This window comes from Mesorhizobium sp. M1423, from assembly GCF_040317575.1.
In the GTDB taxonomy this organism is placed as follows: Bacteria; Pseudomonadota; Alphaproteobacteria; order Rhizobiales; family Rhizobiaceae; genus Mesorhizobium.
In genome coordinates, this window is sequence record NZ_JAMYKU010000016.1 from 111,955 (window position 1) to 163,054 (window position 51,100).

The 51,100-nt window shown below is 62.6% G+C and carries 47 protein-coding genes (1 of these 47 cut by a window edge); 28 read left to right on the top strand and 19 right to left on the bottom strand.

All coding sequences use genetic code 11. The features are described from left to right. Together NKG95_RS20500 and NKG95_RS20505 are read right to left on the bottom strand one after the other, a co-directional pair. On the bottom strand, positions 1-503 hold the 5' portion of the coding sequence (locus tag NKG95_RS20500; RefSeq protein WP_353042197.1) for a phosphate/phosphite/phosphonate ABC transporter substrate-binding protein. The gene continues 298 nt to the left of window position 1, outside the view; 503 of the gene's 801 nt are visible here — the first part of the coding sequence; the start codon lies at positions 501-503; the stop codon falls past the left edge of the window. Between the two features lie 83 nt (positions 504-586). Further along, complete coding sequence (locus NKG95_RS20505; RefSeq protein WP_352861072.1) at positions 587-1,597, bottom strand: fatty acid desaturase; 1,011 nt, start codon at positions 1,595-1,597, stop codon at positions 587-589. Between the two features lie 228 nt (positions 1,598-1,825). On the opposite strand from NKG95_RS20505, the gene NKG95_RS20510 reads away from it, so the two are divergent. Together NKG95_RS20510 and bmt are read left to right on the top strand one after the other, a co-directional pair. Further along, a complete protein-coding gene (locus NKG95_RS20510) occupies positions 1,826-2,668 on the top strand; it encodes a helix-turn-helix domain-containing protein (RefSeq protein WP_023719945.1) in 843 nt (280 codons plus the stop codon). Positions 2,669-2,756: 88 nt separating this feature from the next. Beyond that, entirely contained in the window at positions 2,757-3,773 is a 1,017-nt protein-coding gene (gene bmt, locus NKG95_RS20515) for a betaine--homocysteine S-methyltransferase (protein ID WP_023719944.1), read from the top strand. Between the two features lie 147 nt (positions 3,774-3,920). On the opposite strand, the gene NKG95_RS20520 is transcribed toward bmt, so the two are convergent. Together NKG95_RS20520 and NKG95_RS20525 are read right to left on the bottom strand one after the other, a co-directional pair. Further along, on the bottom strand, positions 3,921-6,041 hold the full coding sequence (locus NKG95_RS20520) for a vWA domain-containing protein (RefSeq protein WP_352495950.1): 2,121 nt from the start codon (positions 6,039-6,041) through the stop codon (positions 3,921-3,923). A 2-nt stretch (positions 6,042-6,043) separates the two neighbouring features. Continuing rightward, the gene (locus tag NKG95_RS20525) at positions 6,044-6,604 is read right to left on the bottom strand and encodes an RNA polymerase sigma factor (protein ID WP_352913245.1); all 561 of its coding nucleotides are present in this window, start codon (positions 6,602-6,604) and stop codon (positions 6,044-6,046) included. 304 nt (positions 6,605-6,908) lie between these two features. Between NKG95_RS20525 and NKG95_RS20530 the strand changes: the two genes are divergently transcribed. Continuing rightward, complete coding sequence (locus NKG95_RS20530; RefSeq protein WP_352590158.1) at positions 6,909-7,193, top strand: hypothetical protein; 285 nt, start codon at positions 6,909-6,911, stop codon at positions 7,191-7,193. A gap of 45 nt (positions 7,194-7,238) precedes the next feature. Here NKG95_RS20530 and NKG95_RS20535 read toward each other — a convergent pair whose 3' ends face one another. Continuing rightward, positions 7,239-7,907, bottom strand: a complete 669-nt coding sequence (locus tag NKG95_RS20535; RefSeq protein WP_353042199.1) for a hypothetical protein — start codon at positions 7,905-7,907, stop codon at positions 7,239-7,241. A gap of 107 nt (positions 7,908-8,014) precedes the next feature. After that, entirely contained in the window at positions 8,015-9,589 is a 1,575-nt protein-coding gene (locus NKG95_RS20540) for a trimethylamine methyltransferase family protein (protein WP_353042201.1), read from the bottom strand. 308 nt (positions 9,590-9,897) lie between these two features. On the opposite strand from NKG95_RS20540, the gene NKG95_RS20545 reads away from it, so the two are divergent. After that, the gene (locus NKG95_RS20545) at positions 9,898-10,596 is read left to right on the top strand and encodes a cobalamin B12-binding domain-containing protein (RefSeq protein WP_023676506.1); all 699 of its coding nucleotides are present in this window, start codon (positions 9,898-9,900) and stop codon (positions 10,594-10,596) included. Between the two features lie 81 nt (positions 10,597-10,677). Here NKG95_RS20545 and NKG95_RS20550 read toward each other — a convergent pair whose 3' ends face one another. After that, a complete protein-coding gene (locus NKG95_RS20550; RefSeq protein ID WP_023676507.1) occupies positions 10,678-10,818 on the bottom strand; it encodes an entericidin A/B family lipoprotein in 141 nt (46 codons plus the stop codon). A 64-nt stretch (positions 10,819-10,882) separates the two neighbouring features. Here NKG95_RS20550 and NKG95_RS20555 point away from each other — a divergent pair, with 64 nt between their 5' ends. Then, positions 10,883-11,512: a DUF1638 domain-containing protein gene (locus NKG95_RS20555; protein ID WP_353042203.1), complete on the top strand. Its 630-nt coding sequence runs from the start codon at positions 10,883-10,885 to the stop codon at positions 11,510-11,512. 4 nt (positions 11,513-11,516) lie between these two features. Here NKG95_RS20555 and NKG95_RS20560 read toward each other — a convergent pair whose 3' ends face one another. Next, a complete protein-coding gene (locus tag NKG95_RS20560; RefSeq protein ID WP_353042205.1) occupies positions 11,517-12,491 on the bottom strand; it encodes an NAD-dependent epimerase/dehydratase family protein in 975 nt (324 codons plus the stop codon). Positions 12,492-12,552: 61 nt separating this feature from the next. Between NKG95_RS20560 and NKG95_RS20565 the strand changes: the two genes are divergently transcribed. From NKG95_RS20565 to NKG95_RS20575, 3 genes are all read left to right on the top strand, one after another. Then, on the top strand, positions 12,553-13,128 hold the full coding sequence (locus tag NKG95_RS20565; RefSeq protein ID WP_023719935.1) for a DUF4893 domain-containing protein: 576 nt from the start codon (positions 12,553-12,555) through the stop codon (positions 13,126-13,128). Between the two features lie 82 nt (positions 13,129-13,210). Then, on the top strand, positions 13,211-14,005 hold the full coding sequence (locus NKG95_RS20570) for a formyl transferase (RefSeq protein WP_353042207.1): 795 nt from the start codon (positions 13,211-13,213) through the stop codon (positions 14,003-14,005). Between the two features lie 147 nt (positions 14,006-14,152). Continuing rightward, positions 14,153-15,187 carry a PIN domain-containing protein gene (locus NKG95_RS20575; protein ID WP_353042209.1) on the top strand — a complete coding sequence of 345 codons (1,035 nt, stop codon included), beginning with the start codon at positions 14,153-14,155 and terminating at the stop codon, positions 15,185-15,187. 254 nt (positions 15,188-15,441) lie between these two features. Here NKG95_RS20575 and NKG95_RS20580 read toward each other — a convergent pair whose 3' ends face one another. Together NKG95_RS20580 and NKG95_RS20585 are read right to left on the bottom strand one after the other, a co-directional pair. Beyond that, positions 15,442-15,699 carry a hypothetical protein gene (locus NKG95_RS20580; protein WP_353042211.1) on the bottom strand — a complete coding sequence of 86 codons (258 nt, stop codon included), beginning with the start codon at positions 15,697-15,699 and terminating at the stop codon, positions 15,442-15,444. Positions 15,700-15,757: 58 nt separating this feature from the next. Next, positions 15,758-16,021, bottom strand: a complete 264-nt coding sequence (locus tag NKG95_RS20585) for a hypothetical protein (RefSeq protein WP_353042213.1) — start codon at positions 16,019-16,021, stop codon at positions 15,758-15,760. 267 nt (positions 16,022-16,288) lie between these two features. Between NKG95_RS20585 and NKG95_RS20590 the strand changes: the two genes are divergently transcribed. From NKG95_RS20590 to NKG95_RS20625, 8 genes are all read left to right on the top strand, one after another. Continuing rightward, the gene (locus NKG95_RS20590; RefSeq protein ID WP_353042215.1) at positions 16,289-17,200 is read left to right on the top strand and encodes a fatty acid desaturase family protein; all 912 of its coding nucleotides are present in this window, start codon (positions 16,289-16,291) and stop codon (positions 17,198-17,200) included. Positions 17,201-17,436: 236 nt separating this feature from the next. Beyond that, on the top strand, positions 17,437-17,739 hold the full coding sequence (locus tag NKG95_RS20595; protein WP_353042216.1) for a virulence factor: 303 nt from the start codon (positions 17,437-17,439) through the stop codon (positions 17,737-17,739). Continuing rightward, the gene (locus NKG95_RS20600) at positions 17,732-18,355 is read left to right on the top strand and encodes a methylenetetrahydrofolate reductase C-terminal domain-containing protein (RefSeq protein ID WP_353042218.1); all 624 of its coding nucleotides are present in this window, start codon (positions 17,732-17,734) and stop codon (positions 18,353-18,355) included. Before NKG95_RS20595 ends, NKG95_RS20600 begins: the two co-directional genes overlap by 8 nt. Continuing rightward, the gene (locus tag NKG95_RS20605; RefSeq protein ID WP_023719930.1) at positions 18,352-19,443 is read left to right on the top strand and encodes a methylenetetrahydrofolate reductase; all 1,092 of its coding nucleotides are present in this window, start codon (positions 18,352-18,354) and stop codon (positions 19,441-19,443) included. Before NKG95_RS20600 ends, NKG95_RS20605 begins: the two co-directional genes overlap by 4 nt. Before the next feature lie 80 nt (positions 19,444-19,523). Then, entirely contained in the window at positions 19,524-20,498 is a 975-nt protein-coding gene (locus NKG95_RS20610; protein ID WP_023719929.1) for a methyltetrahydrofolate cobalamin methyltransferase, read from the top strand. A gap of 113 nt (positions 20,499-20,611) precedes the next feature. Beyond that, positions 20,612-22,681, top strand: coding sequence for an ASKHA domain-containing protein (locus NKG95_RS20615; protein ID WP_352640483.1), 2,070 nt, complete (start codon positions 20,612-20,614; stop codon positions 22,679-22,681). A gap of 188 nt (positions 22,682-22,869) precedes the next feature. Then, positions 22,870-23,052: a hypothetical protein gene (locus tag NKG95_RS20620; protein WP_023719927.1), complete on the top strand. Its 183-nt coding sequence runs from the start codon at positions 22,870-22,872 to the stop codon at positions 23,050-23,052. 269 nt (positions 23,053-23,321) lie between these two features. Continuing rightward, complete coding sequence (locus NKG95_RS20625; RefSeq protein WP_353042220.1) at positions 23,322-24,305, top strand: alpha/beta hydrolase; 984 nt, start codon at positions 23,322-23,324, stop codon at positions 24,303-24,305. Positions 24,306-24,311: 6 nt separating this feature from the next. On the opposite strand, the gene NKG95_RS20630 is transcribed toward NKG95_RS20625, so the two are convergent. Next, the gene (locus NKG95_RS20630) at positions 24,312-25,211 is read right to left on the bottom strand and encodes a LysR substrate-binding domain-containing protein (RefSeq protein ID WP_023676521.1); all 900 of its coding nucleotides are present in this window, start codon (positions 25,209-25,211) and stop codon (positions 24,312-24,314) included. 229 nt (positions 25,212-25,440) lie between these two features. Here NKG95_RS20630 and NKG95_RS20635 point away from each other — a divergent pair, with 229 nt between their 5' ends. From NKG95_RS20635 to NKG95_RS20645, 3 genes are all read left to right on the top strand, one after another. After that, positions 25,441-25,626 carry a hypothetical protein gene (locus NKG95_RS20635; RefSeq protein ID WP_353005452.1) on the top strand — a complete coding sequence of 62 codons (186 nt, stop codon included), beginning with the start codon at positions 25,441-25,443 and terminating at the stop codon, positions 25,624-25,626. 334 nt (positions 25,627-25,960) lie between these two features. Continuing rightward, positions 25,961-26,095, top strand: a complete 135-nt coding sequence (locus NKG95_RS20640; RefSeq protein ID WP_013894968.1) for a hypothetical protein — start codon at positions 25,961-25,963, stop codon at positions 26,093-26,095. A 349-nt stretch (positions 26,096-26,444) separates the two neighbouring features. After that, positions 26,445-27,383, top strand: a complete 939-nt coding sequence (locus NKG95_RS20645; RefSeq protein WP_302895626.1) for a GlxA family transcriptional regulator — start codon at positions 26,445-26,447, stop codon at positions 27,381-27,383. 32 nt (positions 27,384-27,415) lie between these two features. Here NKG95_RS20645 and NKG95_RS20650 read toward each other — a convergent pair whose 3' ends face one another. From NKG95_RS20650 to NKG95_RS20680, 7 genes are all read right to left on the bottom strand, one after another. Further along, on the bottom strand, positions 27,416-28,201 hold the full coding sequence (locus tag NKG95_RS20650; protein WP_353042221.1) for an ABC transporter ATP-binding protein: 786 nt from the start codon (positions 28,199-28,201) through the stop codon (positions 27,416-27,418). Further along, a complete protein-coding gene (locus NKG95_RS20655; RefSeq protein WP_352484520.1) occupies positions 28,198-28,974 on the bottom strand; it encodes an ABC transporter permease in 777 nt (258 codons plus the stop codon). The genes NKG95_RS20650 and NKG95_RS20655 overlap by 4 nt, the downstream gene beginning before the upstream one ends. A 72-nt stretch (positions 28,975-29,046) precedes the next feature. Continuing rightward, complete coding sequence (locus tag NKG95_RS20660; protein ID WP_353042223.1) at positions 29,047-29,997, bottom strand: ABC transporter substrate-binding protein; 951 nt, start codon at positions 29,995-29,997, stop codon at positions 29,047-29,049. A 111-nt stretch (positions 29,998-30,108) separates the two neighbouring features. Next, entirely contained in the window at positions 30,109-30,960 is an 852-nt protein-coding gene (locus NKG95_RS20665; protein WP_353042225.1) for a DUF1194 domain-containing protein, read from the bottom strand. 96 nt (positions 30,961-31,056) lie between these two features. Beyond that, a complete protein-coding gene (locus tag NKG95_RS20670; RefSeq protein WP_353042226.1) occupies positions 31,057-33,618 on the bottom strand; it encodes a GcvT family protein in 2,562 nt (853 codons plus the stop codon). Positions 33,619-33,886: 268 nt separating this feature from the next. Continuing rightward, a complete protein-coding gene (locus NKG95_RS20675; RefSeq protein ID WP_023676533.1) occupies positions 33,887-34,150 on the bottom strand; it encodes a hypothetical protein in 264 nt (87 codons plus the stop codon). Positions 34,151-34,306: 156 nt separating this feature from the next. Then, positions 34,307-36,796, bottom strand: coding sequence for a mechanosensitive ion channel family protein (locus NKG95_RS20680; RefSeq protein WP_352484517.1), 2,490 nt, complete (start codon positions 36,794-36,796; stop codon positions 34,307-34,309). Positions 36,797-37,011: 215 nt separating this feature from the next. Here NKG95_RS20680 and NKG95_RS20685 point away from each other — a divergent pair, with 215 nt between their 5' ends. From NKG95_RS20685 to NKG95_RS20700, 4 genes are all read left to right on the top strand, one after another. Continuing rightward, entirely contained in the window at positions 37,012-38,271 is a 1,260-nt protein-coding gene (locus tag NKG95_RS20685) for a sarcosine oxidase subunit beta (protein ID WP_352861090.1), read from the top strand. A 91-nt stretch (positions 38,272-38,362) separates the two neighbouring features. Then, positions 38,363-38,659, top strand: coding sequence for a sarcosine oxidase subunit delta (locus NKG95_RS20690; RefSeq protein ID WP_023719917.1), 297 nt, complete (start codon positions 38,363-38,365; stop codon positions 38,657-38,659). Next, positions 38,656-41,652 (top strand): sarcosine oxidase subunit alpha, encoded by a 2,997-nt coding sequence (locus tag NKG95_RS20695; protein ID WP_353042228.1) that lies wholly within the window; start codon positions 38,656-38,658, stop codon positions 41,650-41,652. The genes NKG95_RS20690 and NKG95_RS20695 overlap by 4 nt, the downstream gene beginning before the upstream one ends. Further along, positions 41,645-42,232, top strand: coding sequence for a sarcosine oxidase subunit gamma (locus NKG95_RS20700; protein ID WP_353042230.1), 588 nt, complete (start codon positions 41,645-41,647; stop codon positions 42,230-42,232). Before NKG95_RS20695 ends, NKG95_RS20700 begins: the two co-directional genes overlap by 8 nt. Before the next feature lie 20 nt (positions 42,233-42,252). Here NKG95_RS20700 and NKG95_RS20705 read toward each other — a convergent pair whose 3' ends face one another. Then, the gene (locus NKG95_RS20705) at positions 42,253-42,951 is read right to left on the bottom strand and encodes a nitroreductase (protein WP_352484513.1); all 699 of its coding nucleotides are present in this window, start codon (positions 42,949-42,951) and stop codon (positions 42,253-42,255) included. A 273-nt stretch (positions 42,952-43,224) separates the two neighbouring features. On the opposite strand from NKG95_RS20705, the gene NKG95_RS20710 reads away from it, so the two are divergent. From NKG95_RS20710 to NKG95_RS20730, 5 genes are read left to right on the top strand one after another with little or no spacing between them, the layout of a single operon-like run. Beyond that, positions 43,225-43,818 (top strand): helix-turn-helix domain-containing protein, encoded by a 594-nt coding sequence (locus NKG95_RS20710; protein WP_352484512.1) that lies wholly within the window; start codon positions 43,225-43,227, stop codon positions 43,816-43,818. Positions 43,819-43,831: 13 nt separating this feature from the next. Then, positions 43,832-46,285: a GcvT family protein gene (locus tag NKG95_RS20715; protein WP_353042232.1), complete on the top strand. Its 2,454-nt coding sequence runs from the start codon at positions 43,832-43,834 to the stop codon at positions 46,283-46,285. After that, positions 46,282-47,181 (top strand): homocysteine S-methyltransferase family protein, encoded by a 900-nt coding sequence (locus NKG95_RS20720; protein ID WP_353042234.1) that lies wholly within the window; start codon positions 46,282-46,284, stop codon positions 47,179-47,181. Before NKG95_RS20715 ends, NKG95_RS20720 begins: the two co-directional genes overlap by 4 nt. Next, entirely contained in the window at positions 47,181-48,362 is a 1,182-nt protein-coding gene (locus NKG95_RS20725; protein ID WP_353042236.1) for a pyridoxal phosphate-dependent aminotransferase, read from the top strand. Before NKG95_RS20720 ends, NKG95_RS20725 begins: the two co-directional genes overlap by 1 nt. Continuing rightward, positions 48,359-50,833, top strand: coding sequence for a GcvT family protein (locus NKG95_RS20730; RefSeq protein ID WP_353042238.1), 2,475 nt, complete (start codon positions 48,359-48,361; stop codon positions 50,831-50,833). Before NKG95_RS20725 ends, NKG95_RS20730 begins: the two co-directional genes overlap by 4 nt. The last annotated feature ends 267 nt before the right edge of the window (positions 50,834-51,100 follow it).

The following is a 51,100-nucleotide window of genomic DNA, read 5'->3' on the forward strand; positions in this document are numbered from 1 at the left end:
CCCGACATGGAATCGAGGCTGTTGAAGGTGAAACGTTTGCCGCGAAGCTGATCGAGCGGAATGACGGCGCCGCCGTCGGCCGGCGACCTTGCCGGCGGTGCCTCGCCCGCCCTCATGACGATGGCGCTCGAATAGAGTTCGCCCTGTCCGCCCTCAAAGGCGTCGTAGCGCGGCTGGCCGACGAGGTGGACACGCTGCGACAGGCCGAGTTCCATCGGTCCCCAGCAGGTTTGCGCAAAGAGCAGCGCCGGGTGCAGCCAGAGCCGGTGAAAATCCAACTCGTCCGGCGGCAATGTCGCCGGATCGGGCGCGATGAGTTTTCCCTGATCGTCGCGAATACCGCCAGGCACCGGGGGCAAATCGCCATTGCGGCGGATAATCGTCTCCGGCGCATCGATGCCTTTTTGTCTGAAAGCGTCGCGCAGCCGCGCCCATTCTGCGTCGACCTCGTCCCGCGCTTCCGGCCAGTCGTACATCGGCAAAGCCGCAATGAATTCGCTCATGCCGGGATTTGACCGTTATGCAGGGAAATTGACAAGGTCAGGAAAGCGTTGCCCGCGCGGCAGCGCCTGCAATGCCGCAAGAATCATTCCTTCGGCGGCTCGGCGGGTACCGGTGCGCTGCCAAGCCCATTGAGGCTGCGTGCCCTGACGCGCGGCTTGAACGCGCGTCCTGGTTCCGGCATGCGCCGCAGCACGGGATGGACGATCGGTTCCTTCGCCTTGAAGGCATAGGCCTTGAGCAGCGCGAAATAGTTCGGATAGGCGTAGCCATTGTTCATCCGCAGCCACTCGTCGCGGCGGTCGCGAAACAGCTTCGGCAGCCTGTACCAGGCCACCGTCGGGCTCTTGTGATGGACGAAATGCAGATTGTTGTTGAGGAACAGGAAGGACAGCGGCGAGCGCTCGACGATGATCGTGCGGCCTTCCGGATGTTCAGACCATTGATGCTCGGCGTAGGTGCGGATCGAAATCAGCGACTGCCCAAGCCACACCGGCACCAGTATGTAGAGCCACAACGGCATGCCGAAGCCGAACTGCACGACAGGCAACACTACGGCGAGGCCGATCGCGTGCAGCAGCCATGCCTTGCGGATGGAATTGTCGCCCGCGGCAACCTGCCTGGCGTCGTCGATGAAAAAGCCGATGCAGGAAAGCCACGGACCGAGCACCAAACGCCCGAGCATCGTGTTGTTGACCTTCAGCAGGAACTTCATAGCCGACGGCAGCTCCTCGTGCTGCCAGAGCGCCTTGTAATAGCTTTCGGGATCGTCGAGCGGATCGGTCAGGCGCTCGTCTGCATGGTGGCGCAGATGAATGGTCTTGAACCTGCGAAACGGCCAGACAAGGCCAATCGGCAGGAACACAACGGCTTCGTTCAGCCGCGCGTTCCGGGTTGGGTGGCCGTGCAGGGCCTCGTGCATCAGCGAGGATTGCAGCGCCGCAACCAGGGCCAGAAGGGCGAGCGCCAACAGCGGGTAGGATGGCCAGAGCAGAAAGCCGGTAGCGAGCCAGCCGCCGTAGCAGAAAAGTGCGAGAAACACCGTCGGCCATTCGATGGTCGCCGCGCCATGTCGCCTGTTGCCCATGCTCGTCATGCTATCGACCACTGCCTTCCAGTCGCCGGAACCCGTTTGATTCCTGACAGCATTGTGTCAGGAGCGTTGCATTGCTGCAACGCGATAAAGCGCACAAACTGTTGCGATTGCGCATTTTCGGCTGCAGATGTTATCTATTGTAAACAAGCTCGTAGATTCATTTGCGCTCGAAACGCCATGTAGACCGCTTCGGCGCAAAATTTTGCTCACGTCAGGGAGAGTAGAGATTTGGACAAGCGCGACCTGTCGACGATCTTTCGCGAGCGCCTGAAAATGCTCTTGACAAGGTCCGATTTGAACCAGTCGGCCTTCGCCGCCGCGGTTGGCATCGACCGTTCGGCGCTGTCGCAGCTGCTCTCCGGCGCCTCGACCCGCCTTCCCCGCGCCGAAACGCTGCTCAACATCGCCGCCGAATTCAAAGTCTCGCTCGACTGGCTGCTCGGCCTCAGCCAGGACGAGGGCGTCACCGGTGAAATCCGCGAGAGCCTTGAGATCGAGGAGGCGCCGGACGGCTTCGACCGCACGCTGCTGGCTCGCTGGCATGCCGAGGCGGCGGGAACGAAAATCCGCTACGTGCCGGCCGGCATTCCCGATCTTCTGCGCACTGAGGCCCTTGTCGACTACGAAGCCGTCATCGCCAACAAGAGCCGCGAGGCACAGGCCGGCGAAACGCAGTACCGCATCGACTACAACCGACGGCCCGAAACCGACATGGAAGTCTGTATGCCGCGCCACACGCTGGAGATCTTCGCGCGCGGGCTGGGCGTGTGGGACCGCTTTCCGGAGGCCGACCGCCACCAGCAGCTCCTGCACATGGCGACGCTACTCGACGACCTCTATCCCACCTTCCGCCTGTTTCTCTATGACGGGCGGATGCGCTATTCGATCCCGTACACCATCTTCGGGCCCTATCGCGCAGCCATTTACGTCGGCGACATGTATCTGGTGCTGAACGCCACGCAGCCGATCCGCATCCTGACCAGCCATTTCGACAATCTGATCCGTGCCGCGGACGTCAACGCGCATGAAGCGGCCAGCTTCACACGAAAGCTGGCGGAGATGCGATTTTGACCGGTTGCTCTCCGTGTCGACATTGACGGCACATAAAGAATTCTTTATATCCTTATCTCAGTTATTCTTCCGGGAAGGCGTATTTCACATGACCAATCCGATCGACGCTCTGCTTGCCGAAAAGGGCGTCCTGCTCGCCGATGGCGCCACCGGCACCAATCTGTTCGCGATGGGCCTTGAGGCCGGAGAGGCTCCTGAGCTCTTGAACGAGACCGCGCCCGACACCATCACCAGCCTGCACCAGAACTTTGTCGATGCCGGCGCCGACATCATCCTGACCAACTCTTTTGGCGGGACCCGCCATCGGCTCAAGCTGCACCATGCGCAGGACCGCGTCCACGCACTGAACAAGCGCGCCGCCGAGATCGCAAGCGCCGTCGCCGGCAAGGCCGGCCGCAAGGTGATCGTGGCCGGCTCAGTCGGCCCGACCGGCGAATTGCTGGTGCCGCTCGGCGCCATGACCTATGACGAGGCGGTCGAGGCCTTTGCCGAGCAGATCGAGGGCCTGAAGGCCGGCGGCGCCGAAGTCGCCTGGATCGAAACCATGTCGGCGCCGGACGAGATCCGTGCCGCCGCCGAAGCCGCCATCCGCGTCGGCTTGCCCTATACCTATACCGGCTCCTTCGACACCGCCGGCCGCACCATGATGGGGCTGCTGCCGAAGGACATCCACGGTGTCGTCGACGGCCTGTCGCAGACGCCGCTCGGTGTCGGCGCAAATTGCGGTGTCGGCGCCTCCGATATTCTCGCTTCGCTGCTCGACATGACCGAGGCGAAGCCCGAGGCAACGGTGATCGTCAAGGGCAATTGCGGCATCCCCGAATTTCGCGGTGCCGAGATCTACTATTCGGGCACGCCCGAGCTGATGGCCGATTATGTGCGCCTGGCCGTCGATGCCGGCGCCAAGATCGTCGGCGGCTGCTGCGGTACCTCGTTCCAGCACCTTGCCGCCATGCGCAAGGCGCTCGATGCGCACACCAGGTCGGATCGCCCGACCGTCGAGCAGATCGTCGAACGCATCGGCCCGATGCGCAACAAGCAGGCGACGGTCAACGTCGCCGAGACCAGCGAAGCCCGCCGCGAACGGCGCCGCGGACGCGCCTGACGCTTTCGGCTGCGACGCGGTCCGCGAAGCGGTGCAGCCACGAAAAAAGGCCGGCAAGGTTTCCCTCGCCGGCCTGCCTCACCCGCCCGTAGGCCGGTTCCCCCTGTCAGAACGATCCCATCTGAAAGAAACCGGCCATCATTGCCACTACCGGTTACCGCCGAGCGCCGAGGCAAGGCGCACAAGCGAGAGGAACTCGGACCGGTACCCAAACGGGTCGGCTCCTCTGGCGGCGGTGGCAATCTCCATGATCTTGTCGTAGCCGAACTTCGCGGTCGCATCCTCGTCGCGCAGCTTCTGGCCGAAGGCAGCGACGGCAACGGAGAAACGCTGGTCGGTGCTGGCCTGGTCGAACGACGCCACCTCGTTGGCTGACGTCACCGGCGTGGTGATCAGCTTCGAAGTGTCCTCGTTCGGCAGCTTGTAGCGGATTTTGACGAAGGCATATTCGTCGGCATTGGCGACACCGCCATTGTTCACTGAGGCCTGGCCATAGCGCAGCTGATCGATCTGTTCGCCGCCGCTGCCCTTAGGCGTGATCTCGTAGATCGCGGTGACCGAATGGCCTGAGCCGATCTCGCCGGCGTCGACGCGGTCGTTGTTGAAATCCTCGCGGTTCAAGGCGCGGGTCTCGTAGCCGATCAGCCGGTATTCCGAGACCTTGTTCGGGTTGAACTCGACCTGGATCTTCACGTCCTTGGCAATGGTGAACAGTGTCGAGGAGGCATCCTCGACCAGCACCTTCTCGGCCTCCGCCAAAGTGTCGATATAGGCGGCGGTGCCGTTGCCGTTCTGGGCGATGGTCTGCATCATCTGGTCGTTCAGGTTGCCGCGGCCGAAGCCGAACACCGACAGGAACACGCCTGTCTTGCGCTCCTTTTCGATCAGCCGCTTCAGGTCGTCGTCGTCGGTCTGGCCGACATTGAAATCACCATCGGTGGCGAGCATCACCCGGTTGATGCCGTCCTTGACGAAGGATTTCTGCGCCAGCCTGTAGGCTTCCTTGATGCCCGCCTCGCCTGCCGTCGAGCCGCCGGATGTCAGGTTGTCGATGGCAGCGAGGATCTTGTCCTTTTCCGAAGCCTTGGTGGGCTCCAGCACGGTACCGGCATCGCCCGCATAGGTGACGATCGAGACGGTATCGTCGGGTCTCAGCTTGTTGACCAGCAGCCGAAAGGCCGACTGCAGGAGCGGCAGCTTGTCCTGCTCGTTCATCGAGCCCGACACATCGATCAGAAAGACCAGATTGGCCTTGGGCTGCTCGGCCGGCTTCACGTCGAAACCCTTGATGGCGACATGCATCAGCCTGGTGTGCTCGTTCCACGGAGTCGGCATGACGCTGACGGTCGAGTTGAACGGCGTCGAGGCGGAGTCCGGGCCTTTCCAGTCATAGGGGAAGTAGTTGACCATCTCCTCGACGCGCACCGTATCGGCCTGCGGGATAAAACCTTCCTTCAGCGAGCGCCGGACGAAGGAATAGGAAGCGGTGTCGACATCGATAGAGAACGTCGAGACCGGGTCTTCGAGTGCGGCATGCACCGGATTGGTCTTGAAATCCTCGACCCGGTCACGGTTTTCCTCTCGCGGCAGCATCTGGTCGGCCGGCGCAGCGGCAGGCTGCTGTGCCATCAGCTTGGACTCGGCAACCGTGCCAGGCATGCGTCCGACCCGCGCGCCACCATCGACTGCCGGAGCCACGGAGTTTGCACCGCCATCCAGCGCAAACTCGCCGCTCTGCGCCGGTTCGGGTGCATTGCGGGTGAGCACATCCTGCTGCGTCAACCCGCCGACCGCGGTCGATTCCGCTTTCGGCGGCGATGTCGGCGCCACAAGCGCCTCGCCGGCGTCGCGGCTTTCGCTGTCGGCGTCCGCCTTCTTCTGCTTATCTGCTTCGGCAACAACCGGCGGTTTGACGGTCGCCGGCTTGTCAGCCAGCGTTTCGGTGATCTTATCGTCGCCGCCGAATTCGGGCCCGCCGAATTTGGATTCCCCAAGCATATAGATGGTGGCGTATCCGGCGATCGGCAGGGCAACGAGCCCGGCAATGGCCGGCGTGGCGAAGAGTTTCTTTTGCATGATTTCGCTCCAGAGCCTTTGTGCTCGCTCTGTGAGACGAAGCCCGCCTGCCGATCCTTGGGCGGCCGGTAAAGTTTTTTCTTCCATGTCATAGGCGCGCAGCGCGGCCTGGAGGGCACGCGCCTTTGCATCCGCGTCAGGCGCCGGTGCTGCGATATCGCGCAGCCTGTTCAGTTGCTTGTCGTCGACCATGGTCACACTTCCCCGGCTGAACGCATCAGCGTCTTCAACCGTTTCTTCGCCTCATGGATGTGCCAGGAAACCGTCGTCTCCGAGATCGCCATCGCCTCGGCGGCGGCTGCGTGGCTCAGCCCTTCGCCATAGACCAGCAGCACCGCGTCGCGCTGCTTGTCCGGCAGCTTGCGCACCGCTGCCCACAGCGCCTCGGCCGGGTCTTCCGCCTCGGACGACGCCTCTCCTGAAATCAGTGCATAAGCGCCATAGGCATCGGTCTTGACCGTCTCGCGGGCGGTCTTGCGCATCATGTCGCGCGCGGCATTCAACGTCATGGTGTAGAGCCATGTCGTGAAGGCGCCGCTGCCGTGATAGTCGCGGATCGCCCGGCCGAGCCGAACGCACACTTCCTGGGCGATATCCTCGGCGTCGGCCTTTTTCCCGCACCAGCGATAGGCGGCGCGATAGACGAAACCGTAGTGCCTTTCGAGCAACTTGCCGAAAGCACCCCTGTCTCCGCCCTTCGCCCGCCCGATCAGTTCGGCGTCGGAGGCTTCGCTTTCGTCCAGCATCATCGCCATCATTTGCCTGTTGGACGAAGGCTAATGGCGATTCCTTGGGTGATGGGAAGAATTTTTTGGCGGGCAGTCACGTCGTAATGGTTGGCGCGCCTTGGCCGAGCGTCTCCGCAAACAGCATCGTCAGCCGCTTCCAGTGGCGTTCGGCGCCGGCTGCATCGAAGGCACTATGTGGAGCCGCCACGTTCACAAATGCGTATCGGGGTTGCTTTACGCTGGCTTTGTGCACAATTTCGCCGACTGCCTGCCATGCTATGGCGGCCTGAAGTGAACGGCGCGCTTCAATTTGCCAAGGGACGGAGCTCATATGTGGCTGACGGCATTCCTTGCTTTTTTCGCGGGTGTTTTTGGCGCCAATGGCGTCCCACATTTCGTGAGTGGGATAACCAAGGGTTCCTACCCGTGCGTCTTCGGTAACTCCGCCGTGCCCAATCTGATAGCCGGCTGGGCGAGCTTCGTGGTGGCAACCCTCTTCGCGTACGGGGCCAACTTCGCACAGTATCCCATCGTCTCGTTGGTCTCTGGTGCCATCGGGGTGCTGCTGATGGGTCTCTTTCACGCGGCGGGGCTGGCTTTCGGCCAAAAATCCTGAGATCGGAACGGTCGACGTCTTTGCGTGCAGCGGGGTCTTGTCTGGCTAGCGCGCGAATGCTGCCATGTGAAAGGCCTGAACCTCGGCCGGATAGCGATAATCGATGCCGTAAGGACAGGCGTTGCGATCAAGGCAGCCGCCGGTCCGGCAAGGTCCGCCGTTTTGCCCACGCACATGCGCCAGACAGGTTTCATGCACAAAACCATCCGCAGAATAAGCCGCGACCGGACAGGATTTCAGGCAAGGTTTTTCCAAACATGTGTCGCAAAGGTGAATCACGTCGCGACGTTCGTGGAGCGCAATCTCGTTCTCGAACAACAGCGCGCCGCGATAGGCATGCCAGAGCCCGTATTGCGGATGCATGAGGATGCCGAGCGGCGACGGCTTCAGCCCCTCCGCCTGCATCGCCCATTGCTGGAACGGCAGATAAGGCCTGTCGGACGGTGACACCGCGCGTGCCCCGAATTTTTCGGCCACAGCGCCGATCACTCCGCGCGACCATCTGTCGAGCGGATCGTCGATCGGCTGTGACTGTTTCTCCAACCAGCGCAGGAAGTGCGGCCAAGGTGCGGCGCCTGCCTGCCCCACCAGCAGGACGGATCTGGCGGCGGCGCCGGAGAGACCGGAAGGTGTCCCCTCACCGCCCGCAAAATTGAAGCCGCCGCGCAGGATGAGGCCGTGGGCGGAAAGCGCGGCCGCGATGGTTTCGACCATGCCGCGCTCGAGAATCATCCCTTCTTGTCGGGGTCGGAGAAGGCGCTCCGCCAGACTTCCTTGTGGATGATGTTGGCGACTTTAGCCCCGCCTGATTCGGGCTCCTTTCAGGTGAAGGCGTCGGCCATCGACGCCTTCTTCCTGGCGATGAAGTCCTTCAGCCCGTCGTCGATGCCCTGGTCGAGATAAGGCGCCTCGTAGCTCTCCAGCCAGCGGCGGGCGAGCTCGTTGGCGCGCTGCGGCGCGGTTTTTTCGCCTTCGGCCAGCCACTGCTCGTAGGAATTGTTATCGGCGATGTTGGAGCGGTAGAACGCGGTCTGGAAATTGGCCTGGGTGTGATCGCAGCCGAGGTAATGGCTGCCCGGACCCACCTGGCGGATGGCATCCATCGCCTGACCGTTTTCCGACAGGTCGACACCCTCGGAGAACTTCTGCGTCATGCCGAGTTGGTCGATATCCATCATGAACTTTTCGTAGCAGGAGGCGAGCCCGCCCTCGAGCCAGCCGGCCGAATGCAGCACGAAATTGGTGCCGGCGAGGATCGTCGAATTCAGCGTGTTGGCGCTCTCATAGGCCGCCTGCGCATCGGGGATTTTCGAAGCACAAAGCGAGCCGCCGGTGCGGAACGGCAGCCCGAGCCTGCGAGCAAGCTGGGCGGCGCCATAGGAGACCAGCGACGGCTCCGGCGTGCCGAAGGTCGGCGCGCCCGACTGCATCGAGATCGACGAGGCGAAGGTGCCGAACAGTACCGGCGCACCCGGCCGGATCAGCTGTGTGAACGACGCCCCGGCCAGAACCTCGGCCAAAACCTGGGTCAGTGTGCCGGCGACCGTCACCGGGCTCATCGCGCCGGCAAGGATGAACGGCGTGACGATGCACGCCTGGTTATGGCGCGAATAAACTTTCAGCGCTCCCAGCATGGTCTCGTCGAAGACCATCGGCGAGTTGGCGTTGATCAGGCTGGTCAGCACCGTGTTGTTCTCGACGAAATCGTCACCAAACACGATCTTGGCCATCGCCACCGTATCTTCGGCGCGCTCGGGCGCGGTCACCGAGCCCATGAACGCCTTGTCCGAATATTTGATATGGCTGTAGACCATGTCGAGATGGCGCTTGTTGACCGGCACGTCGACCGGCTCGCAAACCGTGCCGCCCGAATGGTGGATCGATGGCGCCATATAGGCAAGTTTTACGAAATTCCGGAAATCCTCGATCGTCGCGTAGCGCCTGACGCCGTCGAGATCGCGCACGAAGGGCGGTCCATAGACCGGCGCGAACACGGTCGCGTTGCCGCCGATCTGCACCGAGCGCTCGCCGTTGCGGGCGTGCTGGGTATAGACGGACGGAGCGGTCTTCAACAGCGAGCGGCAGAGGCCCTTGGGGAAATGCACCCGCTCGCCCTTGACGTCGGCGCCCGCCTCTTTCCAAAGCTGCAGTGCCTCGGCGTCGTCGCGGAAGATGATGCCGATCTCTTCCAGCACCGTGTCGGTGTTCTTTTCGATCAGCGCCAGGCCTTCCTCGTCCAGCACTTCATAGACGTTGATCTTGCGCTTGATATAGGTGAGCTGTGTACCGGGGCCGCCGCCCGAACGTGCAGCCCGGCGCGCTGCGGCGCCACCGCTGGCAGCGCGCCCGCGCCGTGCGTTTGACGCTTCCTGATCGACCGGCGCGTTCTCACTCATAATCGTTCTTCCCTGGCTTTCGTTCTGGCCTGATTTGCTTTGGCCGGGCTCTTGTTCCGGCCTGAAATCCATTTGCAGCCGCATATTGCGGTCTCTGGCCGGATCGTAGCCATGCACCTTATTCGAAACGGCCCGCCAGCGCCAACGCCTGTCGCAAAATCGACAAGAATTCCAAGAGATTTACGGTCGCTTTCGTTTTGCGGGAAGTCGCAAATCAGCTATGGACAACTGGCCCGCGCGGGTTAGGTAATGGCGCGATATTTTTAAGCTGCCGCGATAGTTGTAGCCGGCAAGGAGCCTGAGAAAAAATGGCCGACGACGAGATCATCCTTTCGGAACTCTCCGACGACGAGTTGGTGCAGCAGATGCACGACGACCTTTATGATGGGTTGAAGGAAGAAATCGAGGAAGGCACCAACATCCTTCTCGAGCGCGGCTGGGCGCCTTACAAGGTGCTGACCGAGGCTCTGGTCGAAGGCATGCGCATCGTCGGCGAGGATTTTCGCGACGGCATTCTGTTCGTTCCGGAAGTGCTGCTGTCGGCCAACGCGATGAAGGCCGGCATGTTCATCCTGCGTCCGTTGCTTGTCGCCACCGGCGCGCCGAAGCAGGGCAAGATGGTGATCGGCACCGTTAAGGGCGACATCCACGACATCGGCAAGAACCTCGTCGGCATGATGATGGAAGGCGCCGGCTTCGATGTCATCGACCTCGGCATCAACAATGCGGTCGAAAAATATCTCGATGCCATCGAAAAGCATCAGCCCGACATCATCGGCATGTCGGCCCTGCTGACGACGACCATGCCTTACATGAAGGTCGTCATCGATACGATGAAGGAAAAAGGCATTCGCGATGATTATGTCGTGCTGGTCGGCGGCGCGCCGCTCAACGAGGAATTCGGCAAAGCCGTCGGCGCCGACGCCTATTGCCGCGACGCCGCGGTGGCGGTCGAGACCGCCAAGGACTTCATGAAGCGCAAGCACAACGTCCGCGCTTCGGCCTGAGTCAATAAATTCGGCACCGACGAGAAAAGCCGCGCCTTGCAGTGCGGCTTTTTTATTCCCAAATGTTTGAAATCGTGCAGATCAGGGTTTCTTGACGGTATCGTCAACCGCCTTCGCAGTGGATTTGATATCCTTACCGACGCCGCGCACCGTGTTGGCGCAGGCCGAAACAGCCAGGGCGCAGGCGAGAATAGCGATTGGCGCAACGCGGAACAATTTCATGATTGGTGTCTCCCTCAGAATATAAATTCGCTGGACAGCAACGAAGATGGATTAGACTGGTTCCATGACTACCGCGCGAAAACAACAATCCGATCAAGGCGACAGGCTGCTCGTCATCGCCTGCGGGATGATTGCGCGCGAAGTTCTGGCGGTCAAGGAGCAGCTCGGGCTCGACCATCTCGACCTGACCTGCCTCCCGGCGGAGTTGCATTTCTATCCGGACCGCATTGCGCCGGCCATGGACAAGGCAATCGCCAAGGCCAGGGCTGACGGCTACAAACACATCTTCGTCGGCTATGCCGATTGCGGCACGGGTGGCCTGCTCGACCGGATCTGCGAGAAGCATGGCGTCGAGCGCATGGCCGGGCCGCATTGCTTTGCCTTCTACCAAGGCATGGATGCCTATGCGAAGGTTGCCGATGACGACATGATGTCGTTCTACATGACCGATTTCCTCTGCCGGCAATTCGATGCCTTCTTCATGAAGCCGCTCGGCCTCGACAAGCACCCGGAGCTGATCAAGGACTATTTCGGCAATTACGAGAAGCTGATCTACATCGCCCAGACCGACGACCCGGAACTCGACAAGGTCGCCGAAAAGGCGGCGAAAATGCTCGGCCTCGCCTATGAGCGCCGCTCGACCGGCTACGGCGACCTGACGAAGGAACTGGCTGGGGCCTCAGCCCTGGCCTGACACTTTAGGCACCGTTTTCTTCAGCTTCGAGCCCAGCGAGCACATCGGCAAAGCTCGTCTTGCAGACGAAATCCAGCCGGTCCCTCGCCCGCGACGCATCGTAGACCCGGTCGATCGACGAAAACATCGTCCAGCCTTTCTTCAAGTAGAGTGCCGGATAATCCGGAAAATAGCGCGCGACGATCGACGGTGCGTCGGCGATCAATGCCGCGCAATCGTCGGGCTGGAAAGGTGTCGGTGCCGAGATGATGAAGGTGTCGAAGCCCAATTGCGGCGCTTTCTCCAAGGCAGCGATGTGGGCGTCGGCAGCATCCTCCACCGTCAGCCGGCGAAACAACAGCTCATTGGCCTTGGTGTTGGCGTCCGACTGTTCGATCACATGCGCCATATCGTCTGCTTCGGGAAAGAAGCGGGCGGTGCGCAGTACGATCACCGGCAGGCCGAACTGGATATGGTAGAGCCGACAAAGATGTTCCGCCGCAAGCTTTGTCACGCCGTAGATGTTGCGCGGTTCAGGCGACATGTCTTCCGTTAGCCAAGCCGCCCTGCCGGGCAAGCCGGCGCGGATGGCCTGGGTAATCATCAGCGATGTCGTCGACGTGAAGATGAAGCGCTGAACGCCGAAAGTTGCCGCCGCATCGAGCAGGTTGAGCGTGCCGCGCACATTCGTCTCGACGAAATCCTCGTTGCGATGATGTTCGATGTCAGGCTTGTGCAGCGCGCCACTATGGATGATGGCCTCGATGCGGTTCTCCTCGACCGCCCTCATGACCAGGTCGCGATCCGCGACTGAGCCGACCATTCGCGTTTCCGAGGATGGGACGGGATCGAGGCCAGTGACGTCATGGCCGAGAGTCCGCAGGCGTGGCGCCAAGGCCCTGCCCAGCCAACCCGACGATCCCGTCAGCAAGATCCGCATTCTTCCACCTCGTTTCTGCTGTCGATGCTCAAGCAAGGATGACAGAGCGCGGCGAAACATTAAGGTATGCGCCAGACAAGAAAACAGGCTGCTCCAGTCATCAAAAGGGAAAACGCCACCAATGATCGCTCGCCTTATGTTTGCCGTAGCAGCTGTCCTCTGCTTGACGTTGCCCGCGTTCGCCGATGGCGAAGTGCAGAAGCTGATCACCGCTGCCGACAAGGCGCGCCTCGACAAATATGGCGAGACGCGCAAGGCAGCGCTTGACGAGGCGAAGGCCGGCGATCCCGCCGAGGTCAAGCAGCTCGACGCCTTGCTGGCAAAGCCGCTGGTTTCCTTCTCCGACAAGGACCTGACCGGCAATTGGCAATGCCGCACCATCAAGGCCGGCGGATTGAGCCCGCTCGTCATTTATGGCTGGTTCAAATGCAAGGTGAGCGACGACGGTTCCGGCTGGAGACTGGAAAAGATCACCGGTTCGCAGCGCACCAAGGGCCGCTTCTTCGACGATGGCGAGAAACGCGCGATCTATCTAGGTTCCTTCTACGTCAACGACGATCCGGCAAAGCCCTACGGCAGCGGCCCGGAAAGCGATCAGGTCGGCTATGCCTTCCGCCACAGCGCCAGCGAATGGCGCATCGAGTTCCCGGCGCCCCACTACGAATCGAAGCTCGACATCCTCGAATTCAAGCGCTGAGCCCGCCCCCGATCACCAAGGGTTAACCCGGTCAACCTAGCATTCGCGCACAAAGAACAGCTCTTTGCGGGGGTCGCGAAGCATGGCACGGTCGAAAACAAACCAACGGCCGATCGTCGTCGTCACCGAAGGCGGCCCGCATATCTGGGCGATCGTCAACGCCATCGCCGACCACCTCGCGCCTGTCAGCGTCATCCTCGAAACCCCTGAATCCAAAAGGCAATTGCTTCTCGGGCGGGCGCGGCGGCAAGGCTGGACCTCGGCCATCGGTCAACTCGGCACGATGATGCTGACCCGGCTCGGCAAGCGCTTCTTCGCCGGCCACGCAGCACGGCTCGCCGCCGAGCAAAAGCTGCAAACCGAACCGAAGCCTGGGCAAAAGATCGTCCAGGTCTCGTCGGCCAACGCGCCGGAGTGCCTGCAGGCGATCGAGAAAATCCAGCCGGGTGTCGTGCTGCTCGCCGGCTGCCGCTTGCTGTCGCGGCAGACGCTGGCGAAAATCCCTTGCCCGGTCCTCAACTACCATGCCGGCATCGCCCCGAAATATCGTGGAATGAACGGCGGCTATTGGGCGCTGGCTTCAGGCGATGCGGAAAACTTCGGCACCACCGTGCATCTGGTCGACGCCGGCGTCGACACTGGCGGGGTGCTGCGGCAGGCACGCGGCAAACCCCAACCTGGCGACACTATTTCAAGCTACGCGTTGCGGCAGGCGGCATTCTCGCGCGACATCTGCGTCGAAGCGGTCAGGGATGCGCTGACCGGCAAGCTCGGCACAGTCGATCCCGGTCTGCCTTCGAGACAATGGTATTATCCGACGGTCTGGTTCTATCTCTATACCGGAATACTACGCGGAATTGGTAAAAACCTTATCTAACAGATACTTAGGGATTTCGGCAGTTCCCAAGTTTTTAGGGTTGGACGGACTGGGAAAGTGCCCCCGAAAATGCCTGTGGATAAAGTGACGGAGGGAGCTGCGGATAGGCCTGTACATCTAGGCTGTCTACCGGGGAGGAACGTTTGAATGCTCCGCATTCTTGTCGACACGTGCGTCTGGCTGGACATTGCCAAGGACTACCGGAACCAGCCCATTATCGCGGCCCTTGAGGATATTCTGAACCATGGGGACTTCGAACTCATAGTGCCGGAGATCGTCCTTGATGAATTCGCCCGCAACAAGGATAGGGTGGCGGCCGACGCGAAGCGAAGCCTCCTATCCCATTTCAGCCTTGTGAGGGACGCCGTGCGGCGCTTCGGAGACAAGAAGGATGTCGACGCGACGATCAAGGCGCTGAATGAGGCCGATCACTCGGCAGTCTACAGAGGTGAGGCCGTCAACGAGTCCATCGAGCGGATAGAGCGGCTGCTTACTGCCGCGAACGCGATCCCGGCCACGGAGACCATTAAGGCCCGCGCGGCCGACCGGGCGTTGGGTAGCGTCGCTCCCTGCCACAGGCAGAAGAACAGCATCGGGGACGCCATCATCATCGAGACTTACGCCGACCAGATTGGCCGGGCGGACGGCAACGATCTGTTCGCCTTCATCACGCACAACAAGGTCGATTTCAGCCAAGAGGGAGGCGATCACCGCCAGCCTCATGCAGACCTAGTGCCGCTGTTCGACGGCCTGCGTTCGCGCTTCAGGACTTTGCTGGCGGACCTGCTCAACGACCTCGATCAGGACTTGCTAGCAAATTACGATCTCCAACTGTACGGCGCGACGCAGGTCAGGGGCTTCTCCGAAATTATCGAGGCGGAGCACCTCCTATACCGGCAGGTCTGGTACAACCGCCATCAGAACCTACGGATTGATATCGAGCGCGGAAAAACCAAGGTCGTTTCAGACAAGGAGTGGACTGCAGCCCGGCCGCGCAGCCGCCAGAAACTAATTACGGAAGGCACTTGGAAGCTAGCGCGCGAAGCGGGCCGGAGGACAGAGGAAGAAGTCGGGATCGAGAACCTTGGGCTTTGGGATAATTTCGAGTGGGGCATGGTCAACGGCAAGCTCAGCGCCTTGCGCTGGGTCATGGGCGACGATTGGGATATGCTGGACACATGATCAGGCGGCGGCCGCCGCTTACTACCCGGGCAACTCGCCGATATGATCCTTGCAGGTGCCTAGGAACTGAGAGGCCATGTAACCGCTGAGCGGCTCCACGATGTGCCTCGATGCTATAGCTCGGATCGTGCCGTCTTTCGTTGGAGGCAGCACCGTCGTAAAGTTCATACTGCCCAGCGGCGTCAACTCCAGAAACACAACGCTTTCAAAGCCACCACGCGTGGCAGTGATCTGCACCGATCCCAGATTTCCGATCAGCTGCGCCCGCTCGCCGAAAAGTCGATAGCAGCGAACGCCATTTCAAATTTTGTTGGGGCCACCTTCAGTTTCTTTTCATTGCGATGGTCCGGGTAAATGTCGTCCGGAGCCGAAAAGGCTGACAGCGTGAATACGCAACCCAAATAGGTTGGGCTCCATTCAGCCGACTTGGCGGCAGACATCGCCAAGCTTCCCATCACCGTTGCGGCCAACGCACCCATCAAACGTTTCTGCCGCGAAATGATAGGAATCATGACGCCCCCCTGCTCCCATAAAGGATGACACGCGGGAGTTGTTGTGGCAACGAGCCTACTAGGCGGCCGATGCCGGCTGACGGACGTGGCGTGAGACGCTTGGCTCAGCTGGCCTCTTGGCTTTCGTCTTGACAGCGATGTCAAGATGCTCCTCGCCGGTTAGCCGGGCCAGCTCGGCGCGGTCAAGGACCACGGTCATCTGTTCGCCGCTGAACAGAAACAGCACCACCCTCTGCGGATCGTCGCGGCGCTTGGACAGGGTGAGCTTTTCGATGTGGTCAGAGTTGACGAAGCTGGCACCGCCGTGGGTCGCTATGAGCATCGATTACGCCGGGCTTGTGCTTCGATTCCAAAAAATACCCGATAGGAATCGCCACCAAGAAACAAAGGACAATTGGGCCGATCAGTTTGATCGCAATGATGATGCCGGCACCCAACAGGACGTAGAACGGAAAGAACCAGAATTTATGCAATATCGACCAGCCCCGATTGCGCCTCCACAATACACGAGACGAGCCTTCGCTCAACACGGCGTCTGGTGACACGGGCGCCGATTTACCCGACAGCCACCCGCCGCTAACATTGCATCATGAGCGACATCGACCATCGCACCATCATTGCCGGCCTTTCGGTTGCGGACCGTCGCGACCTCACCGCCCGGCTCGACGGGTCAGGCATTGTCCGGCTGGCCGTCCATGGCGGGCTGGTTGTCGTGCTGGGCGCACTGATCGCCGCCCGCATCCCGTTCTGGCCGCTTCTCGTCTTGCCGCAGGGGATCCTGATCGTCTTCTTCTTCACGCTGTTGCACGAGACCATCCATGAAACGGCGTTCAGAACGGCGTGGCTCAATCGCGCTGTTGCCGCCGTGGCCGGCTTCTTGATCCTGCTGCCGCCCGCATGGTTCCGCTATTTCCATTTCGCCCATCACCGCCACACCCAAGACCCGGACAACGACCCCGAACTGATGGCCCCGAAGCCGGAGACCATCGGCCACTATCTGCGCTATCTGTCCGGCGGCCCCTATTGGATAGGCATGGCTCGTGTGTTCGCAACCAATGCGGCGGGCCGCAACCGCGACGGCTTTGTGCCGGAAAAGGGCCGCGGCAAGGTGGTTATTGAAGCGCGGCTGTTCCTGATCGGCTATGCGGTGTTGCTGGCCGGATCGCTCGCGGCACAGTCGGCGCTGCTGTTGTGGGTCTGGATCGTGCCGGTGCTGGTCGGACAGCCGTTTTTGCGGGCCTACCTGCTGGCCGAGCATGCATTGTGCCCGCATGTCGCCAACATGCTCGAGAACACCCGTACCACCTTCACCTCAAGGCTGGTGCGCTTCGTGGCTTGGAACATGCCGTACCATTCCGAGCACCATTCCTATCCGGCCGTTCCCTTCCATCGCCTGCCGCGCTTCCATGCGATCATCGCGGAGCATTTACGCACGACCGAACGAGGTTACATGCGCTTCCACAGGAAACTGGTCGGCAGCTTCGATGGCCGCGCCGGCTGACCAGTGCTGGAAGAGACTCCGCTTTCGGCCGCGGCCGTCGATTGCGTCGCTTTTGAAGGCCCCCGCGTCGTCCCATAACAAGCAGCCCAACAGCGCTTCCGGCAATGCTCGAAACCACTGCATCGGCCAAAAGGATCGGAATCGATCTTCGGAGGGCACGATGCAGCGGAGTTAGATGGTAGAGCATCGTTTGTGTGTTCGATTGGACGCGCGGCGCTCTCCAGGAGCAGGAATTCATGGCCGATCTGATCGTCGTCTACTGGCGCGACATCCCCGCCCAGGTCATCGTCAAGAGAGGCCGGCAGAACGCCAAGCGCGAACTGCCGCTGCGCTTCACCGAGGCGATCGACACGTGCGCCATGCGCACCGGCGCCGGCGGCACCGACGACTACCTTGCCGAATGGCGCAAGGCAGAGCCCATCCCAGTCAGTGACGATCTTGAAGTCGAGGCCGAGAAGGCTCTTCAGGAGCTCGATGCGAAATACGACCGTGAGCGGTTGGTCGCTCTGGTCAAGGCGGGCGGCAAAGAAAATGTCTGATCCCCAATCAATGCCGGTGACGACGGCTCAAGCCGGCGTGACCCAGGCGACAATCGTCAAGAAGGCGGCGCCGAAATCCGACTACAAGCCGGCTGACGTGTCGCCGCAGCGGCGCGTGCAGCGCTCGTTTGCGGTGCGGCTTTGGTCGGTGCGGCATTCGCGGCTGCTCGAATGGTTCTACGCCAAATTCGCCGACATGTTCCTGACTCTCCACCCGCTATGGAAGGGCATCGGCTACAGCCGTGTCGAAGGGCCGGTGAAATTCGTCGAGAAGCGCGTCAAGGGCTTCATGTTCGACTGCCGCATGTGCGGTCAGTGCATTCTTTCCTCGACCGGCATGTCGTGCCCGATGAACTGCCCTAAGCAATTGCGCAACGGCCCTTGCGGCGGTGTGCGCGCCAACGGCAATTGCGAGGTCGAGCCTGATATGCCTTGCGTCTGGGTCAAGGCCTGGGAAGGCTCGCAGAACATGGTGCATGGCGACAAGATTTTGGACGTGCAGAAGCCGGTGGATCAGTCCTTGCGCGAAACCTCCGCCTGGCTGCGGGTGACCGCGCAGGCCGCGGCCGCCCGCAATGGGGTCCAGAATACTACCAACACCGGGGCGTCGGCATGATCGGCCGCCAGCCAGACGAGAATCCCGCCGGCATCCATTTGCCGCTCGATCCCCTACCCGGCCACACCTCGCGCGGCCGGCTTGAGCGGGTCCTGCGACGCGGCGAGTTCGCAGTGACGACCGAGCTCAATCCGCCCGACAGCGCCGATCCGGAAGACGTCTACAACCGCGCCAGGATTTTCGACGGCTGGGTCGACGCCATCAATGCCGTCGACGCTTCCGGGGCCAACTGCCACATGTCGTCGGTCGGTATTTGCGCGCTGCTGACCCGCATGGGTTATGCCCCGATCATGCAAATCGCCTGCCGCGACCGGAACCGCATCGCCATCCAGGGCGACGTGCTGGGGGGTGCCGCGATGGGTGTTGCCAACATGCTGTGCCTGACTGGCGACGGCGTGCAGGCCGGCGACCAGCCCGGCGCTAAGCCGGTGTTCGATCTCGACTGCATGTCGCTGCTCGAAACCTGCCGCATCATGCGCGATAACGGCAAATTCCTGTCCGGCCGCAAACTCACCACGCCGCCGCAGCTTTTCCTTGGCGCGGCCATCAACCCGTTCGCGCCGCCGATCGATTTCCGGCCGTATCGGCTGGGCAAGAAGATCGCCGCCGGCGCGCAGTTCGTGCAGAGCCAGTACTGCTTCGACGTACCGATGTTCCGCACCTACATGCAGAAGGTCCGCGACCTCGGCTATACCGAGAAATGCTTCATCCTGTGCGGAGTCGGGCCGCTGGCCTCGGCCAAGACGGCCAGATGGGTCCGCTCCAACGTGCCGGGCATTCACATTCCCGATCAGATCGTCAAGCGCCTGGAAGGCGCTCAGGATCAGAAGAAGGAAGGCAAGCAGCTCTGCATCGACATCATCAATGAGGTGAAGGAAATTCCAGGTGTGTCCGGCGTCCATGTGATGGCCTATCGCCAGGAAGAGTATGTCGCCGAGATCGTCGACGAGTCCGGCGTGCTGAAGGGCCGCCGGCCGTGGAAGCGCGAAATCCGCCGCGACGACCAGCTCGTTGCCGACCGGCTCGACCACATACTGCATGACGACCTCACCGAAACCCAGGTCGACATGGTCAAGACCGCGCATTGACAGCGCGAATCGTCAGCATTCGCTTGATCAGAAACAGATAACGATATAAAGAACTCTTTATATCACGATGGAGAGATTTCATGACCCGGACCATCGTCGCCTCGGCGACACGAGAAATCATCATCGGCTTCGATCAGCCCTTCTGCGTGATAGGCGAGCGCATCAACCCGACCGGCCGCAAAAAGCTGGCCGCCGAAATGATCGCGGGCAATTTTGAGACCGTCATCAGGGATGCGCTGGAACAGGCCGCCTGCGGCGCAACCATGCTCGACGTCAATGCCGGCGTCACCTCGGTCAACCCGAACGAGACCGAACCCGGCCTGCTGGTGCAGACCCTGGAGATCGTGCAGGGCCTGGTCGACCTGCCGCTGTCGATCGACTCCTCGGTGACCGCGGCGATCGAAGCGGCGCTGAAAGTCGCCAAGGGCCGACCGCTGGTCAACTCCGTCACTGGCGAGGAGGAAAAGCTCGAGGCCATCCTGCCTCTGGTCAAGAAATACAACGTTCCGGTCGTCGCCATTTCCAACGACGAGACCGGTATTTCGATGGACCCCGACGTGCGCTTTGCCGTCGCCAAGAAGATCGTTCAGCGCTGCGCAGACTTCGGTATTCCGGCGCATGACGTGGTCGTCGACCCGCTGGTCATGCCGATCGGCGCGTTGGGCGATGCCGGCCGCCAGGTGTTTGCACTGCTACGCCGCCTGCGCGAGGAGCTCAAGGTCAACACCACCTGCGGCCTCTCTAACATCTCGTTCGGCCTGCCGCACCGTCATGGCATCAACGCCGCCTTCATTCCGATGGTGATCGGCGCCGGCATGACCTCGGCGATCATGAACCCGGTGCGGCCGCAGGAAATGGAAGCGGTGCGTGGCGCCAATGTGCTGAACGGCACCGATGAGAACTGCACCAACTGGATCAGGACCTACAAGGATTACAAGCCTGCCGAAGGCGGCCAGGCCGTTGCCGCCCGGACGCAGGTCAACGCGCCGGGCGATGGCAATGGCAATGGCGGACGCAGGCGCGGCGGCCGCGAAGCGCGGATGGCCCGGGGTTGAGCCATGGCTTGGCCGACACGATATGGGGCCTAGGACTGGGGAGGAACCGAAACACTGCGGCATCGCTGCCGCGGCCAAGACCTGAGCAGCGTAGAAAGTAAAGTCTGGAACGTATGAACTCTCCCGTCAACATCACCGATCCGCTCGTGCTGTTCATGCCGTCTGGCAAGCGGGGGCGGTTTCCGGTCGGCACGCCGGTGCTGGATGCCGCGCGCCAGCTCGGTGTCTATGTCGAGAGCGTGTGCGGCGGGCGTGCCACTTGTGGGCGTTGCCAGATCGAGGTGCAGGAAGGCAATTTCGCCAAGCACAAGATCGTTTCCTCCAACGACCACATCTCGCCCAAGGGCGCAAAGGAAGAGCGCTACGAGCGCGTTCGTGGGCTGCCCGAACGCCGCCGCCTGTCCTGCTCGGCGCAGATTCTCGGCGATCTCGTCGTCGACGTGCCGCAGGACACCGTCATCAACGCGCAAACCATCCGCAAAGACGCCGACACCAGGGTCATCGCCCGCGATGCGGCAATCCGCATGTGCTATGTCGAGATCGAAGAACCCGACATGCACAAGCCGCTCGGCGACCTCGACCGCCTGAAAATCGCGCTGATGAAGGACTGGGGCCTCAAGAGCCTCGATTTCGATTTCCATCTGTTGCCGCAGGTGCAAGGCATTTTGCGCAAAGGCAACTGGGCCGCGACCGCCGCCATCCACAAGGACACCGACAGCGAGACCGCACGGGTCATCGCCTTGTGGCCAGGCCTCAAGAACGAGGCGTACGGGCTTGCCTGCGATATCGGCTCGACCACGATCGCCATGCATCTGGTGTCGTTGCTATCGGGCCGCGTCGCCGCCTCGTCGGGTACATCCAATCCGCAGATCCGCTTCGGCGAGGATCTGATGAGCCGCGTCTCTTACGTGATGATGAACCCGGACGGCCGCGAAGGCATGACAGTCGCCGTGCGCGAGGCCATTTCGGGCCTCGTCGACAAGGTCTGCGCCGAAGGCAGCGTCCAGCGCAACGACATACTGGATTCCGTTTTCGTCGGTAATCCGATCATGCACCATCTGTTCCTCGGCATCGATCCGACCGAGCTCGGCGGCGCTCCCTTCGCGCTAGCGATCTCCGGCGCCGTCCACATCAAGGCATCGGATATCGGCCTGAAGCTCAACCAGGGCGCCAGGCTTTATATGCTGCCTTGCATTGCCGGCCATGTCGGCGCCGATGCGGCGGCGGTGACGCTGTCGGAGGGGCCGCACCGCCAGGACGAAATGATGCTGATCGTCGATGTCGGCACTAATGCCGAGATCGTGCTCGGCAATCGCCAGCGGGTCGTGGCGGCATCCTCGCCGACCGGCCCGGCCTTTGAGGGCGCGGAAATCTCCGGCGGCCAGCGCGCCGCACCGGGTGCCATCGAGCGCGTCCGTATCGATCCCGAAACGCTGGAGCCCAAATATCGCGTCATCGGCTCGGAACTCTGGTCCGACGAGCCGGGCTTCCTCGACAGCGTGCAGGCGACCGGCGTCACCGGCATCTGCGGCTCCGGCATCATCGAGGTAGTCGCCGAGATGTATCTCGCCGGCGTCATCTCCGAGGACGGTGTCGTCGACGGATCGCTGAGCGCCCGCTCGCCGCGCGTCGTCGCCAACGGCCGCACCTTCTCCTATGTGCTGAAGGAAGGCGGGCCCAAGATCACCATCACCCAGACCGACGTGCGCGCTATCCAGCTTGCCAAGGCCGCCCTTTATGCCGGCACCAAGCTTTTGATGGAAAAGCAGCACACTGATCATGTCGACCGCATCCACTTCGCCGGTGCATTCGGCTCGTTCATCGACCCGAAATACGCAATGGTGCTGGGCCTGATCCCGGATTGCGACCTCGACAAGGTCTCGGCCGTTGGCAATGCGGCCGGCGCCGGTGCCCGCATGGCGCTGTTGAACCGCGGCTATCGCCGCGAGATCGAGGAAACCGTCAGCAGGATCGAGAAGATTGAGACGGCCCTGGAGCCGAAATTCCAGGAGCATTTCGTCTACGCCATGGCGCTGCCGAACAAGATCGACCCGTTCCCCAAGCTTTCGGCGGCGGTCAAACTGCCGCCGCGCAAGACGGTGAGCGAAGACGGCATTGCCGGCGACGCCGCCCCGCGGCGGCGTTCGCGCGAAGGCCACGCCGCGCGGCGCGGGCGGGGATGACTCGCCCCCGCTAGGCCTGTCATACCTTCCATTTTCATTTGTATGCAAATGTTTCCAGATCGCGCCGATCTGGAAACGAAATCGCGTTTTCGTGAAATCCGCCAGATACATAGGCGGTGCATTTAACCGGCATCGAACGGCAGGCAGAACCAGTTTCCGGCCACCGCAACGCTCCAAAGGAGATCAAGATGTCGATGTTCGAAAGCCTCGGCCGCTATGGTGCGGCCTTCAAGAAAGCACGCGAAGCGCGCAAGTCGCTGCGCATCCTGAACAGCCTGCCGCCTGAGATCCAGAAGGACATTGGCTGGCCTGTGTCGCCGCGATCGAGCAAAAAGCAGCTTTCGGTCGGCTGGGGCATGCAGCGCGGATGAAATTCACCGACAAATGCAAGCTGCTCGGTATTCGCCGGGGCCGCAATGCGGCTCCGGCTGCACCCAGCAATTGGCTGCGCGCCGCATTACTGCCCCGGCGTTGAGCTGCGCCGCTGGGTCAGGGACTCCATAGGCCGGACGCTTTGTCGCCGGCCGGGATCAAACCACCGTGTTGAGATCGCATAAATCTTGACTTTTTTGGTGGCGACACAATCTTCGAAATAGTCGGGGGTTCTCTTAGTCGGCTCAGCCGAAGTCCGTGTATCTGTATGCCCAGCCTCAAAAGCCACGTCGTGTCGTTCGTCCTCAGGTACAGCCGCAAGAAGGCGTTTTCCAGCCCGGAGAACCTGCAGCGCTGGATCGCCTATGCGCGCAAGACTGAAAACCATCAGCCGCCTGCGTCGCTGCAGTCGCGCCTGGAGATCACAACCCGCACGATCAGCGGCTTCCCCGTCTACGAGATCGCGCCCAAGGCTGGCGAGCGGAGGCGGATTCTCTACCTGCACGGCGGCGCTTACGTCTTTGAAATCACACCCTATCATTGGCGGCTGATCGCGGACATGGCCGACCGTCTCGGGTTCGGCATCACTGTGCCGATCTATCCCATTGCTCCCGAACACGATTTCCACGCCATGTTCGGCATGGTCGGCGCCGTCTACCGCCAGATGTTCGGCGAAACCGGGGCGAATGACATCATCTTCATGGGCGATTCCGCCGGCGGAAACATGGCCGTCGTGCTGACCATGATGGCTGCGCAAGACGGCCTGCCCTTGCCATCACGCCACGTGCTGATTTCGCCCGGCCTCGACGTGTCGCTCGCCAACCCAGAAATGTATGAGGCTGAACGCAACGATCCGTGGCTGGGCATTGCTGGCGGCCGCGAGGCGATCCGGCTTTACAGCGCCGGTATAGATCCCACCGACTGGCGCATCAGCCCGGTTTACGGCGACCTGTCGGTGCTGCCCAAAACGTTGCTGCTGACCGGTTCACGCGATCTGCTCACCCCCGACAATCTGATCTTCGCGGAAAAGGCACGCGCGGCCGGCGTCGAAATTGAGGTCGTCCACGAGCAAGGCATGTTCCATGTCTGGCCGTTGATCGACATGCCGGAGGCGCGACGCGCGCGGGACAGTATAGTGGCCTTCTTGACCAACGAAACTGACAATTATCATGCCACGGCAGGCGTGTTGTCGCTGCAGAGGACAGACCGCGACGGAACCCCTCGCGATCTGGTTGCGCCGCTCAGGTCGTAGTTTGGGTCAGAACTTCCCAGTTTCCCTGAACATCTCAAACGTCGCGCGGATATGGTCGGCGACTGCCTTCACCGGCGCGCTGGCGTCTGGCGTCACCACCATGGCGAGATTGTAGGTGCCGATGTCAGGCATACCGTCCTTCGGGCACAGCTCGACCATGTCACTGCCGAGGAACGATTTCGGCAGCGGCGCGACTGCAAGATCCGCCATGATCGCGGCGCGCTGGCCGGCCGTGTGTGCGCTCATATAGGCGATGCGGTAGTTGCGGCCCTCGCGGCCAAGCGCCTCCAATGCCCCTGCCCGCCAGGCACAGCCCTCTTCCCACAATGAGACCGGCAGCGGCTCGCGCAGATGCGCGCAACCGCCCTTGGCACCGGCCCAGACGATCGGCTCTGTGAGCAGCACTTCGGCGCCGATCGCGCTGGTCTTGTAGGAGTTGGTGAGCAGCGTGATGTCGAGCGCCCGGTCGTCCATGCGCCGGCGCAAATTGACGCTCTGGTCGATGGTGACGTCGACTGCGATCGATGGATGCGATTGTGCGAACCGCTTCAGCACATGCGGCAGCACACGTTCGCCGTAATCGTCCGGCGAGCCGAGCCGCACCACCCCGACAATGTCTGGAATGATGAACTTCGACACCACCTCGCGATTGATCGACAGCAGCCGGCGCGCATAGCCGAGCAGCATCTCGCCATCGGTGGTCAGCGTCACCGAACGGGCGTCGCGCGCGAACACCGAGCGGCCGAGAATGTCCTCCAGCTTCTTGATCTGCATGGAGACGGCCGACGGCGTGCGGAAGACCGCATTGGCCGCAGTGGTGAAACTGCCGGTCTCGGCGATTGCGACGAAAGTGCGCAGAACATCGAGATCGAGCAGCGGCAGTGGATGATTGAGTGGAGCGTTCATGAAGCGACCTTCAATTTTTCTGATGCAAACCATCATTCCATTTCGTTTGATTGAACATCAGTTTGGGAGGATAGTCAACTCCATCGAAGGCAAGACACGTAGAAGTGGTCCCGAAACAACCATGACACGGACCCTGCAATCGACACGAAATGAAGCTGAAACAAACCCGGTGTACCGCCTGACGCTGCAAGCGCCGGGACAATCCCGGCCCAACGCGAAGGAGAATGAGATGTCTATCCTGTCATCCATCGGTCGGATCGCGACCGAGTTCAGCGAGGCCCGTGCCCGCTACCAGACGGAACGCGCCATCCGCGCGCTGCCGATTGAACTGCAGAAGGATATCGGCTGGCCCGAAGCTGCCGATGCCAAGACCGGCAATCGCCATGGTGTGGGATCTTGGGCCGGAGCAAAGTAACCGTGTGTATCAACAGCTGAAGGCCTGCCGCGCAGATCAGCCCGGCAGGCCTTTTTGTTTGTATTCAAATGATTTCCCCGAGCCATGTCGCCGCCGCATGACGCATATGAGCAAGTCGCATAGCAGCCCGCGCCGGCAATCAACACGTTGTAAATAATCGTAAATCCTGGGCAGAATGCCCAAATTTGTCGCATTCCGTGTCGCTTTTCATATCAAGTGCTTCGCTTTTGCGATTTAGTTTCCCCTCACCTAAGCCTATATCATCATCAACAAACGAGCTGCCCCACTCCATCAAGCGAAGGCGACCCGTCTGAGCAACCGAATGGAGATGATCATGAAGCTTTTTGCCCGCCTCTTTGCCCGCCGCGAAATGAACCTGACGACCGCGCTCGAGCGCCAGCGCCTGGCCAACACCATGCCTGGCCAGACCGGTGCCATGGCCGCCGCGCGCCTCGGCTTTGTCGCCTGAGACAGCAAATCTTGGCAGAAGCAGCCTAGCGCTGCTTCGAAGTCGATCCAGCGCCGCTTCGGCTTTGCCGAGGCGGCGTTTTCGTGTGCGCAGGCCGCGTCGGCTCGTTTGGACAATCCGGCGGCACGCTGTGCCCTTCGCCGCATAGCGATTGCCCATTTGCGACCCATGTCGCAAATAAAGTTTTTCCGTTGCCATCTAGCCAATTGACAGGAAACGTTTTTCCTGATGTCGCTATGCTGATCGCGACATCCTGTTCGCGCCATTGCAGCGTGAGGATCTACCCGTGAACGTCGTAAAGCACCCGATCCGGCGATCGTTTGTATTCTTCCTGGTCCCCGATTTCACCATGATCGCCTTCGCGACGGCGCTTGATCCGTTGCGTTCGGCCAACCGCATGCTCGGCTATGAAGCCTATCGCTGGCGGCTCGCCAGCATCGACGGCAAGCCGGTGCGCGCCTCGAATGGCGTCGAATGCGCCGTCAACACCTCGCTGGAGGAAGAGCGCAAGAAAATGTCCGGACCGGACCGGCCGAACATGGCCATCGTCTGCAGCGGCATCAATGTCGAGCGCTACCAGAACAAATCGGCCTTTGCCTGGCTGCGCGAGGAGTACAATCGCGGCGTTGCCGTCGGTGGCCTGTGCACCGGCGCGCATATCCTGGCCGCCGCCGGCCTGCTGTCCAACAAGCGCTGCGCCATCCATTGGGAGAACCTGCCGGGCTTTTCCGAGGCGTTCCCCAAGGCCAATGTCTTCGCCGACCTCTTCGAGATCGACCAGAACATCTACACCTGCGCCGGCGGCACCGCCGCGCTCGATATGATGCTGAAGCTGATCGGCGACGATTTCGACGAAAGCCTCGTCAACCGCGTCTGCGAGCAGGTGCTGACCGATCGCGTGCGCAGCCCGACCGACCGCCAGCGCCTGCCGCTGCGCGCGCGCCTTGGCGTGCAGAATTCCAAGGTTCTGACCATTATCGAGCTGATGGAGGCCAATCTCTCCGAGCCGCTCTCGCTGATCGAGATCGCTGACCATGTCGACCTGTCGCGCCGGCAGATCGAGCGCCTGTTCCGCACCGAGATGGGGCGCTCCCCTGCCCGTTACTATCTCGAGATCCGCCTCGACCGCGCCCGGCACCTGCTGATCCAGTCGTCGTTGCCGGTGGTCGAAGTGGCAGTCGCCTGCGGCTTTGTTTCCGCCTCGCATTTCTCCAAATGCTATCGCGAACTCTATGCCCGCTCGCCGCAACAAGAACGCGTCGACCGCAAGCAGCTTCTGGCGGCTTGATCCGAGTCATCAGCTGAAGAAAGTCCACCGAGTTAATGCGCTTCGGCCGTGCGCATCGCCTCGACGCGGATGTCTTCCGTCAGCCGCGCCTTCAGTGCCGAAAACTCCGGGCTGGTCTTCAGCGTATAGTGGCGCGGATGCGGCAGGTCGACGGCAACATCCGACTTGATGCGGCCGGGCCGCGCCGTCATCACCACCACGCGCGACGCCATGAAGATCGCCTCCTCGATGTCGTGGGTGACGAACAGCACCGTCTTTTGCCGGCGCTCCCAGATGCCGAGAAGCAGTTCCTGCATTAGCCCGCGGGTCTGGTTGTCGAGTGCGCCGAACGGCTCGTCGAGCAGCAGGATCTCCGGATCGTTGGCCAGTGCCCGGGCAATCGCCGTGCGTTGCTGCATGCCGCCGGAAAGCTGCTTCGGCCAGTGGTTCTCAAAACCTTTCAGACCGACCAGATCGACATAGGACGCGACAATGTCGCTGCGCTCGCGTTCGGCCATTCCGCGTTCGCGCAGGCCGAAGGCGATGTTCTCGGCGACCGTCAGCCACGGGAACAGCGTGTAAGACTGGAAAACCATGCCACGGTCTGGACCCGGCCGGTCCACCGCCTTGCCGTCGAGCAACACGCGGCCCTCACTCGGCGCTTCGAGGCCGGCGACGATCCTGAGCAGCGTCGACTTTCCACAGCCGGACGGCCCGAGGATGGTGATGAAGTCGTTGACGGCGACCGCCAGATCGATCGGCATCAGCGCCTGGACCGGCTGCCCGCCGCCGACACCGGCGAACGTGCGCGAGACGCCTTCGATAAGAAGCTTGCTCACGCCAGGCTCCACGGAAACAGCCAGCGGTTGAGCGCCTTGAAGGCGAAGTCGGATAGCAGCCCGATCAAGCCGATGACGATGATGCCGAAGATGATCTGCCCCGTCGCCAGCCGCGATTGGCTGTTGATGATCATGTAGCCGATGCCCGACGACGAGCCGATCAGTTCGGCGACGATGACATAGGTCCAGGCCCAGCCGAGCACCAGGCGCAGGGTCTCGGCAATCTCCGGCGCATTGGCCGGCATGATCACGCGCCGCACGATACCGTTGTCGGACGAGCCAAGCGTGTAGGCCGCCTCGACCAGGTCGCGCCGTGTGCCGCCGACCTTGACCGCGATGATCAGGATGATCTGGAATACCGAGCCGACGAAGATCACCAGCAGTTTTTCGAGCTCGCCGACACCCGCCCATAGGATGAGCAGCGGGATGAAGGCCGATGCCGGCAGATAGCGGGCGAAGGAGACGAACGGCTCCAGGAACGCTTCCACCGGCTTCCAGGCCCCCATCACGATGCCGAGCGGCACGGCCACGATGGCCGCCATCAGAAAGCCGCCGAAGACGCGCCAGATGGTGATGAGGATGTCGAGCCAGAAGCGGTCCTCGACCAGCAGCCGCCAGCCGTCTCTCAGCATCGAAAGCGGATCGGCAAGGAAGATGCGATTGACGTGGCCGCCAAGCGTGATCCACGCCCAGAACGCCACGAACAGCACGAAGAACGAGATGCCGAGCACGGTTCGAATGCCGGGCGAGACCGGATGCAAGGGGCGCGGCATCGTCAACCGTCCTTTGATCTGAATGGAAAAGCGGCGGCGCAGGGCACCGCCGCCGGGCGACAATCCTGCCGGTCAGTCGGCGACGGCGCTGGTGTCGGCCAATGTCGAGACGTCGGGCGCTTCCTTGATCAGGCCCATCTGCAGCAGAAGCTCGCCGGCAGTCTTGGAAAAGTCCTGGAATTCCTTGGTGAAGAACTGCTTGTTTTCGGCCTTGTCCGCCCATTTCAGGTATTTGGCCGACTCTTCGAACTCCCTGGCCGACTGCTTCACGTCGGCGCCCATGGTTTCATAGGATTTCGCCGGATCGCTCTTGATCAGGGCGAGTGCCTCGAAATAGCTGTCGGCAAGCGCCTTGGCCGCATCCGGATTGGCCTTGAGGAACTCCGGCGTGCAGCCGACCGTGTCGAGCACCATCGGATAGTCGAGAGTGGTCACGAGGATATGGCCCTGGTCCGACTTTTCGCGCACCGCCGAGATGAACGGCTCATAGGTGACTGCCGCATCGTTCTGTCCGGCAAGAAACGCCTGCGCCGCCGCGTCCGGCTCCAGGTTGACGACCGTCACGTCCTTGGTCGACATGCCATTCTTGTTGAGCACCCAGGCCAGCATGAAATAGGGCGACGTGCCCGGCGCCGATGACGCAACCGACTTACCCTTGAGGTCGGCAACGGTCTTGATGTCGTTGCGGGCGACGATGCCGTCGGCGCCGTAGGATTTGTCGAGCTGGAATATCTGCTTGGTCGTCACGCCGTTGGCATTCCAGACCAGCCAGGTCTCGACGGTGGTGGCGGCGCATTGCAGGTCTCCGCTGGCGATGGCAAGCGGCCGGCTGGCTTGCGGCACCTTCTTCAAGGTGACGTCGAGGCCATGCTTTTCGAAGATGCCGGCCTGCTTGGCGAGCGTCAGCGGCGCAAAGCCCGTCCATCCGCTGATGCCGATGCTGACCGATGTGGCGGCCATCGCCGGCGCGCACAACCCAGCGACAAGCGCCAAGCCTGTGGCAAGAATTCCGATCCTGTTCATGTCGGTTCCCCTTTTTTGTTCGGATCGGAATGGTGTCACAGACGCCCACAGGCTTGTCAATGAAGCAGATGCTGCACTGCGGTATGTCACCGCCGGCAGCAAACTTTTCCATTAGCGGGTGTTGTACATCCAGCTGCGGTCGCGCCACATTTTTTCGCCGACCAGGCAGTCGGTGACGGGGATGTCCTGTGCCAGCACCAATGGCGGATGCGCCGCCTCTTCCGCCGCTCGCTGCGGCGAGGCCGGACCGGCAAGCTCAAGCACCAGCTTGCGGCGGATGGCCTCCGGAAACTGCGTCCAGTCATTGACCGGGATCATGAAGGAACCCGGCCCACCGATGACGCAATCGCTGTAGTAACGATCGAGATTGTTGACATCGTAAGCGCTGCTGAACCCGCCGCCCTTGGTCATCAGCGGCAGGCCGTTGACAGTGATGCCCTGCTTGATCACGGCGTCGCGGGTGATGTCGACAGGTGCGCCCTGGTTGTTGGGGCCGTCTCCCGAAATGTCGATCACCCGCTTGACGCCCTGGAAGCCGCTTTCGGCGAACAGATCGCTGGCGAATTCCAGCGCGCCGGAGATGGAGGTGCGCCTGGCACTGGCCGGCGGATGAGCGGAAAGCTGCGCTGCCAGCCGCTCGGCGTCGGCACGGTTGGCGATTACCGTCCACGGCACAACGACCTGCTGCCAAGTCGCGCCTGCCCATTCGACGTAGGTGACGGCAATCTTGCCGTGAGCGCCGTCGCCGATTGCCTGCAGCACGTCGTCGTGCGTCAACGCCGCCGCATAGCCGTGGTGCTGGATTTCGAGCTCGTCGGGCGACATGGACAAGGACACGTCGACTGCCAGCACCAGTTCGACGTCAACCGGCTCGGCGGCGCGGGAGATTGCCGCCGACCATAGCACCGACGCCAGCGCGGCGGCACCCGAGACGAGATGTCTTGCACAGGCAAAAGCAGACATGCCGCACGGTAAGCTAAAATCGACGACCGACAAAGAGGAAAGCCCGGCCGAGAGCGCGGCTGTTCCAGTCACGTTTTTGCGAGCACGTCTCTAAGTTCAGCTGCGCGGATTGAGGTTCTCCGGGTCGTAGAGCGGCCTGTAGCCGACGGCGGCCACTTCGACCGGGTATTTCTCGCCGAAATATTCGACGCTCAACTTGCGGCTCTCCTGGCAATAAGCCCAGGGCAGGTAGGCGAGCGCGATATTCTTGCCGAGGGTCGGACCATAGGCCACCGAGGTCGTGAACGACCGACGGCCGAGCTCGTCGACCAGCGTCTCGCCGGTTTGCGGGTCCATCACCGGCATCGTGCCGACCGGATAGCGGGGAACGCCGTTGGAATCGGTATTGTCCGTCATCACAAGGGTGCAAAGCATGGCCGGCTGATGCGCCCGGGCGCGATATTCCAGATGCTTTGCCTTGCCGCAGAAATCGGCCTCCTTGACCTTCGGCCGGGCAAGATCAGCCTCCAGCAGATTGTACTCGGTCAAGAGATCCGCGTTCTGCAGGCGCAGGCTCTTTTCCATGCGGCGGCTGTTGGCATAGGTCTCGACGCCAAAGGCCATTACGCCGGTCGACCGCAGGGCGTCCCAGACGGCCAGGCCGTCCTCGTAGCGCATATGCAGTTCCCAGCCTTGCTCGCCGACATAGGAGATGCGGAAGGCGGTCACGTCCTTGCCGGCGATCCTGACAGGCTTGATGGCGGCAAAGGGAAAATTCTCCGGCGTCAGTCCGTCGGGATTTTCCACGACCTTGCTCAATGCCGCCCGCGCATTCGGACCCCAGATGCCGACGGTCACGTACTTCTCGGTCACGTCGGTGACGGTAACGTCGAAGCCTTTGTCTTCTGCCGTCCGGCGCATGTACTGGAAGTCGCGCGGTCCGGCATCGGCGCCGTCGATCACGCGGCAGCGGTCGGCCATGCGGATGACGGTCAGGTCGGCGCGCACCATGCCTTCCTCATCGAGGAAATGGGTATAGATGCCCTTGCCGATATTGCCGTCGCCGCCGATCTTTGCCGCGCACAGCCATTCCATCAGCGCGACGTGATCGGGGCCTTCGACGTCGTACATGGCGAAATGCGACAGGTTGACGATGCCGCAATCCTCGCTCATGGCGAGATGCTCGGCATTCGAGACGCGCCAGAAATGGCGGTTGTCCCACTCGTTTTGACGCATCGGCACCCGGTTGCCGTATTTCTCGAGCAAATGCTCGTTGGCGGCGTAGCCATGGGCGCGTTCCCAGCCGCCGAGCTCCATGAAATAGCCGCCGAGTTCCTTCTCGCGCTCCCAGAAGGGCGAGCGGCGGACATTGCGGGCCTTGGAGAAGGGTTCGCGCGGATGCACCGCCGGGTTGTAGACCTTCATCGCCGTTTCGGTGCAGCGGTCCCAGATGAACTGCTCTTTCGTCTGGTGCGGATAGAAGCGCGAATAGTCGATGGCGTGGTGGTCGATCGCCGTGCGGCCGTCCGTCATCCAGTCGGCGATGAGCTTGCCCATGCCCGGGCCATCCTTGACCCAGATGGCAACGGCATACCAGAGGCCCCTGACCTTCTGGCTTTCGCCCATCGACGGGCCGCCGTCCGCCGTCACCTGCAGCAGGCCGTTGAAGGAATGGCTCTCATTGTAGCCCAACTCGCCCAGGATCGGCGTCAGTTCCATGGCGCGCTCGAGCGGCGCCATGATCTGCTCCATGTCGAGATCGCGCTGCGACGGCGAAAGCCGTGCCTCGTTTTTCTCGAGAATGTCGCGCGGATGGCAAAGGCGCGGATTGGTCTCTTCGTAGTAGCCCCACTCGATCTGCCCGCCTTCGGCCGTCTTGGGATCGCCGGTATCGCGCATGTAAGCCGAGTTGCCCTGGTCGCGCAGCAGCGGCCAGCCGATCTCCTTGCCGGTGCCGGCGAACTCGGTGTACGGCCCGAAGAAGGTAAGCGGATGGTCGATCGGCATCACGGGCAGGTCCTCGCCCGCCATTTCCGCAATAAGCCGTCCCCAGATTCCGGTGCAGACCACGACATAGTCGGCTTCGATAGTGCCGCGGTCGGTCACCACGCCCTTGATGCGGCCGTTCTCGATGACGAGCGACTTGGCGGAGGTATTGGCAAACGCCCTGACTTTGCCGGAGGCTTCCGCCTGGTCGACCAGCTTGCCGGCGACCGTCTGCGAGCGCGGGATGACGAGGCCGGCGTCGGGATCCCACAGGCCGCCCTGTACCATCTGTTCTTCGATCAGCGGGAATTTTTCCTTGATCTCGGCGGGATCGATCAGGCGGGCGCGTGTGCCGAAGGCCTTCGCCGAGGCGATCTTGCGCTTGATCTCCGCCATGCGGGCGTCGTCGCCGACGCGGGCGACCTCGAGGCCGCCGATGCGCGCGTAATGGCCCATCTTTTCGTAGAAATCGATGGAATAGAGCGTCGTCCAGCACGACAGGAAATCGTGGCTGGTCGTGTAGCAGAAGTCGGAGGCATGCGCCGTCGAGCCGATATCCGTCGGGATGCCTGATTTGTCGATGCCGACAATATCGTCCCATCCGCGCTCGATCAGGTGATGGGCGACCGATGCGCCGACGATGCCGCCAAGCCCGACGATGACGACCTTCGCCTTTTCCGGAAACCCTGCCATTGCCCGCGACTCCAAGATGCTATTGCGCCAGACTATAGGGCGGCGCCGCGCCGCGCTTGCAGCCTGTTTGCGACATCGCCAAAAAAGCCCGCGCCACCAGCCCGTCGAATGCAGTTAGACCTACGCCTTCGCCCTGCTCAGTACGAAGGCGCTGCTAGAGCCCGTCCTGCGCAGCTTCGAAGAAAAGTGCATACCTTCATCGCCGATTACCGGAAGGAAATAAAAGGCCGGGCGTTTGCCCGGCCTTCAAAAAATCATGGCGTCGACTTTACTTGATGCGCGCGACGCCGCCCGAGATCTCAATGGTCTCCGAACCGGTCAGCGCCTCGAGGTCGCCATTCGGCAAGGTAACAAAACAGCCGCTCGGGCAAAATTCCACGGTTTCGCCGGCGGCCAGCGCCAGCTCGGTCTTGCCGCCGCCTTCCGTCACGATCAGCGTGCGGGTCTCAGCGTCCTTGTTGACCGCGCTGGCGGCATGGGCCGAACCGCCCACGGCCAGAAAAGCGATGGCGGCGACGAGAGACTTCCACATTTTGCAGTATCGGTGTTGCCACCGCCTCTGTTGCATTTTGCAAGGCATTCTCGCCGTTTGCAGGTGAGCTTATATGCAATGCAAGCTGAACGGCAACTGAATGCCGCATTCATGCCGCAATTGGTTTCCGAAGGCTTGAAGGCAAGCTCCAAACAGCTAGTCAGGATCGGGCTTCCGCACCTTGCGTCCCGACTTGGCGAGACGTTTCGCCTCCGCAACTGCCAGTGCTTTTGCTTGCTCTCGCTCGGCGAATTCGACTTCGATCTTGTCGTCGTCGATCGGCCACGCCTCGTGCTTTTTGGTCTCGACGACGGCGCGCGGCGCCGACGGAATTTCGATATGCTGGTCGGCGAACACATCGAAGATTGCAAAGCGGATGTCGTTCTGGACGATATTGCCACTAAGAACGTCTGCCAGGAACACGCGAATCTCGAATTCGAGTGCGGCCGGGCCGAAATTGGAAAACAGCACAAAGGGTTCCGGGTTCTTCAGCACCAGCGGATGGCTGCGTGCGATCTCCAAAAGGACGCCATGCACGTGCTTGACGTCGCTACCATAGGCAACGCCGACCTTGATGTCGACGCGGCCGAGCTTGTTGCGGTGCGTCCAGTTGCCGACCGCATTGTTGATCAGGTTTGAATTGGGCAGGATCACCGATTGCCGTTGGAACGTCTCGATCTCGGTGGCGCGCACGCTGATCTTCTTGACAGTGCCGCTGATGTCGCCGGCGACGATCCAGTCGCCGACCTTGAACGGCCGCTCGGCCAACAGGATCAGGCCCGAGACGAAGTTCGAGACGACATTCTGCAGGCCGAAGCCGATGCCGAGGGACAGCGCACCGGCGACCAGCGCGAGGCTGGAGAGGTCGATGCCGGCGGCCGAGATGCCGACCAGTGCCGCGACGGCGACGCCGGCATAGCCGACCGCCAGCCGGATCGAATTGCGCACGCCGGTGTCGACGCGGCCGCGCGCCATCACCGAGCCGTCCAGCCATCCCTGGAACCAGCGCGTCAGGAAATAGCCGATGATGAAGACAACGACGCCTGAGAGGATGCCGGTGATCGAGATCGTCACCGAGCCGATGGTCAGCCCCGTTGCCAGCTTGTAGGCCCAAGCCTGGATGTCGCCGGGCTGGAAGCCCCACGTCAACAGGATCAGCGGCAGGAACACCAGCACGATCATCACGTTGATGGCGACGCTGACGACCAGGCCGAGCTGGTCGAGCGCGGTCGGCTCATAGCTTGAATTGGCGGATAGCCAACGGCCGATCGAGCTATTGGCGAAGCCGCCTTCCTCGCCGATCGCCCGCGCCGACAGGAAGCCGATATAGGCGGTGACCAGGATGGTGCCGGTGATCACGACCTGCACCGAGACGAACATGGCAAGGCCGATATAGCCGAACAGCGCCGACGCGATGGTGAACAGCCCGAGCGCCACGGCGGTGTAACGCAGCCACGCCGGCCACGGCCGCCAGATCCCGTCGGCGGCCTTGAACGGCTTCAGCAGGCCCATCAGGATCAGGATGACGCCGACGATGATGGTGGCGACAAAGCTTCTGGCGATGGTCAGCGACAGCGGCGAGCCCATCTTGTCGTTCACGACCGACAGGAAATAATTGATGCCGATGGCGACGGCCATGGCCGTCGTCAGCCGCACCAGCCAGCGCGCCGGGCCGGTTTCGACAGGGATCAGACGCCAGTTCGGCAGTCGCGGCTCAAGCGCCGCATTGGTCAGCCGGTTGACGCAGAACACACCCGCGACAACGGCAGCCAGCGCATTCAGGAAGATGCCGATATCGCCGCGCAAGACGTTGTAATAATTGAAAAAGAAAATGGTCGAGGCAAGGAAGACGCCGACTGCCAGCGTCGGCAGCAATGTCGACCAGAACGCCACCGACAGCCGGCTGAGATAGGAGGGATCCTCCACCGAGGGGTCCGCTTCGAACACACGGCCGAACAGGCGCCGCCCGCCGACGAAAAGCACGGCGGCCAAGGCAAGCGCCATCAAGGCCGCGGCAAGAACGGCCTGGAACTTGAACTTGAAGGCAAAGCTCAGCCAGGACGACACCGCCTTGTAGAAACTGGTAAATTCGTTGTTGGCATCGGAAATGACCTCCGGGCTCAATGCATCGGACAGCACGTAACGCTTGGTGAGCTGGTTGCGGAAAAGCTCGCTGCGCATATTGCCGATCTTCTCGATCAGCCCGCTGATGCGGATCGACAGGTTTTGCGCCGTGGCGATGACGGCATTGATCTCGGCTTTTTCGGAGGCCAGCGCCTGGCGTTCGCCGGTCACGATATCGGGCTCGGCCGGCTGGCCCGCGGCCGGCGGCGGGCCTAGCTGCTCTAGCCGGCTGTTGATCTCGCTCAGCCGCGGCCGGAAAGCGAGCGCGCTGTTGAGCGAGGCACGCGACATTTCTTCCAGCTGCAGCCGAATATCGACAAGGCTGGCGTCATCGTCGCCGTCCTGCTGGAACTTCGTTTCGAGATTGTCGGTCTTCGTCGTCAGGTCCTGGAGGATTTTCTGCTGATCACTGACCAGTCCCGCGGGCGCCTGGCCAAGCCCTTGCGCCACCGCTCGCAACGAAAGCGGCGCCGAGGCGACAAGCATCAGGACCAGAACGAAGCGGAGCAGTCGGAAAAACATGATTGTCTGGCGACTCACGGGCGATAAGGCGTTCTAAAGGCCTGCTCTTGATAAAGACCGTCATATCTGGGGGCAAGCCGTCCCTGACGGCCCGCTTTCGAAGTCGGCCAATCCAATCGAAGTCGGGGAGTCGAAAAGCGATGGCGCAATCTTGGCTTTGCGTTGGCGGCCTGCTCTATAGTCTGCCGCAAAGCCTGAAATGGATGACAATAAGAATGGCGGAATATTCGGCCTTTTCGCTTCTCAAGAACGCGCTGACCGGAAACAAGGACTGGAAGCCGGCCTGGCGCAAGCCCGACCCGAAGGCGTCCTACGATGTCATCGTCATCGGCGGCGGCGGCCATGGCCTGTCGACCGCTTACTATCTCGCCAAAGAGCACGGCATCACCAATGTCGCGGTGCTGGAGAAGGGCTGGCTCGGTTCCGGCAATGTCGGCCGCAACACGACGGCCGTCCGCTCCAACTACCTGCTGCCCGCCAACACGCGCTTCTACGAACATTCGATGAAGCTGTGGGAGAACCTGTCGCATGACCTCAACTATAACGTCATGTTCTCGCAGCGCGGCTGCCTGAACCTCGCCCACACACCTGCTCAGCTCGACGACTATGCCCGGCGCGGCAACGCCATGCGCCATCTCGGCGTCGACGCGGAACTGATGACCACGGCGGAGATCGCCCGCCTGGTGCCGGCGCTGGACGTCTCCGCCACGGCGCGTTTCCCGATCGTCGGCGGCCTGATGCAGCGACGCGCCGGCACCGCCCGCCACGATGCGGTCGCCTGGGGATATGCGCGTGGCGCAGATCGCCGCGGCGTCGACATCATCGAAAACTGCGAGGTCACCGGCTTCCTGCGCGACGGCGACCGCATCACCGGCGTCACGACGACCCGCGGCGAAATCCGCGCTAAAAAGGTAGCGGTCGCGGTGGCCGGCAGCACCGGGCGGGTCATGCGGCTTGCCGGCATCGAGACAATGCCGATCGAGAGCCACGTGCTGCAGGCCTTCGTTACGGAATCGCTGAAACCGTTTATCGATACGGTCCTGACCTTCGGCATGGGCCATTTCTATATGTCGCAATCGGACAAGGGCGGCCTTGTCTATGGCGGCGACCTCGACGGCTACAACAGCTACGCCCAGCGCGGCAGCCTGCCGATCGTCGATGAGGTGATGAGCGAGATGCTGGCGCTGTTCCCGGGGCTCGCCCGCGTCCGCATGCTGCGCTCATGGGGCGGCGTCTGCGACATGTCGATGGACGGCTCGCCAATCATCACCACCGGTCCGCTGCCGGGCATGTATCTCAACTGCGGCTGGTGCTATGGCGGCTTCAAGGCGACGCCGGCTTCCGGCTGGTGCTTTGCCTGGACCATTGCCAAGGACGAGCCGCACGATCTCAACGCGGCCTTCACGCTCGACCGCTTTTACCGTGGCATGGTGATCGACGACAAGGGCCAGGGCGCCACGCCCCGGCTGCATTAGGCCATGATCCCGAACCGCAGGTCCGCGTCAGCGAAAAGTGGAAACCGGTTTTCGGACAAGATCATGGTCAAACGAGAAGTTTAAGAGATCCATGCTCATCACCTGCCCCTATTGCGGCCCGCGCGACGTTATCGAATTCACCTATCAGGGCGACGGCAATCGCCAGCGCCCACAGCCCGCGTCGCAAAACCTCGACGCCTGGAACGCTTATGTCTACGACCGGCTGAACCCCGCCGGCGACCACAATGAGATCTGGCAGCATTCCGGCGGCTGCCGCGCCCATCTCAGGGTGGTGCGCAACACGCTGACGCACGAGATCTCCAGCACTGCCTTCGCGCGCGGCGACCACAACTCGGTTGCGCGGCACAGGGCCGAGGACAAGTCATGAGCCCGCGCCGTACCGAGACCGGCGGCCGCATCGACCGGCTGCGGACCATCCGCTTCACCTTCGACGGCGCGCCTTATACCGGCCAAGCCGGCGACACGCTGGCTTCGGCGCTGCTGGCCAACGGCGTCACCCTGTTTGGGCGTTCGTTCAAATATCACCGCCCGCGCGGCGTGCTGACTGCCGGCGTCGAGGAGCCAAACGCGCTCGTGACTGTGTTGAGGGGCGAGGTTCGCGAGCCGAACATTCCCGCCACCATGGTCGAGATCTATGACGGGCTGGCCGCAATGAGCCAGAACCGCTTCCCCTCGCTTGCCTGGGACGTCAATGCCATCAACCAGCTCGGCGGCAAGCTTTTGTCGGCCGGCTTCTACTACAAGACCTTCATGGGACCGGTGGTCGGTCCGCTGAAGGGCACGCGCTTCTGGATGTTCTGCGAGCATTTCATCCGCCGTGCCGCCGGCCTGGGCAAGGCAGGCACGGCTCCCGATACGGCGCGCTACGAACGCATGAACGCGTTTTGCGACGTGCTGGTGGTCGGTTCCGGCCCGGCCGGGCTGATGGCCGCCAGGGCGGCCGCCGATCAGGGTGCACGCGTCATCCTGGCCGAGCTCGAGCCGCATTTCGGCGGCTCGGCCAATTGGTCGGGCGAGACGATCGATGGCATGCCGGCCGCCGATTGGGCGGCGCGCGCCGCCGGCCAGCTCGAAGGCCATGACAATGTTCGCCTGCTGCCGCGCACCACCGTCTGGGGCTATTACGACGGCAACACGCTTGCCGCGATCGAACGCGTCACCGACCATAAGGAAACGCCGGACAAAGGCGAGCCGCGCCATCGCTACTGGACCATCCGCGCCAAATCGGTGGTGCTGGCCACCGGCTCCCTGGAGCGTCCCTTGGTCTTTCCTGGCAATGATCGGCCAGGCGTGATGCTGGCGCATGCGGCCGAGCGCTATGCCAATGAATATGGCGTGCTGCCGGGTCACAGGGTCGCGCTGTTCACCAACAATGACAGCGCCTATCGCGCAGCACTGGCGTTGAAGAAGGCCGGTGCCGCGGTCGTCGCCATCGTCGACGCGCGCCCGGAGCTTTCGAGCGAAATGCGCAAGCTGGCCGGCGAGACCGAAGCCGAGATCTTTTCTGGCCACGCGGTGATAGCCACCGAGGGCGGCAAGGCGCTTTCCGGCTTCAAGGTGCAGCGCTTCGACATGGCCAGTGGTGCGCTTTCCGGCGATGCGCGCAGCATCCACGCCGATTGCCTGCTAATGTCGGGCGGCTGGTCGCCGACCATCCATCTGGCCAGCCAGGCCGGAGCCAAAGCGGAATGGAACGAAGCGTTACAAGCGTTCCTGCCGCCGAAACCGACAACACGGCAATGGATCGGCGCCGGCGCCTTCACCGGCAGTTTCTCCACCGCCGAGGCGATCGCCGAAGGTCGCGCCGCCGGCCTTTCCGCTGCGGGCGCAACAGCCACGCCGGCGGCCTTGCCTGCCGTCGGGGCAGCACCTGGCGATCCCGATCCGGCACCGGTGTTCGAGATCAAGGCCGCAGGAAAAAGCTTCGTCGACTTCCAGCATGACGTGACGGCCGACGACGTGCGTCTGGCACACCGCGAAGGCTTCGTCTCGGTCGAGCATCTGAAGCGCTACACCACGCTCGGCATGGCGACCGACCAGGGCAAGAGCTCCAACATACCAGGCCTCGCCATCATGGCCGAGGCGCTGGGCAAGCCGATCCCGCAGGTCGGCACGACGCGCTTTCGTCCGCCTTTTTCGGCGGTGTCGATCGGCTCGCTTGCCGCCGAACGCTTCGGCGATCTGAAGCCCGAGCGGCTGACGCCGATGCATGACTGGCACGTCGCCAACGGCGCCACCATGTATTCGGCCGGCCTCTGGTACCGGCCGATGATCTACGGCCATCCCGGTGAAACGATCGAGCAGGCCTATGTGCGCGAGGCGAGAGCCACGCGCGAGAGCGCCGGCATTGTCGACGTCTCGACACTGGGCAAGATCGCGGTGCAAGGCCCGGACGCGGCGGAATTCCTCGACCGCGTCTACACCAACATGTTTTCGACGCTGGCCGTCGGCAAGGCGCGTTATGGGCTAATGCTGCGCGAGGACGGCCTCGCCTTCGACGACGGCACCACCTGGCGGCTTGGCGAGCAGGATTTCCTGATGACCACCACCACCGCCAATGCCGGCAAGGTAATGCAGCATCTGGAGTATTTTCTCGACGTGATCTGGCCGGAGCTGAAGGTCCACGTCACCTCGGTCACCGACCAATGGGCCGGTGCCGCCATCGGCGGGCCGAACGCCAGGCAGATATTGGCTGCTTGCGTCAGCGGCACCGCTGTCGACAATGCCGCCCTGCCCTTCATGGGCATCGTCCACGGCGAAATCGCCGGCGTGCCGGTGATGATCTGCCGGCTGTCCTTCTCCGGCGAAATGGCCTTCGAGGTCTATTCCGGCACCGGTTACGGCACCCATGTCTGGGAGGCGCTGATCGAAGCCGGCAAGCCGTTCGGGCTGGTGACCTACGGACTGGAGGCGCTGGGCACCCTGCGCATCGAGAAGGGCCACGTCACCGGCGCCGAGATCGACGGTCGTACCACGGGGCGCGACCTGCATCTCGACTGGATGCTGTCGAAGAAGAAGCCGTTTATCGGTTCGGCGATGATGGATCGCGAGGGGCTGATCGCGCCCGACCGCCTGGAACTCGTCGGTATTGTTTCGCTCGACAACCAGCCGCTAAACGGCGGCGCACACATCGTCGAGGAGCTTGACGAAGCCAATCCGCACGGCTCGCTCGGTCACATCACCGCTTGCTGCTATTCGCCGGCGCTCGGCAAATATATAGCGCTTGCCTTGGTCAAGGGCGGCAAGGCGCGGCGCGGCACGCGCGCTTATGTCTCCGACCCGTTGCGCAACCGGTTCGGGCCGGTCGAGATCGTCTCCAACCATTTCTTCGATCCGGACGGGAGCCGCATGCATGGTTGAGCGCCAATCACCGCTTGAGCCGGTGCTGCATCCAGGCTCGCATGGCAATTTCGAGCACGGTGTCGAAATCATCCTCTCCGAAACCAGGCCGGGTTCGATCCTGCAGCTCGCCGCCTGGCCCGGCCAGGAGAAGGCGTTGATGGCCGGCATCCGCACTGTTACCGGCCTGGCTTTGCCCGACGGCGCCGGCGGCGGTGTCACGGACGGCGTCAGGTCGGTGTTCGGCTTTGCGCCGGGAAAGTTCACAATGGTCGATGAGGCCGAGGGATTGGCATCGGCCTTTGCCGACGGCGTCACTCCGTCCATCGGTACGGTGACCGACCTTTCGCACGGCCGCACCGCGATCCGTATCGCCGGGCCAAAGGCCGAGTGGGTCCTGGCAAAATTCTTCGCCATCGACTTCGCGCTGCCGGCCTTCCCGATCGGCGCCGGCCGCTCAACCATGCATCACGACGTCTTCGCCCAGATCCAGCGCACCGGCGCCGATCAGTTCGACATCTATGTGTTCCGCTCGTTCGCACGCTCGTTCTGGAAGGCGCTCTGCCTCGCCAGCGAGGAAGTCGGTTACGAAGTGCAGTAGCTAGACGGCGCGTCGTCACCCTACTCCGCGAACGTAACCCACTCTTCCAGCGGCGCGCGGTCGGTGCGGAAGGCATTTTCGGGCTTGGACGTATCCTCATGGCCGAGCGCCATGCCGCAGACGACGATCTCCTCGTCGGGGATGTCGAGCACCGGCCTGATCTGCCGGTGATAGGGCGCGAAGGCGGCCTGCGGGCAGGTGTGTAGGCCCCTGCCCCGCGCCGCGACCATGATGTTCTGCAGGAACATGCCGTAATCGATCCACGACCCTTTGTTCAGCCGCCGGTCGACGGTGAAGATCATGCCGACCGGCGCATCGAAGAAGACGAAATTGCGGTCGTGCTGGGCGCGCATCCTGTCGACCTCGCGCCGGCCGATGCCGAGCACGCCGTAGAGGCCGAAGCCGTTGGCCCGCCGTCGCGTCAGATAGGGTTCGAAGAACTGGTCAGGATAGTAGCGGTACTCGTCCCACTCGGCCTTTTCGGCGCGGATGCCCGAGCTGAGGATGGCGTCGGTGATGCGCTGCTTGACCTCGCCCTTGGTCACATAGACCTTCCAGGGCTGCATGTTGGTGCCCGAGGGCGCGCGCGCAGCAACGGCGAGAATATCGCGGATGGTGTCGTCGTCGACCATGTCGGGCAAGAAGGCGCGTACGGACCTGCGCGAGGTGATCGCGTCATCGACGATCGCCGCCGCAATCCGGGAGTTGTTTTCCAGCATGGGCCGTCCCTTTGCGCATAATCCTGGAACCCGGCTTTTCCGGAAAGGATCATGCGCCGACTAGAAGTGATGGAGCATCCTTGCGAGTTTCTATGAACGCTCGACGCCCTATCCGCCTCGACCGGACGCCCCACTCGCCGCTCGTGTGCCGAGCCTTTGCCTGAACCGTCAAAATGGCGCAAGTAAATCTTGTGGGTTCATGAAAATCATCTTGATTTTTTCACAGACCTGCGGTCACATGAAATTTGCTGGGAATTTTTCATCGAGACAGGGATGGCTTTGCCCTCAACCGCCGCAACACCGGAACAAGATAACGGCGAACGGCTGCTGGCCGGCGACATTCGCGCGTTGCGCAAGGCGCGCGGCCTGACGCTTGCCGAAATCGGGCTGAAGCTCGGCCGTTCCGTCGGCTGGGTCAGTCAGGTCGAGCGCGGCCTGTCGATCCCGTCGCTCGGCGATCTCAGGGCCTTCGCCGAATTGTTCGGCGTGCCGGTCAGCCTGTTCTTCAGCCATGACGTGCCTGTCGAGACCGAACGCGGCGTGGTCGTGCGCGCCGGCAACCGGCGCACCCTTGGCACAAGCGATTCCGGCCTGGTGGAGGAGCTTCTGTCGCCGGATCTCGGCGGTAGCTTCGAGATGCTGCGTTCGGTCTTCGCCCCCGGTGCCGAGCTGAAGACCGAGGCCCGCCGGCCGACCGAGGAAGCCGGCTACGTCGCGTCCGGCAGCTTCGACATCGAAATTGCCGGCGTCTGGCACCGGCTTGGAGCAGGCGACTCCTTCCGCTTTGACGGCAAGCCGTTCCGCTGGCGCAATCCTGGAGCGGAACCGGCTGTGGTGATCTGGGTGGTTTCGCCGCCCGTCTATTGATCTGGAGAAGAACATGGCCAGTTTGCCGACCACGGCACGCGTGGTGATCATCGGAGGCGGTGCCGTCGGCGCCTCCTCGCTCTATCATCTCGCCAAGGCGGGCTGGACCGACTGCGTGCTTCTGGAGAAGAACGAGCTGACTTCCGGCTCGACCTGGCATGCCGCCGGCAACGTGCCGACGTTCTCCTCGTCATGGTCGCTGATGAACATGCAGCGCTATTCGACCGAGCTCTATCGCCGGTTGACCGACGAGGTCGGCTATCCCATGAACTATCACGTCACCGGCTCGCTCAGGCTCGCCCATACGATCGAGCGTATGCAGGAGTTCCAGCGCGCCAAGGGCATGGGCCGCTATCAGGGCATGGACATCAATGTCGTCGGCCCCGACGAGATCAAGCGCCGCTACCCCTTCATCGAAACGCATGAGCTGAAGGGCGCGCTCTACGATCCGAGCGACGGCGACATCGACCCGGCGCAATTGACCCAGGCGCTGGCCAAGGGCGCGCGCGACATGGGTGCGAAGATCATCCGCTTCTGCCCGGTCACCGGCGTGCGCCGCGAGAACGACGAGTGGGTGGTCGAGACGCCGCAAGGCGAGATTCGCTGCGAGATCGTCGTCAACGCCGCCGGCTACCGCGCCGCCGAAGTCGGCAGGATGTTCGGCCGCGAGGTGCCGATGATGGTGATGAGCCATCAATACATCCTGTTTGAGGAAATCCCCGAACTGGCGGCGTGGTCGAAGGAACAAGGCAAGAAGCTGCCGCTGCTGCGCGACGTCGATACGTCCTATTATCTGCGCCAGGAAAAGAACGGCATGAACCTCGGCCCCTATGAGCGCAATTGCCGCGCCCATTGGGTCGGCCACAACGACCCGATGCCGGACGACTTTTCGTTCCAGCTGTTTCCCGACGACCTCGACCGGCTGGAACATTACCTGGCCGATGCCGTCGCCCGCGTGCCGATCCTCGGCACCGCCGGGCTGTCCAAGGTCATCAACGGGCCGATCCCCTATGCGCCGGACGGCAACCCGCTGATCGGCCCGATGCCCGGCGTGCCCAACGCCTTCGAGGCCTGCGTCTTCACCTTCGGCATCGCCCAGGGCGGCGGCGCCGGCAAAGTGCTGGCCGAGTGGGTGACCGAGGGCCAGACCGAATGGGACATGTGGTCCTGCGATCCACGCCGTTTCACCGCCTTTGCGTCGGCGCCGGATTACTGCGTCGCCAAGGGCATGGAGATCTACGGCAACGAGTATGCCATCCAATTCCCGCGCCACGCCTGGCCGGCTGGGCGCGACCGCAAGCTGTCGCCGCTCCACGGCCGCATCAAGGCGTTCGGCGCCCGGTTCGACGCCTATAATGGCTGGGAACGCGCCACCTGGTATGCGAAGCCAGGCGACGACATCTCCGAACAATCCACGCTGACCTTCCGCCGTGACGGCCCCTGGCAGCATCGTGTGCGCGAGGAATGCCTCGCCGTCCGCGATGCCGCCGGCATTCTGGACCTGCCGGGATTTTCCCGGTTCAATCTAGACGGTCCGGGTGCCGCCGAATGGCTGAGCCTCCAGGTGACAGGCCTGGTGCCGAAACCCGGCCGCATCGGCCTCGTCTACTTTGCCGACGACAAGGGCCGCGTCGTCACCGAGATGTCGGTGGTGCGTCACGACGAAGATCACATGACGCTGATCACCGCCGCGGTGGCGCAGTGGCACGATTTCGAATGGCTGAAATCGCGCATGCCGAAGGACGCGACGTTCAAGTTGACTGACCGGACAGAAGAGTATTCGACCCAGATCCTCGCCGGACCCAACTCGCGAAACATCCTCGCCGAACTCTGCGCGGCCGACCTCACCCTGCCCTGGCTGACGCATCAGGAAACATCGATCGCCGGGCGCTGGGCCAAGCTGGTGCGCGTATCCTTCGCTGGCGAGCTCGGCTGGGAAATCCACAGCAAGGTCGACGATACCGCAGTCATCTTCGACGCTGTCTGGGCGGCCGGCCAGAGGCACGGCCTGAAACCATTCGGCATGTACGCGCTGGATTCGCTGCGGCTCGAAAAAGGCTACCGTACGTGGAAGGGCGATCTGTCGACCGACTACTCGATCCTGCAGGGCGGGCTGGAGCGCTTCGTCAGATGGGACAAGCCCGACTTCCGCGGTAAGGCGGCGTTGCAGAGCGAAAAGCAGCAAGGCGTCAAGAAACGCTTCGTCACGCTGGTCGTCGAAAATCCCGGCGACTGCGACACACCTTACATGTCGACGCTTTGGCATGACGGCCACATCGTCGGCGAGACGACATCCGGCGGCTGGGGTCATCGCATCGACAAGTCGATCGCGCTCGGCATGCTGCGCGCCGACCTCACCGAGCCGGGAACCGCGGTCGAGGTCGAGATCTTCGGCGAACGTTTTCGGGCGATCGTGCAGAAGGATGAGCCGTTATGGGATCCGACGAACGAAAGGCTCAAAGCATGAAGAAAGTCATCCTCACCGATGGCGGCATGGGCCAGGAGCTGGTCCGCCGCAGCAGCTCCGAGCCGACGCCGCTCTGGTCGGCCAGGGTGCTGATCGACGAACCGGATCTGGTGCGCGACCTGCATGCGGAATTCATCCGCGCCGGCGCCCGCGTCATTACCATCAACACTTATTCCGCCACGCCGGAGCGGCTGGCGCGCGAGGGCGCGGAAGAGCTGTTCAAGCCGTTGCAGAAACGCGGCATCGAACTGGCAAGGCAAGCGCGCGACCAGGCCGGCGACGCAGCGATCGCCGGCTGCCTGTCGCCGCTGTTCGGCAGCTATGCGCCGGCGCTGACGATATCCTTCCAGGATACGCTCGACATCTATCGCCGTATAGTTGCCGAGCAGGCGGACGGCGTCGATCTGTTTCTGTGCGAAACCATGGCGTCGGCCGAAGAGGCGCGCGCCGCCGTCACCGCGGCATCGGAAAGCGGCAAGCCTGTCTGGGTGTCGTGGACGCTCGCGGATCACGGCATGCCGCGCCTGCGCAGCGGCGAAGCCATTGCGGCGGCGTCGGGCGCTCTTGACGGCCTACCCGTCGCGGCCCGGCTGATCAATTGCTGTCGGCCCGAAGCGATCGCTGCAGCGCTGCCCGGACTGATCGCTCTCGGCGGTGCGGTCGGCGCCTATGCCAATGGCTTCACCTCGGTCGAGGCGCTCAAGCATGGCGGCACCGTCGAAGTGCTGCACGCCCGCCACGACCTCGATCCGGACGCCTATGCCGGCCAGGCGATCGGCTGGGTCGAGGCCGGCGCCGGCATCGTCGGCGGCTGCTGCGAAGTCGGACCGGCCCACATCGCCGCCTTGCGCGACCGGCTCGAACAGGCCGGCTACGAAATTTCGGGAGTAGCATAATGCCCAGGCCATCATCGCGCATTTCCGGCATCGTGCCTTCGGGCAAGGATGGCTGGGAGGTTCATTCCGCTGCCTGGGCGCGCAAGCAGGCCGGCGAGGACATCATCATGCTGTCGGTCGGCGACCATGATTTCGACACGCCGAGCGAGACGATCGAAGCCTGCGTGACGGCGGTCCGCGCCAGCAATCACCACTACACCCCACTTGCCGGCGTTCCGCGGCTGCGCAAGGCGATGGCGGCGGCCTCGACGCTCTGCACCGGTGTTGCGACCAGCCCCGACCAGGTCATCGCCACGCCGGGCGGGCAGGCCGCGCTTTACGCAGCTATTCAAGCTGTTCTCGACCAGGGAGACCATGCCATCGTCGTCGCGCCCTATTACGCCACCTATCCCAATACCTTCAGCGCGGCGGGCGCCGCGTTCAGCGTCGTCGAGACACCCGCCGAGGATGGCTTTCAGCCGCGCGCCGCCGAGATCCGCGCCGCCCTACGGCCGAACACCCGCGCCATCCTGATCAACACGCCGAACAACCCCACGGGCGCCGTCTATTCGCGAGAGCGGCTGGAAGATCTGGCGCAGATCTGCCGCGAACATGACCTCTGGCTGCTGTCGGACGAGGTCTACTGGACGCTTGGCGGTGGCGAGCACATCTCGCCGCGTTCGCTGCCCGGCATGGCGGAACGCACGCTGGTCATAAATTCGATGTCCAAGAGCCACGGCATGACCGGCTGGCGCATGGGCTGGCTGACCGGGCACGAGGAGATGATCTCGCTGCTGACCGACCTCAATCTGGTGATGACCTACGGCCTGCCGGCCTTCATCAGCCTGGCTTGCGCCGAGGCGCTCGAAAATGGCTACGGCGTCAAGGAGATCGCCGAGCGCTATGCCGCAAGGCGCGCCGTCGTTCTCGATGCCATGCGCGGCATGAACGACGTCACCGTGCGCGGCTCCGAAGGCGGCATGTACGTCATGCTCGACATATCGGCGATCGGGCCGGACGACGAGAAATTCGCCTGGGCCTTCCTCGACCAGGAAAAGGTCGCCGTCATGCCCGGCTCGAGCTTCGGCGAGGCTGCAGCCGGCCACATCCGCTTCAGCCTCTGCCAGCCTGAGCCGGTGCTGATAGAGGCTGCCACACGCCTGCGCCGCTTCGCCTCCAGCTACCGCCGCGAGGCCGCATGAACGCGCCGCCCGCCAAAACCATTCCGACCAAGGCCATTCCTCCCAACGCAAGGGCGGTCATCATCGGTGGCGGCGTCTCCGGCTGCTCGGTCGCCTACCATCTGGCCAAGCTCGGCTGGACCGACACCGTTCTGCTCGAGCGCAAGCAGCTGACATCGGGCACGACATGGCACGCTGCCGGCCTGATCGGCCAGCTGCGCGGCTCGCAGAACATGACCCGGCTGGCGAAGTATTCGGCCGATCTCTACGTCAAGCTCGAGGCCGAGACCGATGTCGGCACCGGCATGCGCCAGGTTGGCTCGATCACGGTGGCGCTTACCGAGGAGCGCAAGCACGAGATCTATCGGCAGGCGTCTCTCGCCCGCGCCTTCGATGTCGACGTGCGCGAGATTTCGCCAGGTGAAGTCAAGGAGATGTACCCGCATCTCAATGTTTCGGATGTTGTCGGCGCCGTGCATCTGCCGCTCGACGGCCAGTGCGATCCGGCCAACATCGCCATGGCCTTGGCCAAGGGCGCACGTCAGCGCGGTGCGACCATCCTGGAGAACGTGAAGGTCACCAAGGTTCATACCAGGGCCGGCCGCGTCACCGGCGTCTCCTGGGCGCAAGGCGACGAGCAAGGCACGATCGAAGCCGATATCGTCGTCAACTGCGCCGGCATGTGGGCACGCGAACTTGGCGCCCAGAACGGCGTCACCATCCCGCTGCACGCCTGCGAGCATTTCTATCTCGTCACCGAGCCGATCCCGGGGCTCTCCCGCCTGCCGGTGCTGCGCGTGCCGGACGAATGCGCCTACTACAAGGAAGATGCCGGCAAGATGATGCTCGGCGCTTTCGAGCCAGTGGCCAAGCCGTGGGGCATGAACGGCATAAGCGAGGAGTTCTGCTTCGACCAGTTGCCGCAGGACATGGACCATTTCGAGCCGATCCTCGAAATGGGCGTCAACCGCATGCCGATGCTGGCCACCGCCGGCATCCACACCTTCTTCAACGGCCCAGAGAGTTTTACCCCCGACGACCGTTATTATCTCGGCGAGGCGCCGGAGCTTTCCGGCTACTGGATGGCGACCGGCTACAATTCGATCGGCATCGTCTCCTCCGGCGGCGCCGGCATGGCGCTGGCGCAATGGATCAATGACGGCGAGGCGCCTTTCGATCTCTGGGAGGTCGACATCCGCCGCGCCCAGCCGTTCCAGAAGAACCGCCGCTATCTCAAGGAGCGCGTCTCCGAAACGCTCGGCCTGCTCTACGCCGATCATTTTCCTTACCGGCAGATGGCAACCTCGCGGAACGTGAGGCGTTCGCCGCTGCACGAGCACCTGAAGACGCGCGGCGCGGTGTTCGGCGAGGTCGCCGGCTGGGAGCGCGCCAACTGGTTCGCTAGGCCCGGCCAGGAGCGCGAATACCGCTATTCGTGGAAACGGCAGAACTGGTTCGACAACCAGCGCGAGGAGCATCTGGCGGTCCGGAACGGCGTCGGCCTGTTCGACATGACCTCGTTCGGCAAGATCCGCGTCGAAGGCCGCGACGCCTGCGCCTTCCTGCAAAGGCTCTGCGCCAACGACATGGACGTGGCGCCGGGCAAGATCGTCTACACCCAGATGCTCAACCAGCGCGGCGGTATCGAGAGCGATCTGACCGTCTCGCGATTGTCCGAAACAGCCTTCTTCCTCGTCGTGCCGGGCGCCACGCTGCAGCGCGATCTGGCCTGGCTGAAAAAACATCTTGCCGACGAGTTCGTCGTCATTACCGATGTGACCGCTGCCGAAGCGGTGCTTTGCCTGATGGGCCCGGATTCGAGGAAGCTGATCCAAAAGGTCAGCCCGAATGATTTCTCCAATGACAACAATCCGTTCGGAACGTTTCAGGAGATCGAGATCGGCATGGGCCTGGCCCGCGCCCACCGCGTCACCTATGTCGGCGAGCTCGGCTGGGAGCTTTATGTCTCGACCGATCAGGCCGCCCACGTCTTCGAGGCGATAGAAGAGGCCGGCGCCGATGTCGGTCTGAAGCTATGCGGCCTGCACACGCTGGACTCCTGCCGCATCGAAAAGGCGTTCCGGCATTTCGGCCACGACATCACCGACGAAGACAATGTGCTGGAGGCCGGCCTTGGCTTCGCCGTGAAGACGGCCAAGAGCTATTTCCTCGGCCGCGATGCGGTGCTGAAGAAGAAAGAAACCGGCCTGTCACGCCGGCTGGTGCAGTTCCGCCTGAACGACCCCGAGCCGCTGCTCTTCCACAACGAGGCGATCCTGCGCGACGGCAAGATCGTCGGTCCGATCACCTCGGGCAATTACGGCCATCATCTCGGCGGCGCAATCGGGCTTGGCTACGTGCCTTGCAAGGGTGAGAGCGAGGCGGATGTGCTGTCGTCGTCCTACGAGATCGAGATCGCCGGCGAGCGCTTTGCGGCGGAAGCGTCGCTGAAACCTATGTATGATCCGAAAGCGGGGCGGGTGCGGGCGTAGCGCACCTTCCCTTCTCCCCTTGTGGGAGAAGGTGGCCGAGCGAAGCTCGGTCGGATGAGGGGTGTTGGAAGGATCGCTACCTCGAAAGAATTAGCGCTCCCATCCTCGTCAATTTAGCGCACCCATCCCTCGATCTTTCCACGCCGCGTTTCTTCCAGCACCCCTCATCCGGCTCGGCGCTACGCGCCGATCCACCTTCTCCCACAAGGGACCTGTTGCGCAGTCATGAGCAAAAGCTTGCGGCGGCGGGGTTGCGGCGGTTGTTCG

What these genes read in the sequence shown, in the direction of transcription:
- NKG95_RS20555 (WP_353042203.1), top strand. Translation starts at nt 10,883, where the DNA reads ATGACTACCGCGCGAAAACAACAATCCGATCAAGGCGACAGGCTGCTC.
- bmt (WP_023719944.1), top strand. Translation starts at nt 2,757, where the DNA reads ATGACCAATCCGATCGACGCTCTGCTTGCCGAAAAGGGCGTCCTGCTC.
- NKG95_RS20685 (WP_352861090.1), top strand. Translation starts at nt 37,012, where the DNA reads ATGGCGGAATATTCGGCCTTTTCGCTTCTCAAGAACGCGCTGACCGGA.
- NKG95_RS20665 (WP_353042225.1), bottom strand. Translation starts at nt 30,960, where the DNA reads ATGTCTGCTTTTGCCTGTGCAAGACATCTCGTCTCGGGTGCCGCCGCG.
- NKG95_RS20725 (WP_353042236.1), top strand. Translation starts at nt 47,181, where the DNA reads ATGCCCAGGCCATCATCGCGCATTTCCGGCATCGTGCCTTCGGGCAAG.
- NKG95_RS20715 (WP_353042232.1), top strand. Translation starts at nt 43,832, where the DNA reads ATGGCCAGTTTGCCGACCACGGCACGCGTGGTGATCATCGGAGGCGGT.
- NKG95_RS20590 (WP_353042215.1), top strand. Translation starts at nt 16,289, where the DNA reads ATGAGCGACATCGACCATCGCACCATCATTGCCGGCCTTTCGGTTGCG.
- NKG95_RS20535 (WP_353042199.1), bottom strand. Translation starts at nt 7,907, where the DNA reads ATGGTCGAAACCATCGCGGCCGCGCTTTCCGCCCACGGCCTCATCCTG.
- NKG95_RS20575 (WP_353042209.1), top strand. Translation starts at nt 14,153, where the DNA reads ATGCTCCGCATTCTTGTCGACACGTGCGTCTGGCTGGACATTGCCAAG.
- NKG95_RS20710 (WP_352484512.1), top strand. Translation starts at nt 43,225, where the DNA reads ATGGCTTTGCCCTCAACCGCCGCAACACCGGAACAAGATAACGGCGAA.
- NKG95_RS20675 (WP_023676533.1), bottom strand. Translation starts at nt 34,150, where the DNA reads ATGTGGAAGTCTCTCGTCGCCGCCATCGCTTTTCTGGCCGTGGGCGGT.
- NKG95_RS20655 (WP_352484520.1), bottom strand. Translation starts at nt 28,974, where the DNA reads ATGCCGCGCCCCTTGCATCCGGTCTCGCCCGGCATTCGAACCGTGCTC.
- NKG95_RS20695 (WP_353042228.1), top strand. Translation starts at nt 38,656, where the DNA reads ATGAGCCCGCGCCGTACCGAGACCGGCGGCCGCATCGACCGGCTGCGG.
- NKG95_RS20605 (WP_023719930.1), top strand. Translation starts at nt 18,352, where the DNA reads ATGATCGGCCGCCAGCCAGACGAGAATCCCGCCGGCATCCATTTGCCG.
- NKG95_RS20595 (WP_353042216.1), top strand. Translation starts at nt 17,437, where the DNA reads ATGGCCGATCTGATCGTCGTCTACTGGCGCGACATCCCCGCCCAGGTC.
- NKG95_RS20720 (WP_353042234.1), top strand. Translation starts at nt 46,282, where the DNA reads ATGAAGAAAGTCATCCTCACCGATGGCGGCATGGGCCAGGAGCTGGTC.
- NKG95_RS20615 (WP_352640483.1), top strand. Translation starts at nt 20,612, where the DNA reads ATGAACTCTCCCGTCAACATCACCGATCCGCTCGTGCTGTTCATGCCG.
- NKG95_RS20540 (WP_353042201.1), bottom strand. Translation starts at nt 9,589, where the DNA reads ATGAGTGAGAACGCGCCGGTCGATCAGGAAGCGTCAAACGCACGGCGC.
- NKG95_RS20520 (WP_352495950.1), bottom strand. Translation starts at nt 6,041, where the DNA reads ATGGTCGACGACAAGCAACTGAACAGGCTGCGCGATATCGCAGCACCG.
- NKG95_RS20565 (WP_023719935.1), top strand. Translation starts at nt 12,553, where the DNA reads ATGATCGCTCGCCTTATGTTTGCCGTAGCAGCTGTCCTCTGCTTGACG.
- NKG95_RS20680 (WP_352484517.1), bottom strand. Translation starts at nt 36,796, where the DNA reads ATGTTTTTCCGACTGCTCCGCTTCGTTCTGGTCCTGATGCTTGTCGCC.
- NKG95_RS20690 (WP_023719917.1), top strand. Translation starts at nt 38,363, where the DNA reads ATGCTCATCACCTGCCCCTATTGCGGCCCGCGCGACGTTATCGAATTC.
- NKG95_RS20640 (WP_013894968.1), top strand. Translation starts at nt 25,961, where the DNA reads ATGAAGCTTTTTGCCCGCCTCTTTGCCCGCCGCGAAATGAACCTGACG.
- NKG95_RS20550 (WP_023676507.1), bottom strand. Translation starts at nt 10,818, where the DNA reads ATGAAATTGTTCCGCGTTGCGCCAATCGCTATTCTCGCCTGCGCCCTG.
- NKG95_RS20705 (WP_352484513.1), bottom strand. Translation starts at nt 42,951, where the DNA reads ATGCTGGAAAACAACTCCCGGATTGCGGCGGCGATCGTCGATGACGCG.
- NKG95_RS20560 (WP_353042205.1), bottom strand. Translation starts at nt 12,491, where the DNA reads ATGTTTCGCCGCGCTCTGTCATCCTTGCTTGAGCATCGACAGCAGAAA.
- NKG95_RS20545 (WP_023676506.1), top strand. Translation starts at nt 9,898, where the DNA reads ATGGCCGACGACGAGATCATCCTTTCGGAACTCTCCGACGACGAGTTG.
- NKG95_RS20570 (WP_353042207.1), top strand. Translation starts at nt 13,211, where the DNA reads ATGGCACGGTCGAAAACAAACCAACGGCCGATCGTCGTCGTCACCGAA.
- NKG95_RS20505 (WP_352861072.1), bottom strand. Translation starts at nt 1,597, where the DNA reads ATGACGAGCATGGGCAACAGGCGACATGGCGCGGCGACCATCGAATGG.
- NKG95_RS20525 (WP_352913245.1), bottom strand. Translation starts at nt 6,604, where the DNA reads ATGGCGATGATGCTGGACGAAAGCGAAGCCTCCGACGCCGAACTGATC.
- NKG95_RS20625 (WP_353042220.1), top strand. Translation starts at nt 23,322, where the DNA reads ATGCCCAGCCTCAAAAGCCACGTCGTGTCGTTCGTCCTCAGGTACAGC.
- NKG95_RS20580 (WP_353042211.1), bottom strand. Translation starts at nt 15,699, where the DNA reads ATGATTCCTATCATTTCGCGGCAGAAACGTTTGATGGGTGCGTTGGCC.
- NKG95_RS20645 (WP_302895626.1), top strand. Translation starts at nt 26,445, where the DNA reads ATGATCGCCTTCGCGACGGCGCTTGATCCGTTGCGTTCGGCCAACCGC.
- NKG95_RS20530 (WP_352590158.1), top strand. Translation starts at nt 6,909, where the DNA reads ATGTGGCTGACGGCATTCCTTGCTTTTTTCGCGGGTGTTTTTGGCGCC.
- NKG95_RS20670 (WP_353042226.1), bottom strand. Translation starts at nt 33,618, where the DNA reads ATGGCAGGGTTTCCGGAAAAGGCGAAGGTCGTCATCGTCGGGCTTGGC.
- NKG95_RS20585 (WP_353042213.1), bottom strand. Translation starts at nt 16,021, where the DNA reads ATGCTCATAGCGACCCACGGCGGTGCCAGCTTCGTCAACTCTGACCAC.
- NKG95_RS20630 (WP_023676521.1), bottom strand. Translation starts at nt 25,211, where the DNA reads ATGAACGCTCCACTCAATCATCCACTGCCGCTGCTCGATCTCGATGTT.
- NKG95_RS20700 (WP_353042230.1), top strand. Translation starts at nt 41,645, where the DNA reads ATGGTTGAGCGCCAATCACCGCTTGAGCCGGTGCTGCATCCAGGCTCG.
- NKG95_RS20635 (WP_353005452.1), top strand. Translation starts at nt 25,441, where the DNA reads ATGTCTATCCTGTCATCCATCGGTCGGATCGCGACCGAGTTCAGCGAG.
- NKG95_RS20660 (WP_353042223.1), bottom strand. Translation starts at nt 29,997, where the DNA reads ATGAACAGGATCGGAATTCTTGCCACAGGCTTGGCGCTTGTCGCTGGG.
- NKG95_RS20600 (WP_353042218.1), top strand. Translation starts at nt 17,732, where the DNA reads ATGTCTGATCCCCAATCAATGCCGGTGACGACGGCTCAAGCCGGCGTG.
- NKG95_RS20610 (WP_023719929.1), top strand. Translation starts at nt 19,524, where the DNA reads ATGACCCGGACCATCGTCGCCTCGGCGACACGAGAAATCATCATCGGC.
- NKG95_RS20620 (WP_023719927.1), top strand. Translation starts at nt 22,870, where the DNA reads ATGTCGATGTTCGAAAGCCTCGGCCGCTATGGTGCGGCCTTCAAGAAA.
- NKG95_RS20730 (WP_353042238.1), top strand. Translation starts at nt 48,359, where the DNA reads ATGAACGCGCCGCCCGCCAAAACCATTCCGACCAAGGCCATTCCTCCC.